The organism is Clostridium sp. chh4-2 (genome assembly GCF_002899675.1).
Taxonomy (GTDB): domain Bacteria; phylum Bacillota; class Clostridia; order Lachnospirales; family Lachnospiraceae; genus CHH4-2.
The window spans coordinates 57,672-110,342 of record NZ_PKUU01000026.1 but is presented as its reverse complement, the minus strand read 5'-3'; the positions used below and the strand labels follow the sequence as shown (position 1 = coordinate 110,342).

The window sequence follows — 52,671 nt, the reverse complement described above, 5'->3', positions numbered from 1 at the left end:
GGCCTTAGTTGTTCTTAGGGGCGAATCCCGAATCCGATCTGGCTGCATCTTCCTTCCCCGGCCCGGACGGCCCCTCCGACCTTCGTCTCCCGGCTCCGAATCCCGATTCCGGGCGTACCTTTCCGCCAAATCTGTTAAATAACAATTTTAGCAATTACAAATTCAAACTCAATATCCTCTTCTCCGCTCACGCAGTACTCCGGATACACCGGTGCTCCCCAGCTGTCGTCTCCGCCCACGCCGCGCTGTTTTCCGAGGATATTCACAACCGTGTAACGGACAGGCGGAAGCTCTTCTATATGAAGGGCCGATTCCATTTCTTCAGCCGTATAAGGAAGCACGCTCATCTCAAACGGTTCTCCATCCGCCGTAAATCTGATTCCATTACCGTCTCTTCTCTTCACTTCCAGCCATCTGACTCCGGTCCTGTTCCCGCATTCCTGGGGAACCAGGTAGCGGGACAGGTTCTCCTGAGGCGTGCAGCGGTAAATTCCAAGCCTGGCTCCGTCTCCACGGTCACAATAATTCTCATCCGGCCCTTTTCCGTACCATTCAAAGGAGTCGGCATCATCCATAAAACGGAATCTCATGCCGAATAACGGCAGTTCAGGAAGTCCCTGTTTTCCATAATAATGGGCTTTTACCCGGATCTTTCCGTCCGCAGTCACCGTATACGTTACCTGTGTTCTCGTCTTTGGCACCGTTGTCAATTCATAATTATAACTGAACGTAATTCTGTCTTTTTCCTCTATTATCTCCAATTCCTTTTTGCAGAAACGCTGGAACATTCCGGCTCCCATCCAGACAGCGCTGTCTATGTCAAACTGGTTTCCCCTGTCATTATCCGTGACCGCTCTCCAGTAAACAGGCATCGGAGGCCTTGTAATCCATTCTTTTCCATCATAGCGCAGCGACACGATACCGCCCTCCTGCTTGGAAAACAGCACGTGAAAATCCCGGCCGCCAACGCCGATATTCACATCGCCGTGGATGATGGTCATCGGAGCGCTTTCCGTCTTCCGGCAAACCGATTTCGTTTTTGTTTCCATTTCCGATTTCGTTTCCGCTTCTAAATCCGCCGAATCTCCCGAATCCCCCGGACGTTTTATAACCTGTTCACCAAATGCAGTTTCGAAACCGGCCTTGGCCCAAAGAGCGTCCTCTTTCAGCACGGCGCTTACCTGATATGCGTACTCGCCCGCCTCTTTAAACTCCGGCATATCCACCGAACTATATCCCCGGTCCATAGGCGGTATCACCGCTTCAAAACGGGCCTTCCAGATTGGCCTTCCGTCTTTTAAGACCGTATAGATGAATTCATACCGCTCTGTGGTACAGAACATATGCTTATTGCGAATCCACACGCCGCCCTGTTCCGGTTCAAGAGTCAGATACTGATACAGGAATTTTACTTCCTGTGCCTTGGGAGAAATGGTTCTGTCCCCATAGACGATTCCATTCCCGCAGAAATTATAGTCTGTGGGACGGTCCGTAAAATCACCGCCGTAGCCCAGGACTTCCCTTCCGTCCTTTCCAATCACCGCCACGGCCTGATCGATGTAATCCCATATGAAACCGCCCTGATACATAGGATAACGGTCTGCCAAACCGGTGTATTTTTTCATACCGCCCAGGGAATTTCCCATGGCGTGCATGTATTCGCAGAGAATAAACGGCTTTTCCGGATCATTTTGAAGATAGGCCTCCACTTCCGCAGGCTTTGCGTACATGCGGCTTTCCATATCGCTGATCTCGTTAAACTCCCGGTTCCAGAACACGCCTTCATAGTGGACCAGCCTAGTGTCGTCGTGTTCTTTGAAAAAGCGGGACATGGCTAAGATGTCCTCTCCCGCATAGGATTCATTTCCGCAGGACCATATCAGCACCGACGGATGGTTTTTATCCCTCTCAAACATGGAAGCGGCCCGGTCCACAACTGCGGCCTTCCACTCAGGAAGGGACCCCGGCACGTTCCAGGACGGCTCGCACTCGCCCATCTTCTGCCAGGAACCGTGGCTCTCCAAATTGGCTTCGTCAATCAGGTAAATGCCGTATTCGTCGCAAAGTTCGTACCACATGGACTGGTTTGGATAATGGCAGGTTCTGACCGCATTGATATTGTGCTGTTTCATAAAACGAATGTCCCATAGCATATCTTCCTTCGTGACGGCGCGCCCCCGGCGCACGTTGAACTCATGGCGGTTGATGCCGTTAAATACCAGGCGTTTTCCATTCAGACACATAATCCGGCCGATCATCTCAAATTTCCGGAATCCTGTCTTCTGCAAAACGACTTCTTTCACATTGCCGGACAAATCTTTTATGGTTATGAGAAGCGTGTAACGGTAAGGCGATTCGCTGCTCCAGGTATGTACAGAAGGAATCCGTTCCTCCAAAACCGCTTTTTCCCCGCAGCCGGACTGGTCCCAGCTGCAGACCGTGCGGCCGCTTTCATCATTCAGCTTTGCCAAAATCCGGTATTCCCCTGAAGCTCCCATCAGCTCAAGTTCTGCCCGGATCAGGCCGTCCTGATATTCATTTATGAGATCCGCTTTGACAAATAAATCCCTGACATGGATTTCAGGCACCGCATAGAGATAGACATCCCGGAAGATGCCGGAAAACCGGAAGAAATCCTGATCCTCAATCCAGCTGGCGCTGCTCCGCTTGTAAACTTCCACCGCCAGGCGGTTTCCCGTTTTGCGGATATAAGGCGTCAGTTCAAATTCGGACGGGGTAAAGGAATCCTCTCCATATCCGATAAAATGTCCGTTGAGCCACACGTAACATGCGGTTTCCACACCCTGCAGAGAAAGGAATATCCGCTTATGTTCCAGACTTTCTTCCAGATCAAATTCTCTGACATAGCTTCCAACCGGGTTATAATCCCAGTCAATGTGAGGCGGACGAAGCTCGGAATGTCCGTCCCAGGGGTACATGGTATTGATATACTGACATTTATCATATCCTTGAAGCTGTATATGACCGGGCACCTGAATTTCATCAAATCCGGTGAGATCATAATTCTCCTGATAAAATTCCGTTTTACGCAGGGAAGGATTTTCTGCATAGGAAAATTTCCAGGTTCCGTTTAAAGACTGGCGCAGTTTCATATTTCCCTGCTCCATCTCCTCTTCATTTTCATAGTACAAATGGTCCGAATGCGCCTGCAGGCGGTTTACCGAAAAAACCTGCGGGTCCTCCAGCCATGCCATGTCCGGTGTCATTTCTTCAATCCTCTGACTCATATTGTTCCTCCTCTAAGATGTCTGCCTTAACAAGTTCAGCCTTCCAATGGTTGTCTTTTCGCACCTATCTTACTCCTTAACAGCCCCGGCTGCAATACCTGCCAAAATATATTTTTGGAAAAACAGGTAGATTAAAATGGTCGGAAGCATGATGATGATGATCCCGGCCGCCAGTTTCTGCCAGGAGCCCTGCTGCGCGTTGGCATAGTTCATCAGGAATGTGGTCAGCGTGCGCAGTTTATTTTTAGGCATATATAAATATGGAATATACATATCGTTGATAATTGTAATGGCTTTGATGATGATAACGGTGGCCGTAGCAGGCGCTAAAAGCGGAAGAATAATCCTCCGGTACAGCCCGAAATAGGAACAGCCGTCAAGCAGCGCGCTCTCATCCAGAGAAACCGACAGCGTGGAGATGAACTGGCGGTAGATGTAGAGCTGCATCAGGTCGGAGGCCACGTAGATCACGATGGGAGCCCCTAACGTGTTATAGAGCCCCAGGCCGTTGATGATTTTAAACCTGGCAATCTCAGTTACAAAGCTTGGAATCAGCATTCCTAAAAAGAACATGGACATGATTACATTTTTAAACCGGAACTGGAAACGTTCCAGGATAAATGCGGTCATGGTTCCGAACATGACGTTGAAGAAAATGCTGACCGCCAGAATGATTCCCGTATTTTTAAAACCGATTATCAGGTATTTATCCCCTAAAACCTTCATAAAGTTTTCAAGCGTGATGCGCGCAAAGGGAGGAAGCAGAAGTGGGGAAGTCTTTACCATATCCGCTTTCGTCTTCAAGGCCGCAAACAGGGTCAGCACAATCGGAGCCAGCACAATTAAAACCATTCCGATACAGATGATCTGCTTTAACAACTGCAGTAATGTACGCTTTTTCATCTATTTATTCCCTCCTTTTCCGATTATTCCGTGAATCACCTTGTTCTGAATCACATAGATCACCACGATCATCAGCATAATCGCAACCGCCATGGTGGAAGCCAACCCGAAATTGCTGTATTTAAATGCGGTGTCGATGGTGTATAACGTGAAGGTGGAGGACGCGTAACCGGGGCCGCCACTGGTCATAACGTAAGGGATATCGAATACCTGGAGCGCTCCGCGGATATTGTCAAACAGAACGAAATCCACCATCAGCATGATGGCCGGAATCTGGATATGGCGGAAAAGCTGCCATGCGTTAGCCCCGTCCACTGCCGCCGCTTCCTGCACATCCTGAGGAAGAGATTGGAGAGCCGCCATGAAAAGAATCACGTGATAACCGGAAAAGCGCCACAGCGATACGCTGGTTAACACGAAATTGACGATTTTCGTATCGGACAGCCAGTTATGTATCAGTGATTCCAAATGGAATAAAGTGAGAATTCCATCAAACGCTCCGTTAATCGGGGAAAAGAAGTAGGAAAATGCATAGGATATTGCAACGCCGTTGATGATATAAGGCATGAACACCATCGTCTTATAAAATTTCGCCGCCCGGAGTTTTGATGTGAGAAGAACTGCAAAAGCCAGTTCTATGGGAATAAAGATCAGATGGCCTGCAAAATATACCGCGTTGTTTCTCAGGGAAAGCCACAGATCTTTATTGTGCAGCATTCCGATGTAATTATCAATTCCGATCCAGCTGTAGCTGGCTGAATAACCGTCCCAATTGGTAAAACTCATACGGATCAAATCGATTGCCGGAAATACAACGAATCCGGTCAGCAGTGCCATCGGTATGAGCAGTGAACATATAATGAATCTCTTTTTTTGCTTTTCCAGTGAATTCATAGATGCCTCCCTCTATTTTTCTAATTTATTGGCAGAATCAAACATCAGACAATGACGTCCGGCGCTGATTTTGGGCATAAAAAGGGACAGGACATTATGCGAAAGCCCTATCCCCTTACTTTTTTACTGCTGTTTGCTATTTGATTCCCAGCTTAGCTCTGGCTCCCGCCCATTTCTCATTGAGAGCATCTAACTCCTTGGTTAAATCAAAGCCTTCTGTAAACATCTGAGCGCCCAGTTTCTTATAGTCAAATGCGATTTCATTCTGGATTGCCTGGAAATCGTCACTGCCTCCGTCATACATAACCAGTTCCATATCCGGCTGCAGCGCATCTGCTTCTGCCAGAATCGGGTCTTTTTCCTTAGGGAAATTGGTCATGGAAGAAGCGCTTGTTACATAGTTAATGTATCCGGGATACCAGTCTTCACTGTAAAACCATTCCACAAATGCCTTTGCCAGTTCCGGATTCTTGCTGTGTGTGGTTACTCCCATAAAGGAATCGCCCTGAACGATTACGCGGAACGGATCGTCTTTGCTGTCTCTCACAGGCAGATAGAAGGTTCCAAGTTCGGAAAGATCATCTGCGCCGTTCTGGATATTCTGAAGTCCCCAGTCGCCCAGCGCCAGAATTGCAGCCTGTTTCTGTGCAAATAAAGAGGTTACCTGATCGCTTCCCATTCCGAGCGGATCTTTGCCAAATACATCGGTGGTGAATAAATCATATACTTTGTCGTATGCTTTTCTGATATCTGTGCCTTCTGCAAACGGAGCATCTGTCTTAGCCATGTCATTCCAGTTCTGTCCGTTTCCGCCTTCCAGCGCAGGCATAAATTCCATATACGGATAGTCCGGCCATTCGTCTTTTGCGCCAAGGCCGATTGCCATGAAATCCGGGTTGTCCTTGCCGTAATAGGCCTGAAGCGTCTCAGCCGCTGTTTTCAGCTCATCCCATGTGGTTGGAACTTCTACGCCCGCTTCTTTAAACATATCCTTCCAGTAAAATACATATTCATAACCGGCCGTCATAGGAACGCCTAAGATCTTTCCGTCAATGGCATATCCGGAAGCCAGTTCGTTGTTCTTGGCTGCGTCCAGACCGGATAAATCGATCAGATAATCTTTGAATCTGGATAATGTAAACGGTTTATTAAACATCACGTCCGGAAGCTGGTTTGCCGATGTACGCATCTTCATAGCATTCCAGTATTCGGAATCGTCTTTTATTTTTTCCACTTCAATATCCGCATTGGGATATTTTTCCTGGAATTTGCCAACCATGTCATTTTCATCTATGTATTCCATCAGGTTATTGTCCCAGATGGCAAAAACCAGGCTTCCTTCCAAGTCCTCTGCTGCCGCTCCTGCTTCTGAAGATCCTGCTTCTGCTGCCCCGGTCTGAACGGCCGCGGTATCCCCCGTTTTTTCCGTCGTACCGGAAGCCGGGCTGCTGGATGAAGAGCATCCTGAAACCGCCCCTACTGCCATGGCCGCGCATAATCCCAATGCTGCTAATCTCTTTCTCATTGTAATACCTCCCTTGTTTTGATGGATTTATCTTATCATTTCCGTTTGTGTTTCTCCATGAACAAAGGTTGGATTTCTTGATATATGGTTAGATGTTTCTCAAACCTCTCCTTTGCGGTAGCTGCCCGGGCTCATCCGGCACACTTTTTTAAACACTCTGGTAAAATGCTCCACATTATTGTATCCTACCTGCTGGCTGATTTCGTACATCTTTAAGTCTGTCTTATCCATCAGCTCCCTGGCCTTGCGTATGCGGACCTCGGTCAGGTAATTGCTGAATGTGGTGCCCTCCTCTTTTGTAAACCTGGAGCTGAAATATTTTTCATTCAACCCGATATATCCGGCCACGCTTCCGAGCGAAAGCTCCGGATTGGCATAATTGTCCATGATAAACCGTTTGGCCCGGATCATCAGATCCGTCTGTTTTCTGTCCTGATGATTCCGGGCATAATCCATGATCCATCTGAAATAATTATTCATCCACAATTCCAAATTCCGCATCTCGAAAATCCGGTGGATCTTCTCATAATAATTCACTTCGTCCGCAAACAGGGAATTGATATCGTCGTGGCTGTCCTGAAGCAGCCATGCCAGCTGACAGATCAGCTGCAGGCACCTCTCTTTTGCCGGTTCCAGCCCGTTTTGGTAAAATTCCCCGAATAACGATTTCTTTTCTTCATTCACCGTCAGCTCATCGCCGACCAGCAGACCGTGAAGCAGTTTTTCATAGACCGTTCCTGCCTCCTGCACCTGGGAAAAGATTACCGCATCCTTTTCCCAAGGATAGCAGATTTGCGCCTGGCCTTTTAAATACCTGAGTCTCAGCTGTTGTCCCGCCTCCTCAAATCTGTCTAAAAACTGAGAACAGCCGTTCCCCATACTGCTGATTCCGGCGGAAACGGAAAGATTCATATAGTTATTCCAGACCCTGCACAGCTGCCGGCAGGTGGAAACCACATTTTCCCTATACTGCTCTTTATCGTTAATGCAGTACAGCATCACATAGCGGGAGGGAGAAATGGTTCCCAGCACGCAGTGGGCCACCACTCTGGGAATCTGTCCTGCAAATTCCAGCATTGGCTTTGTCAGCTGTTCTTCCAAACTTCCGTCAAACCGGCCCGCATGGCGCAGGAAATCTTCGATCTCAAACTGAACCACCAGATATTCTCCGCTTGGAAATCCCGGATGCTTTTCCCGTCTTCCTACGGCAAGATCCGCCAGCTGACGCCCGCCAAATACTTCTTCGGCCTGATCGGAAACCTTTTCGTCTCCACGTTCCCCGCTCTGTCCCCACTCTTCCCGGTTCAGGCGCTCCAGCATGGATGTCAAAAGCTCTTCATTTAGATCGGCTTTTAAAAGATAGTCAAGAGCTCCCAGGCGGAAGGCATCTCTTACCAGAGTAAAATCGTCATAACCGCTGAGTGCCAGCACCTTAGGCATCCTCGGAAGGCGGTTCATCTCCTTTAAAAGACCGATTCCATCCATAACCGGCATCTTCATATCCGTAATCACCAGGTCAATGTCATGCTCCTTCAGACATTGCAGCGCCTGCTCCCCATGAATGGCGTCCGCCACGATCTGATACCCTAAATCTTCCCATTTTACCAAAGCGTGAAGCGTTATTCTGACAATGGTATCGTCATCCACAATCAACACATTTTTCATCGGTCCTTGTCCCCCTTTCGCCTGATCGGAAGCCGGATCACGGTCCTCATATAAACTCCCTTTTCACTCTTCATCGTAAATTCACAGTCATTTCCATAGTTCAGCACCAGCCTGGTATTGACGTTGGTGATGCCGATGCTCTGATTCTCTTGTTTTTCCCTGTCTTCCTTATCGAAAATACTTCTGATCTCTTCCTGAGTCATGCCTTTTCCATTATCTTCGATCTGAATGACCAGAACATGTTCCTGCTGCCGGGCCGATATCCGTATCTTTCCGATCTCGTCTATCAGTTCGGTAAAGCCATGGACGATGGAATTTTCCACCACAGGCTGTAAAATCAGCCGCGGAAGCAGACAGTCCAAACAGGCATCCTCAATCTCATATTCGATTTCAAATCCGTTGGAATACCGGATCTGCATCAGATAGATAAAACTATCCAATACCTCCAGTTCCTCTTTCAGCGTATAAAACCCGGAGTTGCTGCGGAAGGAGCAGGACAGAATCTTCATCAGCGCTTCCGCCATCCTGGCTATGGAATCAAACTTGGATACCTGGGCGATAAACCGGATGGAACTCAGAGAATTTACGAGGAAATGAGGATTGATCTGGGATTGGAGCGCCCGTATCTCCGCCTCATGCTTCTTCTGCTGGTGTTCCTCGTTGTCCTGGATCAGCTGCCCCAGATGACGGGTCATCTGATTGAAGGAATGGATCATGGTGCACAGTTCCGCCTGCCCTGCCGGTTCCACATGAACGTTTAAGTTTCCTTCCTCCACTTTTTTCATCCCTTCCACGGTGTTGTGAATGGGTTCGATAATATTTTTGAGGAAATAGCTGGAGAAAAAATAGAACAACAGGAACAGGAACAAAGTAACCGCAATTATTGCCATCGCAGTCCTGTTAAATGATTTTGTCAGCGTCTCCGAAGCCACCACGCTCACAATCCTGCATCCGCTCTCCGGCTCCTGGGACGTCACATAAACGTACTGTTTCCCTTTTATCCGCTCTTTCGTTACCCCTTCTTTTAAAAATGCTTTGTTTTCCGGCAAAAGTTCCCCGGCATTCTGCCTGTCAAAGAGGATTTCCCCATCCTTTCCAAGAATCATCGTGGAACCCAGCACGCCTTCCTTATCATAATCCCGGATCAGATTGCCCACCTTAGAGGACACAAATACGGCTACCATCTCAATATTGCCGTCCCGGTCCACATCGATCCCGGGAGACAGGCCCGCCGCCAGAGTAAAGGCATTGGACACCCGGTAGGAAAATGTGACACCCGTATTATAAAAACCGGTTTTTACCATATTCTTATCCTTTAAAGCCGCCTGATACCAGTCGGATTCCTTCACCTCTTCATCTGCTAAAAGGACGTCGTCCTTCATATAGGTAGACCTGCCGCTTTTCATATAGAAGATTGTGGACAGCACATCCTGAACCGGAACCATGGCATAGTTAAAGGACTCGGTCAGATCTCCGGCCGCCGCATGAAGATTTGCGATATCATCCGTATCCGTCCTGGCCGCCTTTTTCATGATTTCATTATCATTGACATAAATCAGATGGGACAGCCGCATGGAAACATCTTTTATTTCCGTGTTGAGCGTGGATACAATATTATCCTGGGCCCGCCTGATCGTTTTGATGGCCGCATCCCGCATCATGGATCGGATAATCCCTGTGGAAATGAGGATGATCAGCAGGATCGGAACCGCAATCAAGGCAATAAAACTGCGGTAATATGAAGTTTTCAGTTCCTGCTTTTTGTCAATCCACATTTTCAAGTCCTCCGCTCACATTTACAGCAGTTCAGCCTTTTCGCACTTGTGCAGGCGCTCCTGCTTTTTCCATTTGGCTATTATTTTATCATGGATCAGGAAATTTGTGGTATTTTTCTTGCATTGCAGCCAGGGCCGCATTATAGTAGAACATAAGAAGTCTTTGGATTAATCGGAGGGGATCATCTGTGAGTATATTAGAGAAATTACTGTATTTTTTTGTGCCCGATATAGAGGACCGGCTGATGAATGCAATTGATAAATTAAATAACGGCGGGTCTGAAGAAGACATTGATACCATAGTCAATGATTACTTTCATCTGATTAAAAAGACCGGGCGGAAACTATTACGGTTTAAAAAGCCCAAAAAAGTAGAATTTACCGATCACGATATGATCCTTATGGTCGATGATATCGAATACGACTTTGATGCCTATATCCATCATAACGATTCGCGTAATTCCAGCAGAAAATACGAGATTGAGATCTTATTCACCTCCAACCTGTCCAGAGAAACTGTCCGGCAGAGATTAATGGAAAAAATTGACCGTGATTGGTGGCCCTTCTCCCGGAAATAATCGTAAGAAATGAAAGGTGACAGCCTTACCGCCAGACGGTATAATAGGCTCATACATCGTTTGCCGTCAGGCAGATAAAAACAGAAGGGAATCTCTTCCAATGAAAAAAAGGATTTTATTATTAGCCATATGTTTGCTTTGCACCGGCTGTTCTTCTCCGGTGAATTCCCGGTCAAATGCTTCCGTCGAGATCAGCTCTGCATCAGCAGCAGAGCTCATAGAGCCAATTGAAACTGATGACCATTCCGCATTCGAAGCAGTGGAAGCCGGCGATACGGAAACCGGCGGGATTACCCAGACTTATTATAATCCCCTTCATGCCCATGCAGAAAAAGACCACTATGAATTAAGCGGCAAAATTATTTTAAAAGAACAGCGCGGACTGATAAAAATAGAAGCGCCTGAGGATACGGATCTCACGGTAAAGGGATCGATTACGCGGGTGATGGGAGAAATCCAGCTCATATACCTGGATTCAGACGGAACATCCGTCACTTTGGCAAACATGGAAACGGATGGCGATCAGACATTAGAAATTGATACGACAGTCCATACAAAAACCGGAAAAGGTTCCATCTACTTTTCCGGTTCCTCCTCGGAATATGATTTTGACCTCAGCTTATGGCCGTCTGATGACATCAATTACTATCTGCCGTAGCTTAAAAATTTACATCAAGGGTGAAGGCATTTTCGAAAATGCCTTCACCCTTGATGTAAATTTCCGGCTAGCCAAGGGACAGCAGATGCTGTCCGATTTCAAAACTTAACTTCAATGCTGTAGGAAGCACCTCATCCGGCAGCCGGTTAGCATAATTATGAGCCTCAAACGAAAAATCTCCCCGGTACCCGATTTCCTTCAGCGTCTTCATGATAATCTCCCAATCCATATTCCCAAAGAAGGGCATCACATGCATCAAAGATGCGTCGGTCATGCTGTGAGTATCCGACACATGGGTAGCCATCAGGCGTTTCCCGATATGAAGCAGAGCGGCCCGCTGATCCTGTCTCATGATCTCTCCATGTTCAAAATCCCAGCAGATGCCGATCTCCGGAATGTGAATCGTGTTGATTAAATCCACCAGTTCTTCCGGACTGGAACAGTATTTTCTCAAAGGCGCCATGGAATAATCGCACATATTCTCGATGGCGAGGGAGATTCCAAACCGCCCCGCTTCCTCCATAAGCCTTGAAAAATACTCATAGTTGGCATTCCGGGAAGAGCTGATAAAACGCACATCTCCCCGGACTGTCTCCGGGTGGGTGACGCATACACCGGCTCCCAAAACCGCACAGCATTCAATGGAGCGCAGTACCAACTCCTGCTGGTATTTCTTCTCCTCTTCCGTCATATCCGGTGATAAAAAATCATAAAAATGAGCATGGCATTGCCCGAAGGACACCCCAAGGCGCCTCATCTCCTGTGCCGTGTCTTCGATCCATTCTCTCCAGCCCTCCGTCAAAAACGGAGAGCCCGGAAGAACCCAGTCGTAAAAACACATATCAAAACGGTCAAATCCCGCCTCACTTGCCAATCTCAGCGTCTCTTTCAGCGGCACCGTCCGGCTGCCCGGCCTGGCAAATAATATATTCGTTGATGTTGATAATCTCATATAAACTCCTTTAGCCGCTGCTGCGGATTTTTCTATTCGGTAACTGCAGCCCCGCAGGCCAGCACACGGCAGGCCAAAAGCTCGGTCAGCCGTTTAAAATCATAATGATAAGCTGCATTCAGATCTGAGGAGTTATCAAAATTCCCTGCATTATCAAACAGCGTCATTCCCGTCGTAATCTCTCCCATGGTCTCCACCGCGGTCTTTCCGTTGACAAAACCGGCGATCTGCGGGTCCACCGCATATGCCACCGCCATGGCGTCCACGAATAAACCGGCAGGTTCCAATCCTCTCGTCGCCAAAAAGCGCTTGGCATCCGTCAAAAAACGATGAGGCATGGTTCCAGGCGTGCCCGACCGCACTAAGCTGTCATGGATTTCATTGGTTAGCTGTCCCGTCACGTCCACTCCCATGGCCCATATGGGAATCCCGGATTCCAAAACGATCTTGGCCGCTTCCGGGTCCACGCTCACGTTCCATTCCCGCCTGGCATTATATATGCCCTCTTTCCGGCAGACGCCGTAAGAGCCGTTAATGGTGATGATTGATGCCAGATCTTTCGCTAATTGAGGCTCCTTTAACAGAGCTTCCGCCAGATTGGTCATAGGAGAGGTAGAGATAATTGTCAGTTTTCCCGGGTACTGTCTGGCTGTTTCTATTATCAGATCTACCGCATTTTCTTTGGTTGTTGGGGTGCCGTTAAATGGCAGAAATGTTTCTGCCATTCCGTCCCGGCCGGAATAGATGTCGTCCATACACAGAGACCGTTTTAACGGCTTTTCGGCTCCTCTTGCCACCGGAATTTCTGTCTTCCTGTAATGTTCCAGAACTTTTAACGCATTTTGGGCGCACTTGTCCACATCCCGGTTTCCTGCCACAACGGTCACTCCATGGATGATCAGCTCTTCGGAATTTAATGCCAGCATTAAGGCCAGGGCGTCATCCGCTCCCGGATCACAGTCTATTATCACATGTTTTTTCTCCATATTGCCCGTTCCTTCCTTAATCTAAAGGATTAGCCCTATAATAATCGTTGATCGCCGCATTACAGCCTTCGATAATGGATTTTGCCGTATCCTCTTTGGATAAATCCCCTTTCGCAAACAGGATTAATGCCTCTTTCACCACAGTTTTTATCTCACCTGCGTTTGGATAGTATGGCTCCTGAAGCATTGGGCTGGAATGCTCGATCTGGGCGATTGCTGTTTTAAGTTCCGGTTCCTTTTCTAAAAATTCTGTCATCTCAGGCAGATCATAGGTTTTTTCATTCACCGGCACATATCCGGTATTCTGGCTCCAGAACAGCTGGGTTTCCGGGGACAGGCAGTATTGGATGAACTCCCAGGAAGCCTCTAATTTCTTTGGATCGTCCTTATTGATCATGAACAGGCCGCCGCCGCTGACGGAAGCTCCGCCGTTATCACTTTCATTTACTTTCGGAAGATCGGCCACGCTCCATTTAAACGTATCACCGATCAGACCTTTCATGATCTGGATTCTGGCGCTGGACATGATGACCATGGCGTGCTGCTGGTTGGCGAATTCTTCGTTCATATTGTCCACCTGGTATTTCAGGCCGCCGGTCCGGATCACTTTGTCCCACTGGGTCAAAAAGCTGTCTAAGGTTCCATTTTCATCGATAATCACTTTTGTCATAGGCGCTTTGCGGCCGCTTTCATTGTCGCCAAAATAGGAGACTTCTCCCTGTCCGGCAATCCAGCTGTTCAGTTCATAGCTGTTGGGGCAGAGATTTAAACCGTATACTTTTGTGGTATCCCCTTCTTTTTGGGTCAGCTTTGTCATATCTTCTGCCATCTGGGCGATGGTCGCGGGAGGCGTATCGATCCCGGCCGCTTCGAACATATCCTGGTTGTAATATAAAAGCAGAGTGGAGAGGGTAAGCGGCGCTCCCAGCATCTTTCCGTCAATGGAAAATGCCTCTGCCGCATTGGGAACCAGATCTTCCTTTTTCACCGCGGAATCCGGGCGGTTGATGTAATCCTCTACCCATACCATCCGTTCATAGTCTCTGACAATGTTCATATTTTCCCCGTAAATCTGGATCAGGTCCGGATGGTTTGCAATGTCCTTGGCCTGCATAACCGTGACCAGCTTATCGGTGCCGGGCCAGTTCTGATATACTGTGGTAACCTTTATCTTCTTCTCTTTTCCCACCGTGTTGTTGAAATTCTCTGTCATCTCGCCTAACTTTTCCGCCAGCTCCCCGCTGATGGAATGCCAGAATTCAATTTCCGTCACACCGTCTTCCGTCTGGGAGGCGGCTTGCTCCTGCGCCCCGCTTGTCTGGGCTCCGGCGCTTGCCTGTGCTCCGTTTCCATTTCCACATCCTGTTAAACAGGAAATTCCAAGTATTGCTGCCATTCCGATGGCCGTTGCTCTCTTTTTCATCTTCTTTTTCCCTTCTTTTTTAACCTTTCACAGAACCATTCATCATACCGCCGACTATCTTCTTTTGGAACAGCACAAACAGCACCACGGTGGGCAGCAGCGCGATCACCGCCCCGGCCATCAATGGCCCATAAGCGGTGCCTTCCGGAAATTTAAGCATTCCCACGCCCACCTGCACCGTCCGCATGGCATCTTCACTGGTGATTACCATGGGCCACAGGTACTGATTCCAAACGCTGATAAAGGAAGATATAAAAACAGTCACTATGACTGGCTTATTCGTCGGTATTAATATTTTTATAAAGAACCACAAATTGCTGCATCCATCGATATGGGAAGCCTCTTTCAGTTCCTTAGAAAAGCTCATAAACTGCTGGCGGAACAGAAAAATGTTCACCGCCGCCACCAAAAACACGATGCACATCCCCGCATATGTATTTAAAAGCCCCATCTTGGAAACCGTTATATAATTTGTCACCACCAGCACATCCGGCGGAATCATCATGGTAGCCAGCGTCATTCCAAACAGCAGCTTTTTCAGCGGAAATTCGAAAAACGCGAACGCAAACGCCGCCATGGATGCAAACAGCACCCGGAACAGGCTGGACACTGTGGCGATGATAAAGGAATTTACCGAATACCGCGCCAACATGGTGCTCTCTAAAGCGATCTTATAATTTTCCACATAAAAATCAGCGGTCACCAGCTTAGGCGGCTGGGACAAAATGGACTGGGGGCGCATCAGAGACAAGGACAGCGCATACAGGATCGGCGAAGCCATAATAAGCCCTAACGCGATCAGACATACCTGACAGACAACATCACCCCGCGTTTTTTTACCGTATTTTTTCATTGGTAGTGAACCCCCTTTTTCTCATAAAGGAAACTGAGCCATGTCATAACCGCGGCCAGGATAAATGCCACGATAGCCGCCGGAAATGCATTGGTATAATTTCCCGCCACCGCAAACTGGCTGTACATGTAATGAATGATGGTCTGGGTTGAGTGAAACGGCCCTCCGTCTGTCAGAACATTTACCAGCGCAGTCATCATCATGGAGCTTGCCAGACTGGTGCAGATGAGGAAAAACATGGTGGGCGAGGTCAAAGGCATATAGATATACCGCACCTTCTGCCACCAGGACGCCCCCTCTAAGTCAGTGCTCTCCAATATATCCTCCGGAACATTGCGTACTGCCGCCAGCATGAACAAAAATGCATATCCGCTGGACATCCAGATCGATATAATCCCGATGGCCAGCATGGCATATCTCTCATCATTCAGCCAGTTAATGTTCAGATGGAAAATGTAATTAACCGCACCAAAGGAAGGATTGTAAAGCAGTTGGAAAATAATCGCCGACACGGACATGGACATGGCCATAGGCAAGGAAAACAGCACTTCGTAAATGGAGGATGTCTTTCTCTTTTTATTTGCCAGAAGCGCTAACATCAGCCCGATTATCTTGGACGCCGGAACGGATATGAGCACATAGACAAATGTATTGACAATGGATTTGACGAATTTTGCATCCTGAAATATGTACAGATAATTGGCCAGTCCCACAAACCGTTTCGTCTCCCCCATGGAATTAACGATAAACAGGCTCATATATGCCGTCTTGATAAACGGATAAAATGTGAACACCGCAAATAAAATAATGGTTGGAGCCAGCCAAAGATATGGTTCGACGGTATGTTTTTTATCTCTCATCTTCCAATTCCTCCGATAAATAAAAGGCCCTGACCGCTTCAATAACCCCTGCGGCCAATTCATTTCTGCAGACATAATCCGCACATTGTTTCAGTTCCTCAGTCCCATTGCCGACCGCTGCCCCGATTCCGGCAAACCGGATCATGCCGATATCATTTTTATGATCCCCGATTGCCATGATATCTCCGGCAGGTATGTGAAGGGATTCGGCCAGCCGCTTCACCCCGGTTCCTTTATCACTGCTTTTCGTCGTAATATCCAGCACCCCGTCCTCATACTGTACCAGGTTCAGGACCTCTTTATATGGAAGAAACTTCTCAAGCACAAAAGAAGCGTCTTCTTTATTTTTGGCATCGGCGATCAGCACCTTCTGCATCCGAATGCTGTCCCACTCCGTCCCTTCCGGTTTCCATATGCCGTCATAGCGCCCGTAGTTTTCCATCAAATCCCGCACCCAGGGCGTCTTGCGGCAGGCCCATTCCTTCTTCCCGTCCGTAAATACCACGGACATTCCCAGTCTGTCCGCCGCCTCGATTCCGTCCCTCAGCTGCTTTGCCGGCAAAAAATCGTTCCACAGATACTCATCGCCCCAAAAAGCGCAGGCCCCGTTGCAGCCGATCACAGGCAGTTTCAGGTTAAGCCGTTTCGCCAGCCCTTCAATCCTGGCCGGTATTCTTCCACTGGCAATGGTAAACGGTATCCGGTACCGTCCGATCAAATCCGCCAGTGTCTCCAACTCTTCCGGTTCCTTCCGGTCCGTTCCGATCAAGGTCCCATCCACATCACACACAATCAATTGTATCCCCACGTCTATCTACCTTCTTATCTTTAATCCGTTTACATCAGTGCATTCATAATCCAGACAGAACTCCATCACAATCCCTTCAATGGTATAAGTCGTCCGGGATATCAGGAGAATGGGATCATTCTTCTTAATATAAAAATACTGGGAAATGTGTTCGGGGCAGGCTACCGCCCGTATCATCTCATCGGAATATTGGGGAATCAGCCCGGCCTTATTGATTAAAACCTGATAGAGCGATCCCTTTTCCATATCCTCGCTCTCAAAATCAATGTCCTCCACCAGCTTTTTATTGATAAAGCTGATCTGATAGTTTCCGGCGATCTTGTCCACCATGCGCACCCGCTCCAAGCACACCACCGGATCTCCCTCGCTGATGCCTAACTGCCTTGCCAGCCGGTAATCCGCCCTGTCTTCCGCAATTTTCACCACATGAAATGTGGGCGACGGCTTCAGTCTGGTCCGTTCAGCTTCCGGGTCATACAGTTTGTTCACTTCTTTTTTCTCTAAGAAATCCACGTTCTTTACAAAGGTTCCCTTTCCCTTTACACATTCCAATACTCCCCGCTCTTCCAGCTCATAGAAAGCGTTCCGCACCGTCGTGCGGCTCACCTGGAATTTATCGGAATAATAGTTCTGGCTTTGGATGCGGGCGCCTTTTTCATAAATGCCGCTGAGGATGTCTGCTATGATGTCTTCTTTGATCAGTTTGTAGGACGCTACAAATTTTTTATCTTCCTTCATGACATGGCTCCTTATCACATATTTGAATAGCTAAAATATACCATTTATGCCATGCCATGTCAATGATATTTTTAGATAATTATGGGTTTTTATGGGGTTTTTGCATAGTTTTTGTGATATACACAGTTGTTATCTGATAACTTGGTTTTTTATTTAGGGAAAATATGCCATGTTGACATTTTTGCATAAGTGGTTACAGGATTCGCAGTAAATGACCTGACGTTTAAAGTAAAACGTGAAGGCATTTCTGAAAATCCCTTCACGTTCTATGTAAATGTGGTTCTGCGTGAATACCGATGTATAACTATTTAGGTGGGAGTACATACCGATAAGATTGGGGATCGTTGAGAATGATGTTGAAGACTTTAATGATGTGATTTTTATTCGATATAGCGGATTCGCTTGATTCTTGAATCATCAGGCCCGTGTTTGCATATGCTTCTGAAAATGGGCTCAACTTCGATATAGCTCGTTTCATATTATTGGAAAAAGACTCTGCTGTTTCACGGTACTTAAATGTAGTTAAAATATATTTTTTAGTCTCTAAGATATCGCGTTTTGCCTCTGGCGTCAAACGTATCTTATAATTCTTTCGTTTTTCCATAGGCTCTATACCGCATCGATCTCCTTCCATGCTTCTTCAATGGTGTACAACTGTCCCTGTTCCATACTTTCAATTCCTCTTTCCAGCTCTGTTTTTAACGCATGGATTGCGTCTGCCTCAGTATAATTCAAATCCTCCAGGCGTTCTGCCAAATTTGACTTAATCATATAACACATCTCCTTTCACATTTTCAATCATATTACACACTTTATTTTAACATGGCACGTTCAAATAATCCATATCCCTATAAAATCTTTCTGATATTTCCTCTGATAAAGCACTCTGGAACAGCCAATAAACGGTAACCCGCAGGCTCTGCACACGAGTTACCGTCATCAAACTTTTCTCTGCCCAGATACCTTCCCCGCTGTGTAGTTGGTGGAAATGGGTAAGGGATTGAAATTTTTAGCCATGCCAGCGAAAACCAGCCCGGAATCGTGAGGCGGAGCCGTGCGCCCCTAATTCCTAAATTCCAACAGCCGCCATCTTTGCCAATACTCTTTCTGTCCTCGCCTCCATATCCTTTCCTCCGAACTTTTGCAGCATCAGCTCAGAAACAATATTCCCGTCTTTCATAAAAAGCACCCTGTCGGCTTTAGCGGCGACCAACGGATCGTGGGTCACAAGAAGGATCGCTGTGCCTTCTCTGTTGATCTCCACAAGCAGCCCCATAATTTCCTCCGCCGTTTTAGAATTAACCGCACCAGTCGGTTCATCGGCAAAGAGAATCTCCGGATCATTCATCAGGGCGCGGCAGATTCCGGCACGCTGAAGCTGTCCGCCGGAAACCTCCCGGATATCCCTGTCTTCAAGCCCGTCAATCCCCATCTTCTTCATCAAGATCTTTGCCTTTTGTACGAGTTTGGCAGCCGCATGTCTGCCGTCCGGCACTGCTGGAAGGATGATATTGTCCAAGAGGTTAAGGTTCTTTAGCATGGTAGGCTGTTGAAAGATGAATCCCATCTTTGTCCGACGCAAATCCGCAAGCTGGTTTTCGCTCATTTCCGACAATTCGTCATCCTTGAACTTCACCGATCCGCTTGTAATGCTGTCCATGCCGGAAAGCACGTGAAGCAGCGTGGTTTTTCCGGAGCCGGAAGGCCCCATCACTGCGACGAACTCACCGCTTCCGATTTCTGCATTAACTAAATTCAGCACCTTCACCGGTTCCATGCCGGTTCCAAAGGTTTTCACTATATTTTTTCCAATGACGATATTCGACATATTTTATGCCTCCTTAATATATTCCGAAATTTTCAACCGTCGGATATCCGATACCCCCAGCACCGTGGCAATCATCACACAGCCCCCAATCAACAGCGGAGAAAACAGGTAAGCAAACCACTGGTTTACTACTAAGTTGAATCTTGTAGCACCAAAAGAAGAAATCAATATTCCTCCGACAGCCTCTCCCAAGGTGTCAGCCAGAATAATACCGGCGACAATCCCAAGTGCTGTCACAATCACGGAACGCGTCATATACTGCCTGCGAATATCCCCATTGGTAAATCCCATTGATTTCAGCACTGCAATTGAATACCGGTCTTTTGCCACCAGCATTTTCATAAACAGCAATGTGACCAGTATGGTAAGCAATACAGCAACGGCAAAAGACGCATAAGACGCTTTCCGTATAGCATCCAATGTGCCGCCGAATGTCTGGCGCACGTATTCATCAGCGGCCGCTACCGCAGCGAACGGAAACTCCGACTGATACCGCGACGCCGTTTCCACGGTTGAAGCCCTATCTCTGAGTTCTACCGGAATAATCACCCGCATTAAATCACCATCTCTTGTTTCAAACGAGGCCTTTGCCGTTTTCCCGGCCCCCGTGATGTCAGAATAAATGCCGCATACGGTCATGTGTTTTTCTTCACCGTCCACAATTAACGTCAGTTCGTCGCCCAGCGTTTTTCCAAGCTCCTCAGCGTTCAGTGAAGAAAGTGCAATCTCTGTATCAGCTGCCGGCGCGCCGCCCAATGAATACATGACAGGGAAGGCGTTATGGTCGCCCAAATCTACCCGCAGCCGTTCCATGCGTCCATCCTCCTTTGGCATACTAAACACCATGCCGGAAAGTACCGTATATCTTTCAACATTCTCATCCGCCTCAAGTGCGGCGATTAAGTCCTCTGCTGCGGACGAAACGTCGTCTGTCTGTGTTTGCGAAAAATGAACCGAGAGATCGCTTTCACCAATCCCCATGTAGGTCATAAAACTTCTTGCCGAAATAGTATGATAGATGTTCTGCGGAACGATTAAGAGAAATGACGCTATAACAAGTACAGCAAACATGGTCACATAGAGTTTCCTACGGGAAAACACATCCTTGAGACCCAGGAAAACATTGGGGGAAAGGAGCCTGTTCTCGCTGAAACGAAATCCTTTTGCTGCTTTCGATTTTTCTATAGGAGCGCCATACCGAACTGCCTGTGCCGCCGGTATTTTACGGAACTGCCGCAAAACGGCTTTCACATACCATATCACTGCAAGAAATATGATCGAAGCCCCGAGGATACCTATGAATGGCGCAGCCACTCCCCTGCCGCTGTCTCCCATGTACATACGCATATTCTCTGTCAATGGGACAGAGAAAGGAAACGAGAGCAGAAATCCCAAAATACATAATGATCCGGCAATCGCTCCGTACTTGGCCGAATACAGCTTTGCAATGTCCTTGGAGCGCAGCCCTACCGCTTTCAGCACACCGATCTCCCTGTAATCCTCCTCGACTTTGGCGAGAAGCGTAAGGCGGATACAGAGAATTGCCACGATAATCACAAGAATACTTATCATGATCAGCACTGCAATCATCATGCCGTCTGTTATGGCGTTCATCAAAGTAAGCAGCGGGCGGCTGATCACAGGCGGACCGTTTGCAGGCAGTCCTGCCGCGAAATAATCCGCCTGAAATGCCGGAAATTCCGTTTGGTCCTTCAAACGGAACTCAATCAAATATTCCATACTGCCAAAGCTTTTCAAATCCCTGAAATCATTTTCACTGACAAGAAAACGTTTGGAGCCGGCAATATCGGCGTTCATCGCAGAATCGCGTAAAAAACCGGCAACCATGAGCGGCACGCCATGTACAGTCATCATATCGCCTGATTTGGCGCTGCCGTCCTTTTTATAGCAGAGAGGGACATAGACCTCACTGTCAGCCGGATGAATGATATCACCATTTAAATCCAATAAAAAATCGAATTCTTCGTTTTGCGTGGAAAAGCCATTATCCTGCACACTTCCTTCCAGAGAATTTTCCCCTATGAAAATCTCCGATGCGTTCATATTGAGGAATTGTGCCAGTTGATATTTCTCCACATTTCCCTGCGTATCCGCGAAGTTTTGGACCTGCTGCCCGTCAACATCACCGGAATGCATCTGCATAAACTAGACTGCCTTAGCTTCCTCCATCAGATGATTGACCGCACCGAATAAATTTATTCCCAGCATGGACGCTGCCGATGTCAGAGCCGCTGCCGTCGTGATAAATACCGCGATTGTGATTGAGATCAGCTTACTTTTCCGTATATCGCTTAGAATCATTTTGCCGTACATGGTATGGCCTCCTTATTAATTTCCTGAATCGTCTCATTTTTCTAACTATTATGACAGCTCCTCCTCACATTTTAACAGCTGCCGCGTCAGGACACCCAAAAGCAGCGTCACAATGCTGACAAATAATGTCGGTATAAATATCTGAGCGCTCCATTTTTCAAAAATAACACCATACAGAATCTGGCCCAGCGGCGCAGCGCATTGGGCGACCGCCGTAATAATTGCCATGACTTTTCCAAGATTTTCGTTGGGCGTTACCCTTTGAACCTTTGTGATGATGTAAATAGAAATCATCGTCATGCTCGCCGCAATAGGAACAGCCCCCAGCATAAACAGGATAAAGGAAGGGTAATATCCCATCCCAAGCACAAACGGCATCAGGGATACCGCCATGAATATCATCATTAGGGAGCAGGCAAAAAGCCAGCGGTGAAGTGTTTTCAATCTCATTTTTTTTGCAAAAAAACCAATGGACAGTGCGCCTAATATGGTGGCAAAATTAATAAGTCCCATTCCGATTCCATACAAGGTATCCCCGCTTTGCATCGTTACCCGCAGAACAATCGGAGCTCCTACAAGGAAGTAAGGAACCAGCACCAGATTCAGCAAAACAGCAATCATGCTGACCTTCCGGATGAATTTCTGCTTAATGACATATAGAAAACCTTCCTTCATATCCCTTGTGATGGTTGGTATGATGCGTCCAGCCCATTGTCTTTTCTCAAACGGTATCTTGATGAAAATCTCCATTACAGCCGACAGGAAAAATAAGATACAGCTGACCGCAGCAACGGTTCTGAAGCCCATAATTCCATATAGTATCCCGCCCAGAACCGGAGCAGCAACAGCAGACAATGCCTGTACCGCCTGCACAAGACCATTGGCTCCCTCCAATTTTCCCTTCTCGACCAACAGTGGAATGCTCGCCGTTACAGCCGGAGTATAAAGGGCGCTGACAATGGAAAGAAGCACCATGGTAACTCCAACCGTAAAGATAGAAATGCCGCCTTTATTCATAAATAAAATCAGGGACAATACAATCGCACTGCTGGTAAAATCAAATATCACCATCAGGTTGCGCCGGTTAAACCGATCTGCAATTGCTCCGCCAAGCGGTGCAAGCAAAAGCGGTATATTGGATATGGCAAACATCGTGGCAAATAAAGATTCGCTGCCTGTTGTATCCAAAACGTACAGGGAAAGCGCAAACCGCAGCAGCGCCGACCCCAGAATTGATATAATCTGGCCCAGCACCATTAAATTAAAGTTTTTGGGTGATGGTGTAACAAGAATTTTCTCTTTCATTCTGAAACCTCCTATATAAACTGACCGTCAGTTTATTATTGATATAAAAAAATTTGCATGATACATGCGTGACACAAATATCATGCAAATATTTTCTTGAGTTCATTAAAATATCCCGTGGGAACCCCTAATGTCTTTTCCATCATTTCAATAAAAGCCGCCGCATACCGGGCGTTCTCTTCTTCACTCCTGTGAAATAATCCTTCATCAAAAATCACTTGCCCTGCAGCCAGCAACAAAGCCATTGTTTCCTGCGGATAATCCGTGGAAAATGCGTCAGCTCCGTTATCTTCTTTAAATATTTCCGCCATAACAGGCGCAAGATTCTTTATACTTAACGCTAAACTTTTTTGGTGCATCTCAGCGTTTTGAACCTCGTGAAATTGACGGGTCATATCTTCCTTTCCCTTTATCATCTCCTCTGATTGGCCCTGGCCCATCAAAATGGCAAATATCTTCTGGGGCGGGGTCATATCAGGATCTTCCACAATCTTCCTGGCATGATCTGCCATATCATCTACCATACGCTGAATAATCGCATCCATAACCTCTTCTTTTGATTTAAAATAATAATAGAATACCCCTTTAGACAGCCCATGTACGTTCAAAATATCTGTAACCGTTGTTTTTGCATAGCCCTTTTCAGCGAACAGCTTTTGTGCCGCATCCAATAACTCGCTTTTTCTTACTTCTGGCTCTTTATGTCTGCTCATAATCGATTCACCACCTTTTAGACCGACGGTCAGTTTACTAAATGTTAGCATGGAATGATACAAAAGTCAAGAAGTGAATTTTTTATGTTAAAGACCAGGTGCTTCGCATTAAAGGGTGAAGGCATTTTCCAAAATGCCTTCACCCTTAATGTAAAAAAAGCCAAATGTTAAATAATCCCCCGCAAATGCCACCACACTAATCCAATAGTAAACGTCCCTATCGTCTGTATCACAAATTTTAAAGACATCACCTTAACCACGTCCTTATTCTTCATCATCCCAAAGGAAAATGCGATCATATAAAGACTGGCCTCATAACAGAAGATCAGCTGGGAACCGCCCTGGTAAATCATATGAATTGCCGCCTGCACGCTCAGCCCATAGTCCACGCAGATCTGAGCCAGCGGCGCTCCCAAAAGGCTTAAAATCGCAGCCGGAGTCATAATGAAGTTAAGAACAACCGCCAGCAGATAGCTCACCGCCATAAATGGAATATTGGTCATTCCTTTCATATAAGGCAGTGCCAGGCCGGAAATAAATGTTCCGAATCCTGCTTTTGCTCCCACCACGCCGATGCTCATACATGCTCCTACAAACAGCCATGCGCCCCAGTTTATTTTCCCCAGGTCGCTTTTATCTCCCAGTTCCATACCAGGAACAAATGCCAGCGCAAGGGCGGCTACAAAGCCGTATACCATGCCCAGTCCATGCCAGCGGCTGGTAAACAGGTAAACGGTCAAGGCCAGAAGAATGCAGAGCATTCTCTTTTCGGCGGCCTCCCATTTCCCCAGTTCCTTCAGTTTTTCTTTAAAGAAGCTGACCTCTCCCATCTTTTCTTCCGGTTTGCATATCCACGCAGTTGCCGCCACAGACAATACCAGCGGGATAATATGAACCGCATTGTCCAGGAAAAAATTCATATAATTGGTGGAAATGGAGGTCACTTCGTTGGCCCCGTTATAGGCCACGGCAATATAGTCCGGCGAATAGAGAAAATAATTGCTGTCCAGATATACAAATGCGCTGGTAAGCAGTATTCCGGCAGACGCCTTGCTCTTTCCGTATCCCAAAGCGCTGCTGATCCCATATGCCACCGCCAAAGCCGCCACTCCGGCTAAAGCTCCCTGTAAAAGCAGACGCGCCAAAAGGGAAAATACGGCTACGGCGTACACAATTCCCACATAAGATCCCCCTACTTTATCGCTGAGCGTATAGGCCAGCCGCTCCAGAATGTGTGTTTTTTGGATCAGCGTCACCAGCGCCAGCGCGCACAAAGTAATCCAAACACTTTCCGTGGAAAATACGGAGAGAGGAACGGATAAACTGCAGACACCCGTCAGCCCATATCCAAACAGCAAAAGCAGAGATGTGGCCATATTGTTGAGCAGTTCAAATGCAAATGCCATAATACTCCAAAGAGTGATCGCCAGATACATGCGCAGAACCGGCGTAAATGATTCCGTTGTGGGGATCAGTAAAATCAACACGGGCAATGCCACAGAAATGATCCATTTTTTCATATAAGCGCTATTCCAATGATTTTTCATTGTGATAATTCCCTTCTTTGTCAAAATCTTATTCTTTCATCCATCAATAAGCCAGTTTCAGCACTGCAAGCAACTCCTGCTCGCTGCATATCGGACGGTACCATTTGTCACAGGGTACTGTGCCGTACAGATCGTGGACAATGTCATTTAGCGCCTCTTTTGGTACGTTGACCTGGGACAATCTGGTGGGCAGGCCCAGCTCTTTACAGAAATTCTCAAATGCTGCGATGGCTTGGGAAGCGATGGCATAATCGCTTTGGTTTCCGTCAATATCCCACACATTCTTACCCCAGCGCGCAAATCTGGCCGCAGTCTTGTCGCTTAAACAGTATTTAAACCATGCGATTGAAAGCACCGCAATTCCCGCCCCGTGCACAATATCATAATAAGCCCCGATCATGTGATCCAGCATGTGAATCGGCGAATACAAAGGCCCCCTTCCGTAAGAGGTCAGATGGGAAATGGACATGACCGCCGCCCACATCAGCTGGGCGCGCGCATCGTAATCCTCCGGACACATCATCACTTTTCTGCCGTTATCCACACATGTTTTCTGAATACCCTCTGAAAATCCATCCTGCATACAAAGCGGATAATTATCGAAATAGCTTTCATATGTATGGCTCATAATATCCACAATTCCACAGGCAGTGTGGAATTTGGGCACTGAAAATGTATAAGAAGGATCCAAAATAGCCGCTGCCGGCCTCTCCTTATCATTTCTCAATCCGATTTTTTTCTTTTTATCCAGATTACTGATTACTGAGCTGAAAGATACCTCTGCGCCGGAAGCGGCCAGCGTCGGAATGGCGATCACCGGTTTTACCTGCTCGATCTCCACCTTATGCTCATAAAAATCCCAAACATCCCCGTCATGATACACGGCAAAACTGATGGCCTTTGCACAGTCGATGGTGCTTCCGCCTCCTGCCGCCACGATACAGTCCGCCTGACATTTTCTTAACAGCTCCGCCCCTTTGTTGACCGTGGTATGGCGGGGGTTCGGTTCGATTCCAGTGAACTCCGTCACTTCGATTCCATTTTTCCTGCACACCTCATGCACCTGATCATATAGGCCGGAAGCCTTTGCCGGAATCTCATCAAACACGAACAAAATCTTCTTTCCGTACAGAAGCACTTCCCGGGCCAGGGATTTTTCCACCTCTCCCTTCCCAAAATGAATCCTTGTTGCCAGCTGAAATTCAAAATTATTCATACTTTTTCTCTGCCTGAGCAGATTTCCCTCCTTTTTCTTTGTAAATTTTTTATCAATCTAACCTCATTAAAACACTTGAGAGTTACACTCAGTCAAGAGAAATTGAGAATATTTTTTATTTTTTTTGCGGTTCTCTATAAGACCTGAATTTTTATTCTAAATAAAAAACAGCAAACCGGCTGTCAGTTTACTGTTCTTCGCTTCTGCTGCATAAGCAGTTGTTATTCTATTTTAAATATTAATATCCAAACACTGTAAAATTGATTTATTTTGTGCACTGCAATTTTATTTTCAGCCTGGTGTCATTGTCCAATGCTTCGATCCTCAAACAATTGGCTCCTCCGCTCAATTTAACCGCGGCCGTCCCTTCCGCCTGGCCTTTACCGGACCAGATCACAACGCTTTCGCCCTGATCATTATCATACTTAACCGCACATTCACCGGAAATCACATCCACCTCATATATTACCGTCCGGTCCGTGTGATCTCCCGCCTCTTGGGCCAGCAAAACGCAATTATTTTCCACGGTTAAATCCAACTTACTGTAATCACACAAAAAGCTTTCATCATCCGTCTTTCCTACAATATCGCTCATACTATAAGCCATATGAAAATCATCCCCATATACCTTTGCGATGATGCCGTCATATTTTTCAGACCAATCCTCTACTGATGAATCAACTTCTTTATCCGCTTTCTCTTCAGCCCCCATCGTATCAAAATCATGGTTTTTTTCAACTGCTGAGGAAGTTTTGCTTTCTTGAGCGGATTGATTTGCTGAACTTAATGAACACCCAGCCATTAACATAGCTATAAGTACAAATGATACTGCAATCTTTCTCATTTTCAACCTCCAACCCTGATCTGCCTGCTAAATAATATCGATCTTAATCTCCGGAATCAGCCCGTCCTCATACATCTTTTTCTGGATAAAGGTTCTGGATTTCTTCAGCGTGGTTCTTCCCTTTTCTTTAAATGTCCCCTGCCTGAGTTCCTCCATAATCGGCACCTCCACCGAGTCGAAAAACATCTTTTTATACTGGATATCCCTCAGTTCCTTTTTCAGTTCCTCAATCTGGCAGACCAACTTTTCTTCCTGTTCCCGCATCAACTTTGCCCGTTCCGACACCGTCACATCTCCCTTGAGCGTGAGCAGCACAAATTCCCTGCACTCTTCGATTGGAAGCCCCACGCTTCTCAGACATTTTACCGCCCGCCCAAAAAACGCATCAACCATAGAAAAATGCCTGACATTATTAGCATCCCTGGACACGAACGGAAAAATGTGCTCCTTATCATAATATCTCACGGTATGCTCCGAAATTTCTATCAGCTTTGCCAATTCCTTAACCGTATACTTGGATGTAGTATCCCACTCATTCCTTTCCCCCACAAAATCAATATAATCCTTCTTATACCTTAATATCTCATTCCAGACCTCCTCGCGGTCCTTTTTCGGCTCACTGGCTTTCATGCCGCCCCCTCTTTCCCTCTGCATAGTTTTCAGCAAAAACATTGTTACTTTACTATCAATTATATCCCATCTACCAAAAAGAGGCAAGTTATCCTGCAGAGCAGCTTTTCACTTTTAGGGAGGTACGCGCGGAATCGGGAGGAGGAAGCGGTATTTATATAAAACCATATTTACATCAAACGTGAAGGGATTTTCAAAAAAGCCTTCATGTTTTTACTTTAAACGTCAAGGCATTTCGCGAAAAGCCTTCACCCTTTACATAAAATCCTCAAGGCATTTCCAAAAATCCCTTCACGTTTGATGTAAAATTTACTCCCGCATCCACCAAATCTTTTTTATCCTCAGCTTGCCAAGCAACAGCCGGAAAGAAGGGGGAACCTGGGCGGGCGGCGGTAATGGAAACAGACAGGGGATCGTGTGCAGACCCTTAGTGATACTTGGTCGGCAAGGGCGGAAAAAGGCAGACAAATACTGAATTCCGAATCAGTATTTGAGGCGCCACTGAACGATGAAGTCATAAAGAGTTCATCGTGAATGGCGCCGCGCTGCCTTTTTCCGCCCTTGGTGGCCTAGTATCACTTAGGGTCGTAACCCGAATCCCCTGTCTGTTTCCATTTCCGCCGCCCGCCCAGGTTCCCCCTTCTTTCCGGCGTTTCTTACTCCACTAAATAAAGATTTACAATGCCTCCCCATTGGTTTGGATTATTTTTTTGTACCACCAGAAGGACTTTTTCCTATATCTCTCAAAGCTTCCGCTTCCATCGTCATTCCTGTCCACATAGATATATCCATACCGTTTTTTAATCTCAGCTGTAGAAGCGCTCACCAGGTCGATGCAGCCCCAGGAGGTATATCCCATCACTTCCACGCCGTCGTGAATCGCCTCTCTCACCTGTTTCAAATGTTCTCTCAAATATTCAATCCGGTAATCATCCAGCACCGTCTTTTCCCCATTATCCAATGTCACCAGTTCATCCACTGCGCCCAGACCGTTTTCCACGATGAACAACGGCAGCTGATACCTGTCGTACAGTTTGTTTAAGGTATAGCGAAGCCCTTTCGGGTCGATCTGCCAGCCCCAGTCGGACGCTTTCAAATAAGGATTTTTATATCCCCGGGACAGATTTCCTCCAGTGCTCTCTGCTAATTCAGTATGAACCGTCTCGCATATGCTGGAATAGTAGCTGAAAGAGATGAAATCCACCGTGTTTTTCAGCATTTCCTCATCCCCCGGCTCCATTTCTAAATGGATATTGTGGTCTTTAAAATAATTCAGCAGATAAGCCGGGTATTTACCGCGGGCATGGATATCGGCGAACAGCATGGTTTCCCTGTCTTTTACCATGGTTGCTATGATATCATCCGGGTCCGGCGTCAGCGGATAGACGGTAATGCCTAAAATCATGCAGCCGATCTTCGCATCCGGAATGATCTCATGGCCCATTTTCACCGCCATGGCGCTGGCCACCAGCTCGTGATGAATGGCCTGATACAAATCCTGTTCCGTCAGCTCTTCCGGCGGAGTCAGAATGCCGCCGCTCATAAACGGCGCGTGAAGCAGGGAATTGATCTCATTAAAAGTCAGCCAGTATTTCACCTTTCCTTTATAACGGGTGAAAATGGTTCTGCAGTACCGTTCGAAAAATCCAATCAGTTTCCTGTCTCTCCAGCCGTCATATTTCCTGGACAGACCAAGGGGAGTCTCATAATGGGAAATGGTTACCAATGGCTCGATCCCATATTTCAGGCATTCGTCAAACAGATCGTCATAAAACTGAAGTCCTTTTTCATTGGGCTGTTCCTCGTCCCCTTCCGGGAAAATCCTGGACCAGGCAATCGATGTACGGAACACTTTAAATCCCATTTCAGCGAACAATTTAATATCCTCTTTGTAACGGTGATAAAAATCAATCCCTTCCAGCTTTAAATTATCCGGCGTAGGTTCCTCGGTCCGCGCTCCCCGCAGACCGTGGGGAAGGACGTCCTGGACGGACAGCCCTTTTCCATCGGCATTGTACGCTCCCTCACACTGATTGGCCGCAACCGCGCCTCCCCAAAGAAAATTTTCAGGAAATCTATTCATATCTGTATTCTCCCTCTCTTATTTACCGTTTTCTGCCGTCAGCAGAGTTCTATAAGCGGTGCTCCGGCTTTTACTTCGCCGGATGCCAGCGTTTCCACAACCTCATAATTAAAATGATTGGATATAATCACCGGAGTAATCACATCGTATCCCTCAGCTTCGATGGCCTCCCTGTCAAATTCCAGTATCACATCGCCAACTTTCACCGCATCTCCCGACGATTTTTTTACGGAGAAATGTTTTCCTTTCAGGTTGACCGTGTCAAGTCCTACGTGGATCAGAACTTCCGCCCCGTCCTCCGACACCAGTCCCACCGCGTGTCCCGTATCAAATATGGAAACAATGGTTCCGTTTACAGGAGATACCACCACTCCTTTAGAAGGACGGATGGCAATTCCCTTTCCCAGGATTCCTTCTGCAAACGTAGGATCGTTTACCTCTTCTAACGGCACCACAGTTCCTGATAACGGAGCCGCAATGGTGACACTCTTAGACGCTTTCACGTCATCATTTTTCATAGTTTTTGTATCAGAAGACTTCCTGTCAACCGTTTCTGCCGCCTGCGCTTCTGTTCCTTCGCCTTCTTCCACAGGATCTTTATAAAGAACATAGGATACGATAAATGCAATCACCACGCTGACTACCGCGCCCATACATGCAAAATAAAAATCAGTCATTCCCTCGCCGCCCAGATAGCTTGGCAGGGTTAAAAAGCCCGGTGAACCGCCTGAATAGTTCTTTACGCTGAAAATTCCCATCAGGAAGCCGCCCACGCCGCCGCCAATCATGGCCGCATAGAGAGGTGTTTTAAAACGGATGTTGACACCGTATAATGCTGGTTCCGTGATTCCGCATACTGCCGTAATTCCGGCAGAGGAGGCCAGCTGTTTGATCTCAGATTTTTTGCTCTTAAATGCCACTGCAAGAGCAGCGCCGCCCTGAGCCACATTGGACCCCAGCATTCCGGGATAAATCAGAGTGTCGTATCCCATTGTCATACGGTTGTTGATTCCGATGGGAATCAGGCCGTAATGGGTTCCCGTCATAACCAGCAGAGGAGTCAAAGCTCCAACCAGAGCAGGAACCAGCCAGCTGCAGTAATTGTTCAGTCCATGAACGCCGGCTGCGATGATGTTGCTGATAACGGTGCCGATCGGTCCGATGATTACAAGCCCGACAATTCCGGTAACTAATATTGTTATCAGCGGTTTTGTAAAGAATTTTACCGCTTTCGGGGATACTCTGTCCGCAATCGGTTCCACGTAAGACATGAACCAAACGATCAGGATAATCGGAAGTACGGATGAAGAATATCCTGCATTTGTAATCGGAAGCAGGAAGATCTTTATGGCTTCCCCGCTTTCCTTGGAAGCTGCCACCATATTGACAAAATCCGGGTGAAGCAGGATTCCGCCCAGCATCATGGCCAGATATGGGTTGCATTTAAATTTCTTAGCCGCCGAGCTGGCTAATAACACAGGCAGGAAATAAAAGGCCGCATCCGCCATAAATGACAGCACCCGGTAAGTGTCTCCTGTTTTATCCACCAGTCCGAACGCCAATAAAAGCGCCAGAATGGCTTTGATCATACCGGCCGCCGTAATGGCTGGAAGGATCGGTGTGAATATGCCGGAAAGAGTATCCACCAGACGTTCCACCACTTTGCGGTCGTCCTTTCCCTTTCCGTCAGGCGTTCCGCCGTTTGTTTCCTTAATATCGCAAAGTTCCGTTAACGGACGGTAAACGCTGGCAACGTCGCTTCCGATCACCACCTGATACTGACCGCCTTTGTTCACAACTCCCATAACACCTTTGACCTTTTTAAGATCATCCGTCTGCGCTTTTCCCTCATCTTTCAGGTTAAAGCGGAGCCTTGTGGCACAATGGGTAAGGCCGGAAATGTTGCCGGCGCCGCCGACTTTGTCCAGAATTTCCTTTGCCAATTCCTGATAATTCATGGGTAGTTCCCCCTTTTCTATTGTTTCTCTTTGTTTGATGTCCACAGCTTATCATAGTATGGCGAAAATATCATTATCCCAACCGCGGATTGGTTCAGCGTTTCAAAATTGGCATGAAAAAAACCGCTGTTTTTGAAACAACGGTCCAAACTTTTTCATTTACTCACTCTTCCCTGCCTCTTCATCCGGCACTTCCCTCATGCTCCAATAGTCCACAGCGGTCCTCAGGGACTCATGGCAGACCATTTCTAACGCGGACTGCACCTGGCTCTCATAATGAAGGGATAAATACATGGAAAAGAATACGTCCAGCACATAGGTGGTGGCCGTAAATGATGTGACCACCTTCAAACTCAGCAGGGAATCCCGGGACGGAATCTCCACCACCTCGTCACACCATTTCCGGATTTCCTCATTATGCCGTCCCACGATTCCCACCACATAGGTGTCCGTCGTCTTCTGAAGATACCGGGCCACATCGATCATGGACCGGTTGGCTCCCGTAAAACTAATCACAAAGGAAACGGATTTCTGCTTCCTGGCCGCCGACAGATAATGGGCGTTGACGCTCTCATATGCGGTGCATTCCATTCCCAAAGTGGCGAATTTAAATGCCGCCGACTGGGCCAGGATATAGCTGATTCCGCTGCCGTAGATATCGATTCTGCCCGCCGTTTTGATCCGGTTGAAAATGCGGGTGACCACATTTTTATCCATGCAGGACCTGGTATCCGTTATGGCCTTGTCATACAGCTGGGGCAGGGTCATCAAAATGTCCTGATAGCTGCTCTTTTCCGTAATTGGTTCCTTGCTTAACAGCTGGTTTACTCGGATATTCTGAACCATTTCGGAAATCAGCTGATATTTCAGTTCCTGATATCCTTCCACCTCCAGCTTTTTGCAGAGCCGGACCACGGTGGCCTTGCTGGTAAATGAAGCTTTCGCCAGTTCTTCCGACGACATCTTCTGGATATCCTCCATATGATCTAAGATATACTCTGCCACCGCACACTCCTGATGGGTGAACCCCTGCATTTCCTTTAACCGTTCCAGAATCATCGCAACTCCTCCATAGTAAGATCCTTTTCTCATGCGCCGCCCTATAAATTTGTTTTAGTATATCATCGCAGCATTTTGTTTTCAAGGGTCTCCCTGTGGAATGAAAAAAATGTTATTGCAGCAATGCTTCCTTCATAATATCCAGCCTTACATACCCCTTCACGTCTCCCGAATCCACCTTCTTATCCTTTATAAATCCGTCCAACTGGCTCTGATAGATATTGTAAATGCTCTCGTCCTGAATCATCTCCTTCAGTTCATCCGCGCTGTAAAATACGGCCGAATCTCTTGTTTCCTGAAGCTTTTCCACCTCCAATTTGCCAAATGCCGCAGACTGTTCCACGGTTTCGTCCATATGTTCCGCCCTATACTGGTACACCTTGTTTAAAGCCCGGCAGAATCTGACCGCCACATCCCTGTTCTCCTCTAAATATTCCGGAGTCGCCACCCAGCTTCCCGGAAATGACCGTTCATCGATGAAATCGGAAGTCTGTGCCAAAACCACCAATTCTTCCTCCACCGTATTTCTGATTTTCACGGAATGCGTGTCCCAGCTGGCGATGGCGTCCGCCTGGTCTGCGATAAAAGCGGACACCGCTCCGGCCATATCCATCGCGTAGATGTTGACCTCCTTCTTATCGATTCCGGCCCGTTCCAGCGCCAGATTTAAAATCGCTTCTCCCGAAGTTCCCAGCTGAGTGACCACTTTTTTTCCTTTTAAGTCTTCCATCGTCTTAATTCCTGAGCTTTTGCGCACCAGCACCTGTTCCGAATTGCTGATATGGGAAAGGGAAATCACATCCGCCTGTCCCTGGGCACAAAGGGTGTGGGCTCCGTGTCCGATATAGCCAAACTGCAGGTCCCCGGAAACCATCGCCGCTATTTCAGGCGGCCCCGCCGTAAACTGCACCCAGTTCACCTTCAGGCCCTCTTCTTCAAAATATCCGTTTGTCTCTCCCACTCCCGGCACACAGAGAGCCGCCAGCCCCGGATGATAGGCCACGCTGATTTCCGTAAGCTCCCTGGTTTCCTGGCTGGATGGGGTTTTTGCCTGTGCCGCCCCGGCTTTGCCGCATGCGGTAAGCGCCAAGGACATCATAATTCCCATTGAAACGATTGCTTTCTTTCCTTTCATACTCTTCCTCCTACTTCTTTTGAGCCAGATACTCTGTATATACTTCCGACCATATCTCATTTTTAAGTTCCATAAACCGGGAATCCATTTTTGTCTCCTGGGTTCTGGGATATGGAATATCGATATCCACAATCCGTTTGATCCTCGCCGGGCGGCTGCTCATGATAACCACCCTCTGCGCCAGAAGGACCGCTTCTTCCACGTCGTGTGTGATGAAAAAGCAGGTTTTCTGTTCCTGTTCCCAGGTATCTAAAAGGTCAGACTGTAGCTGCGCCCTGGTCTGAGCGTCCAGCGCCCCGAACGGCTCGTCCAAAAGCAGCAGCTTGGGATTCATGGCAAATGCCCTTGCAATGGCAACCCTCTGCTTCATTCCCCCTGACAACTCCTTGGGATAGGAGCTTGAAAATTCGTCTAACCCCACCATTTTAATGTATTTATCAGCCGCTCTTCCCGCCTGTTCCCGGGTCATCTTCTTATTTTTCAGGCCGTACATGATATTTTTCTTAACGGTCAGCCATGGAAATAGCGCGTACTGCTGGAAGATCACCCCGCGCTCCGTGCTGGGTTCCTCCACCCTTTCCCCATCCACCAGAATTTCCCCTTTGGTGGCTTTATCAAGGCCGGCCATAATGTTGAGCAGCGTGGATTTTCCACAGCCGGACGGCCCCACCACACAGACGAATTCATTTTCATAAATCTGCAGATTGATGTGGTTCAGCGCCTTTACCGGCCCCCGGCTGCTCTCATAGATCCGTTCAACGTCCCGGATATCCACCTTGATCGTTTTTATACTGTTCTCGTTTCCTGCCATCCGGTGATCCTCCTTTCCAAAAGCGCGATGATGCGGTCCATTAAAAATCCAATAATTCCGATGATCAAAATCCCCAACAGAACCACATCCATCTGAAAATACATGCTGGCTTCCTGAATCATCTGCCCCAGGCCGATCTGTGCCCCGGTCAGCTCCGCAGCCACCAAAGTTGTCAGCGCAGCCGACATGCCTAGCCTCATAGCCACCAGGATATGCGGCAGAGACGACGGAATGATCACCCGGTAAAAGATCTGAAAATCATGGCTTCCCAGCACTCTGGCCGCTTTAATCAGGGTGTTGTCAACCCCAATCACCCCCTGATAGATAGAGATCACCATAACCAGAAAGGAACCGATAAATATCACCGTAATTTTGGCCGATTCCCCGATTCCCTGGGCCACAATAACCAGCGGAATATACGCGATGGGCGGTATGCTTTTAATGAATTTAACCCACGGCTCCACAATCAGCCGAAACGGCTTATACCATCCCATCAAAAATGAAACCGGCAGAGCGCATACAAATGCCAGCGAAAACCCTCCCAGCGCCCTGGACAAACTGGCCGTGATATGCGTCCAGATCACCCCGTCCACGGATTTTGCCGCAAACGCCCTGCACACCTTGGCAGGACTTGCAAATATCTTCCCCGCTGAGGAAGAAGAAATTGCGATCCAAACCGCCATAAATATGGCAAACGATAAAAATCCGAACAAAAGCGATGTCTTCTGCTGCCATATCTTATTTATTTTTTCCATGCGATACCTCCATTTCCACTCCAATGTCATCACATTTAACCTCTGCTGCCCGCCTCTGCATCACAGATAATGGATTCTGTCCTTATATTCCTCCAGCAGCCTGCGGTTTTCCTCATCCCCTCCGTCCACATTGGTGCTGTTCACCACAGGAGGATTGAATCCCCGTTCCAAAAGCAGCTCACAGGCGCGTATCTCCAGTGTATGTCCGATAAATGACGCCGTTATGGTGGAAGTAGCCGCTACCTTTTGTTTCATTCCGTCGATGAGAATGCTGGCGTCCCCGAAGTCGCCGCAGTCATCGATCACCACGTCACTTACATCATACAGCATATTGCCCGTTGGATCAAAGGAGGTTACATTCTTCGCAAACTCCATATTGATGATGGAAGAGACGAAAATCCCTCTCTTTCTCGCTTCCACCGCCATCTCCGTCACAATCGGAATCCTGCCTGCCACGGAATGTATGATTAACATATCGCCGCTTTTAATCGGCACGCTGTTTAACACCAGCACACCCGATCCGGGCAGTTTTTCCAGCTCCGACGTGGTGGTGATGGGCCGGTTGCTCACCAGGGTTCCCGGATGGAGAATCGGATTGGCCAGAATCAGCCCTCCTGCCCTATGGTACATATCCTGTGTAAAGATCCCCGCATGTCCGGGGCCGAACAGGAAAATGCTGCCTCCCGACACGATCGTTTCCGCCATTTTTTCAGCGGTTTCTTCCATCGCCTTCTCCTGTGTGGAACTGATTTTCTGAAGCATTTCCATAACATGATCCAAATACATCTGTGAATGTTTACTCATTACAACCCTCTCCTTGTTCGCTTTGATTGATTTGATAAACCGATCATAGCACAGTTGTATTTATCCAATAAGTCATAACTTTTTTATGACCCCCTGCCCCGTTTTCCTTCATTGACTGCCTATGGAAACCGTGCTACAATCGACACAAACAACCCTTGTCCTTCCTTATGGAGGTTATCATGTTCTTTTTCCTGCTTACGTTAATTATCTCTTGCTTTTTAGTTGTCTTTTTGATTAAAGACATTAAAGTCATTTATTTCGTTCAGGTTTTTCTGGGCCTGACTCTGTTAATTATCGGTTTCATGTTCTATTTTGCAAAGATAGGAGGGATTTCCAACGAGCTGTTCACCCTCTTTTTTCTCACAAAACCGATTCATGACGGTATGATGAATTATCCCATCGGAAGCAATCTGCTCAACCAAATCATTAATTTCGGGCGCAGTCTGGCCCTTTACGGCTTTTTGTCCTTCTCCATCAGCGAGACTTCATTTGCCGGAAAAAGCAGCCGCAGAATGTGCATGTGGCTGGCGGCCCTTCCCTCCCTTTTTCTGTTTTTCACCTTCACTCCACAAGTCTATTTTAAAATCGCAGCCGGCGGTTCCCAGGTTTTTCTCAAAAACTTAGATTCGGGCTTTCGCATTTTAATGATGGCTGTTATCCTGTTTTCCACGGTTCTCCTCATCCGCAACATAGCCGCAGTCCGCATAAAATGGCTTCGCAGCAAGCTTCTCTGCCTCTACGTATCCATGTGGGCCCTAATGCTTTTTTATACCGTAATCGGAATCATCACCCCTTTGCAGGTCGTCCGTTTGGACCGGATCTATTTTCTGCTTTCCCGGATCTTTTATTACAGCAGCCGCTGGTCTGACCGGTACTGGAAGATGATCATCGGGTGTTCCATCTGCTTTACAATCTTCTGCGCCGTCTCTTTTATACGCTACCTGAATATGGAACGCCTGCTGGCAAAGCCCGGCGCATCCATTGAAAAACGGATGGCAAACAGCGATTTAGGCGTCCGCATCATCGCCCACAGCATAAAAAATAACCTGATTTCAAACATGGTCATTTTAAAGGAATTAGAGGAACATTTACAAGAAAGTGAAGATGTCCAGGCCAGGGATATGATCCGCTATCTGATAGACGGAAACAGCTCCGTCCTGGACAAAATGAATGATTTAAACAGCTTCTTCAAAGAAAAAAAGCTCCGTTTCGAAAAACATCCGGTCATGGACCTCATTTACAAAGCCAAAGCCGAATTCGAAAACCTTTCGGAACAGGAACTGGTGATCTGCGGTCCGGATTCCGATCTGTACCTTTTAGCCGACGGTCAGCTTCTGACCCAAACGCTCATCAACATTTTAAAAAATGCATTCGACGCAATAAAAGACATCCCAGGCGGCAAAGTAACCATTTCCGTCTTCTCCAACCGCTACCAAATCTTCATCCAGATTCACGACAACGGAATCGGTATACCAAAAGACCGATTAAAGCAGATCTTCACCCCCTTTTACACATCAAAAAACTCAAAAAACAACTGGGGTCTGGGACTGGCCTATGCGGAAAAAATAATTAAGATGCACAAGGGAATGATCCGAATCGAAAGCGCAGTAAATGAGGGAACTAGCGTCTACCTGATGCTTCCGATATACGAAGAAGGGAGAAAATAAAAGATGAAACCAGAGACAATTAAGATACTTCTGGCCGATGACGAACTCTTTATACGAAAAAATATAGCAAAATCCCTGCTTGCCGTAGATCATTTCGAACTGGCCGGGGAAGTCTCATCCGGCAAAGAAGCAGAAGACTTTCTTTCCAAACACCAGGTGGACATCGTGGTCATGGACGTGGAAATGGACAGCAGCAACGACGGCCTGACCTCCGCTTACGCCATCTCCATGAAATACCCGGAAACCGCCGTCATCATGATGACGGTGAGGGATGACGACAACACCATCTACAATTCCTACTGCATTCCCGCCGTCCGGGATTACGTAGTTAAATCTTATAATAACGATGAGCTGATCGCCGCCATCATGCGGACTTCAGAAGAGCTTCTGAAAAACCACTCCGCCAACCAGAAACTCCGTGAAGAATTTAAACGCCTGAAAAAGACGGAAACCAGCCTCCTCTTCGCCCTTGGCCTCCTTTCCAAGCTGACGGCCTCGGAAAAGGAAATCATCGCAATGAAACTGGACGGAGTCAGCAACCGTCAGATCGCCAAACTCCGTTTCGTATCCGAAGGAACCGTAAAAACACAGATTACAACCTTGCTGAAAAAGCTGGGCTATAAAAAAATGAGTCAGGTTGTGGATTTGATCCATGATCTTAAAATAGAGCATTTTTTTAGATAACACATCCATTTTTAAAGTAAAACGTGAAGGCTTTTCTGAAAATGCCTTGAAGATCTATGTAAATGTCTAACATTGTAGTTTGGGTTAATCCATGTTATATTACTATTATTCTTTAATTTATTCCATTTGTATCTGAAAGGAGATTTCACCATGCCTGTTTTTGATTTTACCAATACTCCGGACGAGAGCAGCCGTTCCGAATGCACCTATACCGTATTTCAGTCCAATGAAGCCGAGGCCTCACCTGAAAAGCCGATTCTGATTCTTGATAATCGCGAAAGGACTTGGAGCCACCATGCCTGCGGACAGTTTTCCGTCCCCTCGAAACGGACCACCTTTGAATTTAAAGAGGAAGACGGAACGTACAGCGCCGACATTCTTCAGGTGGACTCCCGTTTTGTCAATCTTCTCCAATGGTTAGGAGAGAGCCATATCAACGTCCGGCTGTCAGGAAAGAACCGTGAAGACGGCTACGCGGTCTACAAAATACGCGAATTCGCCTTCGGCGGCGGCAGCAAGCTATCTGCGGAAGACGGTTTTCTTCAGTTCATGATCGGCCGATTGTTAGCCAGCAATGCGCCGGAAAATGGCCCTGAAGACGAAGATCAGGACGAAACCGGAGACGATATGAAGCTTACCAGCCTGCAGAGCATTTCAGATTTTATGGCCTGCGCAGGCAGAACCCTTCCTGACAACATCCGCCTTTGGGCGCGGAGAAACTTAGCGGTAGCCCGCTCTCATGAAGTTTCCCCGGAAGAAAAACGCCATGCACAGCGGGCTCTTTCCGTCATGATGAACATTCAATGGAAAAACAATTATTTCGAATCCATTGATCCCCAAAAAGCACGTCAAATCCTGGACGAAGAACTTTATGGGATGGAACAGGTCAAACAGCGGATCATCGAAACTATCATACAGATTAACCGCACTCATACGCTTCCTGCCTACGGCCTTTTGCTGGCCGGACCTGCCGGAACCGGAAAGTCCCAGATCGCTTATGCGGTGGCCCGTATTTTAAAGCTTCCGTGGACCACCTTGGACATGAGCTCCATCAACGACCCGGAACAGTTAACCGGAAGCTCCCGTATCTATGCCAATGCAAAACCGGGAATCATCATGGAAGCCTTCTCCATTGCAGGAGAGTCAAACCTTGTATTTATCATCAACGAACTGGATAAAGCAGCAGCCGGAAAGGGCAACGGCAATCCCGCCGACGTCCTCCTGACGCTTCTTGATAACCTTGGTTTCACGGATAATTATATCGAATGCATGATACCTACCGTAGGCGTATACCCCATAGCGACCGCCAACGATAAGTCGCAGATCAGCGCGCCTCTCATGTCAAGGTTTGCCGTAATTGATATTCCGGACTATACGCCGGAAGAAAAGAAAATTATATTTTCCCGATATGCCCTGCCAAAAGTTCTGAAACGTATGAGCATGCGGGAAAATGAATGTATCATTACCAAAGACGCCCTCGATGCAATCATTGAAAAATACATGGATACCACCGGAATCCGGGATTTGGAGCAGGCAGCAGAGCATATAGCCGCCAACGCCCTTTACCAGATCGAAGTAAACCATGTCTCCGGTGTTACATTTAACGCAGAAATGGTACATAATCTGCTCGGATAAATCCGTTCCCCCCGGAATTTCCACGGCTGAAAAGTAAGACACTTATGACTGCTTCTTCTTACTTTTCAGCCCTTTTTATGCAGTGAAAATCAGGCAGCGAACACTGTCAAATGATTTTATCCTGCAAGTTCCATTCCAAGCTTTTTCAGCGCATCCAACGCTTCCTCGTCCGGCGCATCATTTGCGATTATGCCTTCGCCTCCGATAATTTCAGCTCCTGCGCGTTCCATGCGGGAAGTCCATTCTCTCATCCACTCTCCGTCTCCCCATCCATAGGAACCGAACAAGCCGATCTTTCTTCCGGAGGCAAACTTCTCCACCTCTGCCACAAAAGGTTCCATTTCGCTTTCTTCCAGCTGTTCAGCACCCATAGACGGACATCCGAGCGCAAAGCATTCCGCATCCTTTAATGCGGACGGTGTCACATCGCTTACAGAAATCACTTTGGCCGCTGCACCGCCCGCTGCGATCCCTTCTCCTACCGCCTCCGCCATGGCTGCAGTATTTCCTGTTCCGCTCCAATAAACTACATATACTTCCTTCATCATTTCTTTAGACAGTTAATTATCTGCCTATCCTCCTTTTTGCCGTTATTTATATGAATCCATGATCAGGAGCTGGCCACTTGTCTCAGCGGACATCCTGCAATCATTTCTTTCATAGCGCATTCCCGAACCTCATCATAGCGGCGGAAAATCTCTTTTGCCCGTTCTTTATCATGATAAACCTTCCAATATCTGCAAAGAAGGCAGTTCTTCCCCTGGTTTCTGATAAAGCCCTGCACATCCTCCAGAGGATACTCCAAAAGCACTCCCAGTTCATGAGGAAAACTGATTTTTCCTTCTGAATACTCCTGATATCTGCGCCGGAGCCTGAAGATTACCGACTCCACGACGGGATCAAAATATCCGTATTCCTCCAAAAACTGTCTGATATCTTCTTTTTTCAGATGTTCTTCCAGCTTTTCATAGCGGTAAAGAAAGATCACATCATTATCCTTCCTCAGAAATAAAGGCACACAGAGAATGCCGCTTCCTGCCAGTGTCCGCCTTACCGTCTTCCAAGTCCCCGACTGAATGGTCACAATATTGGAAATCTTAATTCCCTTGAGTACCGGCGCGCACTGGCAGACGATATGAAACTCCAGCTTTCTTTCCTTATCGCATTGTCCTAAATAATTTAAAATCACATCGGCTGACAAAATTGTACCTCCTTTGTCCGCATGGTTAGCAATTGCTAACCATGCAATAATCTTATCTTGTTTTTTAGCTGCTATCAACCCTTTTATTGCTCTATAATTATCATTATCCCCCAGTTGAGAAATATTATTAGGTATAACTAGGATTAAAACATTTGTTTTATTATATAAAAATGATACAAAAAACACCCTTATTATGCGGGTATAAGGGTGTTTTTCGTAGGAGTCACGAACCTCTACGGGTCAGATAGAGGAAACCTGTTTAAGGTTTAAAATGTATAGAATATTCACACGTTAGTTAGTGTTTGCTAACTAAATATAGATTAGCACATGCTAACCAAAAATGCAAGAACTTTTTTTGAAAACGTTTCTCATTTTAACATAAAGGGTGAAGGCATTTCTGAAAATGCCTTCACCCTTTATGTTAAAAAAGAAATGTTATGAAGCAAAAAACTTCGACCAGTACCCCTGGATAAAAATAGCCAGCACAATAATCGGCAGCAAATAGGTCACATAAAATCTGGCCCATCGCGGAAACTTGATTCCTACCCCAGTGTTAGTCTCCTTTAAAAAGTTTTCAAATCCCCAGCCATAGCGGCAGGTACAGAATACCAGATAGAGTAAACTTCCGATCGGAAGCAGGTTGTTGCTCACAATAAAGTCTTCCAGATCCAGCACGCCTGAACCCTCGCCAAACGGCATAAATCCGCTCCAGAGATTGAATCCCAGCACACACGGAGTCGAAAGTATAATCACCGCCACAATATTGCATACAACTGCCTTCTTAACGCTGCAGCCTGTCAGATCCGTTGCAAATGATACGATATTCTGGAACACTGCAATTACAGTCGAAATAGCTGCAAATGACATGAACAAAAAGAACAGAGTACCCCAGAATCTTCCCCCCGCCATGTGGTTAAATACATTTGGAAGGGTGATAAAAATCAGAGGCGGACCGGCATTCGGTTCAATGTTATACGCAAAGCATGCCGGGAAAATGATAAGTCCCGCCATAAAAGCTACGAGTGTATCTAAAAGAGTAACGCTTATGGCTTCGCCGGTCAAGCTTCTCTCTTTGCCGATATAGCTTCCAAAAATTGCCAAAGCGCCAATACCGATACTAAGGGTAAAAAATGCTTGTCCCATGGCTGCAAATACCGCCTCGCCTAAACCGGTTTCCAGCATATTGCCAAAATCAGGTTTCAGATAAAAGGTAAGACCTACGCCGCTTCCCGGCATAATAATCGAATTAATAGCCAGCACCACCATCAGAACCAGCAGGCAGACCATCATGATCTTGGTGATCTTCTCCACTCCGTTTTGAAGACCCATGGCGCAGACGCCAAAGCCAACGACTACGGAAAGGATCATCATTCCCATCATTAACGGAGCATTTGCCAAAACGCCGCTGAATTCTCCTGCAACCTGATCCGGTGAAAGCCCTACGAAATCCCCGGTCAGCATCTTAAAGAAATAAAGGATCATCCATCCTGCAACCGTGGTATAAAACATCATCAGGATGTAATTGCCCGCCATACCGAGGTATTTGACGTAATGCCACTTACTTCCCTTTGGTTCCAGAACATCAAAGGACAAAGCGACGCTCTTTTGGCTGGCCCTTCCAACGGAAAACTCCATAACCACAATCGGCAGACCCAGAATCAATAAAAACAGTAAATAAATCAACACAAACGCTGCGCCGCCATATTGCCCCACAATATACGGAAAACGCCATACATTTCCCAAGCCAATGGCACAGCCCGCCGAGATCAGGATAAATCCCAGTCTTGACGAAAACTTTTCTCTCTTCATATTAAAGCTTTCCCTCCTGTACATACTGTTCTCTATTCTACAACAGAATGTCCAAAAGGAAAAGCCTATTTTTTCGAAAAGACTGCAAACCGGCAGCTTCTAAATTAAAAACAAAATCTATCAGTTACCGGCACCGCTCAATCCGTATTCGGTATTTTCCCAACTGAGCCAGGACCCCTTTTTCCTGCTTTTTAGAGGTCATTTTTTGTTCCCATGTTAAATTTTGGTAGCGGTAGATGCTGAATATGACGCCCAGCAGGGCATAGATGGTGATGGTATGGCTTCTTCCGTAAGAGAAAAATGGAAGACCGCCAGTCGAAATTGTAAAGAATCCGAAATTGTTCAGCAGACTTCTTATCATCTCGACAGTCAGAACCATGGTGCAGCCATATCCGGCCATTTTGCCCAGCTGGTTTTTCTGTTTATGGATCATGAGGAACAGATAAAAGAGGAATAATGCCAGCAGGCCGATGAGCAGTACTGCTATCAGAATTCCATATATGGAAGCTGTCTGGAGCATGATAAAATCATATTGAACATGAGGAAGGGTGTGGCTGGGAAGCCGGTCTAATTTTTCTGTGCCTGCTCCGAACAGCGTGAGATTTCTCACCGCTTCACGAGCATTTGCCGCCTGATATCCCGCTTCCTGGGCATATTGTTCCGGATGCAGCATAACCCGGAGGCGGGCCAGCTGGTAAGGATTTATCCGCGCAAAAAAGCCTAAAGCCGCAGTGGCAGGAAGAATTCCGGCTAAAATGATCATACTGGTCTTTCTGTTCACCTGAAACCATTCATTCCAGGAAGCTGCCAGCAGCATCAGATAACAGATGCAGACCATATCAACCGTAATTCCCATTCCTCCGCCAATCCGGGTAATCCCCACCCAGTATGCCGCCGCCAGCCACAAAAGGCTGGATGCGATTCCATAATATCCGCGTTTCCGGTTCTGATAAAGAATTCCCGCATAAATGGGGATAAACAGGTAAATCAGACTCTTCATATAAGAATGGCCTCCGTTATAGTAAGGCGCATAAAAACAAATGACCGTCAAAGCCGCCAGCAGCAAAAAGCCCAGCCGTTTGCCGTATTTCCCAATCATGCTGTAATCCAGATAGAACACGGCCAGCATGATTACAGTTCCCATTAATACATAGATGCACTGGCGTTCAAATGCATAGTCAATCACAATCTGATACTGCATCAGCTCGTCTCCAAACCGGTAGAAGCTGAGATACTGGGTTAAAAGACCTGCCGCACTCATTATCACAGCCATGAGAATCAAACGCCCGCAGGGCTTTGGCCTGTGAATGCGGTCCATCTCGATCCCCACCTCCACCGGGTCTCCCATCTGTCTGACCGCCTCTTCCATGGCATCGTCGGCAGTCATTCCATCACTTTCATAGAACCGGGCCTGGTCTTCTATGTGGTTTTTAATCTCTTCCGCCACTGCCGCCTTGGCTTTTTTATTCCGGATCTGCTGTTCCAGTTCTTCTAAATATCTATTCAGCTCCACACAGCTCACCTCCTAATACCTGGGTTATGGCTTTGGTATAGGACTGCCATTCCTTCTTTTTCTTCTCCAGCGCTTTTCTGCCTTCCTTAGTGATTCCATAGTATTTGCGCATCTTTCCCATCACTTCCGCTTCATAAGAAACAAGAAAATTCTGGGATTCCAGGGTATGAAGAAGGGGGTATAAAGTGCCTGCCTTGAGCTCAAACAGATTCTCCGAACGCTTTCCCAAGGTTTCTATCATCTCATAACCGTACATATCCCGTTCTGACAAAAGCTGTAAAAGCAGCATCGATGTGTTGCCGGCCGCTGAATTTTTCTCTGAAGCCATAGGCCACCTCCATATATAGATTATCTATATAGTATATATCGATAATCTATATATGTCAAGAAAAGTCCGTATGCAGTAATCGCATACGGAACAATTATGGTAATTATAATTTATGAAACTGCGGGTTCATTTGATGATAGGTACATATGGTTTCGAACCCCATCTCTTTCAGCTCTGCTAACGTTTCAGGAATATACATGCCCAGATGTTCCTTTTTGTGACTGTCGCTGCCCACCGTAAGGATCTTGCCGCCCAACTCCCTGTAAAGTCTGAGAATGTTACGGGAGGGCGTTAAATCATGTAAACCATATCGGTAACAGGAGGTATTTACCTCGATTCCCTTTCCATTTTGTATCACGGTTTTTAAAATTTCCGTCAAAATGGGACGGAATTTTTCAAAGGGATAAACTCCTGCCTTATCATAACGCGCAATTAAATCCAAATGCCCCAGCACACTATAGTTTTGATAATGACGGACAAGATACAAAAGTTCTTCATAATACCGTTCATTGTATTCTTTTTGCGTGCGGCCTTCCTGAAATTCCTGCGTCCAAAACTCTTTATCCCCAACCTGGTGAACGGACAATAGGATAAAATCAAACGGATATTTTGCAAAAAGCTGTTCATACTTCTGAATTGTATGCTGCTGCATACCGAATTCCATACCCATCCTGATGATGATTCTGCCTTCGTATTTGCTTTGTAAAGAAGCAATTTCCTGAACATACCGCGGATAATCCACATTGGCAAGGGCTATCGTTTCCGGTTCGCCCTCCCCTCCGGCGCAGTGCTCGATTCCAAGCGGATCGTCCCAGTCTCTTTTTATCCCATAATCCACATGGTCGGTAAAACACAGTTCCTCTATCCCTGCCTCCACTGCATCTTCGATAATCTGTTCCATGGGGTACTCGGAATCATCGCTATATGAACTGTGAACATGATAATCAATAAACATCTCGTAATCCTCCATCCGTTTAAATACATACTAACGTAATGCTTCCATTTGTATTATGATTATATCGCCATGTGCAGAAAAGAAATAGCAAAAAATCCTCATTTTTATAGTACATAACCGCCAAGAAACATAATACCCGTTCGTCCAGTTCTAAACTGTGTCATTCTGCTGTTTTTTTACCCCTGCTTCCTTCTCTCTCCGCTTATCTTCATACATCAGCGCATCCGCCCTGGATAAAAGTTTCGAAATCGAATCCCCGCTCTCGAACCGAAAGCGGTCGCATCCCCAGGCGATGCTTAGTTTGGTCCGGTGCAGGCTGTTATACCGGGTAAGCGCCTGATCAAACCTCATCTTTCCTTCCCGGATATCTTTTTCAGACTGATTAAAAACCAGCATCACAAATTCATCTCCTCCGGTTCTGTAAAGAGCTGAGTCTTCAAATCCCGCTGTTTTAAGGATTTCAGCCGCTCCTTTTATAAGCTGGTCGCCTGCGGCGTGTCCCAAAGTATCGTTGGTATGCTTTAAGTTGTTGATATCAGCGCAGATACACCAGATGGATGAATAACTCTCCAGTTTTTTCCCCACTTCCATGATCTTCTCCTCACAAGCCGCCCGGTTTGCAATCCCTGTTAAAACGTCTGTGTATGCCATTGTTTTGTAAACATTGAATTTTAGATAGCTCTCGTAATGCAGTAGATTCTGACGGATGAGATAGACCATCTGGATCAGCAGAAATATCAAAACTCCCAGCTGGAATCCGGCCGCTTTTTGCCCGGCGCCCGGCAGATAATAGCGAAAAAGATCTAAAAACGCGCCTAAAAGAACCGGCAGAAATGACAGCGTCAGCCACCACCACCCATTCCTCTTGCGATCAGAAATAAGCAATGCGGGAGTTAATAGGACCATGGACAACAAGATCAGCAGATGAGTAATCAGCACCGTATCCCTCAATTCCAGACCGGTGAAATAATACAAAAACACCTGGGCCCCAAAATTTATAAGTACAGCGCAGCCGGCTGCCGTCAGTATCTTGAAGAAACGCGGTGCACAAACGCCGGCCGCCAGCATCAAAAGCGGCAGGGGAAGCAGCGCCAGCAGCAGAAATTCCATCAGATAGATCAGATGGGAATTCGTTTCAAAGAGGTGGACCGAATCTGTAATTGACAGTGAATAAAAGGCAAACAGCACTGCAAACACACCGATATGCAGGAAACTTGACTGATAAGTCTGAATCTCTTCAATAGACGCCGTCGCCAACATGGTCTGAACGCCGCAGATCATCAAAAATACCCCGAAGCAGAAAATTGCAGCGATAAGTCCCATGAGGGGCAGTTCTTCTAAAATTACATTATAGATGATGGCGCCTTCCGTCCCCATGCGCGGAGCTGTAATTTCATAATCCGTATCGCCGCCCAGCAGAGGTTTGGCCACTATACGAAGTTCAGATCCTTCTAAAGCATCCGGCAGCGGCAGGATTTTGAATATCTTACCCACTGTTTTCGTCTGTCCCTCTGGGCGGCAGAGGCAGCTGCCGATCTCACGCCCGTCCAGAAACAAATGAATATTTAAATATTTAGCGGATACCATCAGGAATGGCCTGCCCCCATCTTCCGGCCTCAACACGGTCTGTAAACAGAATCCCTCCGGCCGGTAAGGCAGTTTTATTGGCAGGCTGACGCTGTTTCCCTCTTCATCCTGCCAGCCTCCATCCAGCACAGTAATTTCCGTATTCGCCAGAACCGCATCCCCGCATTCTCTTCCTGACACCATGGCAAACCATACTGCGAACAGAACCGCCACAGCTGACGCACCGAAAAAAAGGAACATCCGCTGTATCGCCTTTGTCGTTTTTCCCATGATATTTCCTCCCTTTTATCCGATATGCGGTGCGGCATGAAGAAAAAGCCGCCTGTATTTGACCCGGCATGTATCTTTCAGAAATAATTTCTGCCTTATATAGCCCAACAGGCAGAAGTATTTTTTTATATTATAATCGATGCCTGTCCAAAAATGGGATTTCTGTTAAATTGTTACCATCCATTTACTTTCCAAGCGTAAAGAAAAACAATATTTGTGATATACTGGGAACACATGATAAAAGATTAGAAGCTCAGCTTTAAATAGATCCGGTGGAAATGCATCCGGATACCAATTGAACAATCTTTATGATATTAAAAACGGGAGATGTGCCGATATGAATAAAATTTTGGTGGTGGATGATGACAGAATGGTTCTGAATGACAACCGACAATATTTTGAAAAACTGGGATATGAAGTGATCTGCGCCGATACTGCCGCGCGTGCGGAAGAAATCATCTGCTCAGCCGCATTGGACTGCGTGATTTTGGACGTCGACCTGCCGGACGAAAGCGGCTTTGATCTCTGCGCCCGCGTAAGGGAAAAAACTGGTCTTCCCATCGTATTTCTGTCCGGTTATACGGAGGAACAGAGCCGCATCAAGGGACTTTCCATCGGAGGAGACGACTATGTCTGCAAACCGTACAGTCTTGCCGAACTGGAACTGCGCGTACGGGCCAGAATCCGGGCGGGCAGGGCAATTCAGCCGCCCCAGCCCCTTCAATACGGCCTCTTAGTGATCAATCCCGGCAACCGCAGTGTCAGCTATGGAGAACGGTCCGCCGATCTTTCCACTTTTGAATTCGACGTGCTCTATTTTCTCGCCCGCCATCCGGGGGAAGTGTTCAGCTATGATCAGATTTTCGATCAGGTTTGGAAATCTCCGGTAAATAAGGGACTGAAATCCCTGCAGATGATGATCGTCCGCATCCGCCAGAAACTGATAACACTCTGCCCGGACCATGATTATATACAGACCATACGCCGGAAAGGGTATTTATTCGTGCCGTAAGGTTGATAAACTGCGCTGCCATGACTTTTCTTCTTTCCGTTTTATCTCTACCTGATAAAACAGAATTATTGTCAACGTGTCAGATACGAAAGCAGCATAACCAGATTTGTCAGCGGATTTCTTTTATCTTCTGCCCATAAACCTCTTTAACATATTTACCATATTTTTCAGCAGTTTTGGATGCAGACAGATACCGGCAACGCCGAAAGAAATCACCACCGCCAAACAGCCTGCGGCGGCGGCCAATGCATCCGGCCCTTTCGAAGCCGCCTTTGATACTGGCTTTGATACCGGCTTTGATACCGCCTTTGACGAAGTTTCATTGAGACTGCCTGACGCTGTGGACAATGATGGTTCACCAGGAAGGTTCGGCAATGCAGATGACGATATTTCACCAGAATTATCTGACATGAAAACCGGCCTGTCTGAAATTTCACTGCCTGCCTCAGATCCGGATTCTTTACCGCCGGCCCTGTACCGCTTATTTTCATCCGTTGGATTTTTACCCACATTCCCTGGAACAGATTCCGAAGGACGGGATGTATTGGACTGACTGATGGATAAATCTTCTTCCGCTCGTTTAAAAGGCACTTCCATATTTATATCTTCAGAAATCGTTGTTTCCTGAGACGGAATTAAATTCCCATCCGATATATAGCCCGGTTTTTTGGTTCCGCCGCTGTTCACATGATCCTGTGAGGACGAATCTTCCTCCCCGCCAGACAGATCCAAACCTGGTGACCCTTCCGCCCCACCGGGCAGTTCAGGGCCAGGTGAAATTTCTGGCCCGCCTGGCATATCTGAACCAGGCAAAGTTTCCGGCTCACCGGGCAGTTCAGGATCTGGTGAGGGCTCCGGCTCACCGGGCAATTCAGGCTCTGGTGAAGTCTCCGCCCCACCGGGCAGTTCAGGCTCTGGTGAGGGCTCCGGCTTATCAGTTGGAGGTGTAATGCTGGTTCCTCCGCCCCTGTTTCCGCCGATATCTTCGGCCGAATCAAAGTCTTCCAATGAGAAACGCAGAATATTGGAGTACCGGTCTGCCTCTCCGTCTTTCCAATAGAGGCGGATATAGAGATAATCCGAACTGCATTCTCCCCGTCCGACCCAGATAAAAAAGCCGGTATAGCTTTGAACATTGATTTGTGTATAGTCCTGCCAGTCCTCCCCGTCAAAAGAATACTGCGCCATAATCGTAACCGGCAGTATTTCCGGCTTAGTAAAATTACCTTTGACTTCATATCCTTTGCTGTTCTGCCCGGTTTCTACTTCTGTAAATGTCAAAGGATGATCATTGTACACCACGGTACAGACTGGCTGGCTGAACACAGTATATCCATCCGCCCATTCTCCTTGTGCGGTAAAACGAAGCCGTCTCTCCTCAGCCTCTTCGTGTCCGGTGAGATCCCATGCAGCTATTGGTACTTCCATCCGCTGCATACGTCCGCCATTTTCATTGACTTCGGCCGTGACGGCAGCCGGCATGGCATCTGCCGCCGCCTGTCCAGGCTCTACAATTGCAGTGATCCGATCCCAGTTCCATATAAAAGCCGTCTCAGCACAGTGCATGCTGCCTCTGATAACGGAATCTCCCTTCAAAAATCCGGAACCTTCCTCCTGCCAAACGGCAAAGCCGTCAGACGCCTCCACAATCATGTAATCGAGACACAGGGAAGCGCCTTCCGCCACCCGTATAACGCCGCTGTCGCCGCCCTGCCCGGTAATTGTAAGGTTATTATCGAGAATGACCGCATTTCCAGCCACAGTAATTGTATATTCCCGGGTATCGATAACGATAGAAGGGCAAAAAAAACGTTCCAGATTCAAATCCCCGCTAAGCGTTACGTCTGAGGACAGAAGCAGCGTTCCGCCAAGGCTGCCGTGTTCCTCCAGCCATGCCAACAGTCCTGTTTCGTCAAAAGCCGTATCCGGCAAAATTCTGTCGTCAAGCAATTCAACTCCGTCGATATCAGTCTGAACGGCATTGATATTTAGTGCATTGCTGGCAGTGGCAGTTCCTATATCCAAATCTTCCATGGAGCCGTCAGACGGTTCCTCTACTTCACAATCGGACATTTCCTCCATTTCTCCGTCAGATGATGACGCCGGTTGGAAATCTCCGGCCTGAGATGGTAAAACCGTCGTTTCAGTTGCAAAAACAACAGGAGTAAGGCATAATGAAACCAGAAGCATAACGGACAGCGCAGCAGCAAATCCTTTCCAATATCTTCTCATAAACCTTCTCCTTTTCCAATGAGGTAACGTAATGAACTCAATAAAAGCACAAAAAAATGCGGTATATCCGGCTGTATTGATATTTCTTACAACCCTGCTGGCTCTTCTCGGTCTACAGGCAATCAACCGCTTTGATAATAAGTATACAAGAAAAGCAGACGCCTCGCAAGATGGGACGGTCATTCTTCCGAAAAGCGGAGTGCGTTTTCTCGTAGACGGATTCGAGCTGTATCCCGACCTTCTGCTAAGTCCTGCCGATTTCACACCAGACAGCCCCTCTTCCCTGCCCCCACACTATGAAGTCTGGGCAGGTCAGTACCCGAACCTGGCATCCTTTCACGACGACGGAAATGCCTATGGTATCTCTACCTGGCGTCTGATTCTGCGTGGAAAAGGCCAAGTATCGCTTTATCTTCAGGAACCGCTGTGCGCTTCCCGCGTCTTTATAGACGGCCGGGATCTTGGCGGCAGCGGAGAGGTTCTTCCGGAAAAATACCGTCCCCTCATCCGTGATTCGGTGTATTCCTTTGAGGCTGACGGCGAAACAGAGATTATTATCCAGACCGCCAACTATTCCCATTATTACGGAGGGCTTTGGTTTCCTCCTGCAGTTGGAAGCCCGGACAGCATAAATCTGATGATTTCCTCCCGGATGATTTTCTATGGACTGCTCTGTTTTTCTTCATTGTCACTGGCTCTGTTCTGTCTGGTTTTATGGTTGGACAAACGGGAGCGGAGGGATGGCGTCTCATTTTATTTCGGCCTTCTGTGCCTGTTCTTTGCCCTGCGGGTGTGCTATCCTTTCCTGCGTCTTTGGGGGATACCGCTCGTGCGAAGCCTTTACGCACTGGAAGATTTGGCTGCCATGGCAGGACTTTACTGTGCGGTAA

General features: G+C 47.1%; 47 protein-coding genes (1 of these 47 cut by a window edge). 7 read left to right on the top strand and 40 right to left on the bottom strand.

Going from position 1 to position 52,671, the window contains the following annotated elements; all coding sequences use genetic code 11:
- Positions 1-4 precede the first annotated feature (4 nt).
- From C0033_RS27205 to C0033_RS22355, 7 genes are all read right to left on the bottom strand, one after another.
- On the bottom strand, positions 5-145 hold the full coding sequence (locus tag C0033_RS27205; RefSeq protein ID WP_180994860.1) for a hypothetical protein: 141 nt from the start codon (positions 143-145) through the stop codon (positions 5-7).
- On the bottom strand, positions 135-3,248 hold the full coding sequence (locus C0033_RS22380; protein WP_103230145.1) for a glycoside hydrolase family 2 TIM barrel-domain containing protein: 3,114 nt from the start codon (positions 3,246-3,248) through the stop codon (positions 135-137). The genes C0033_RS27205 and C0033_RS22380 overlap by 11 nt, the downstream gene beginning before the upstream one ends.
- A 69-nt stretch (positions 3,249-3,317) precedes the next feature.
- Positions 3,318-4,151 (bottom strand): carbohydrate ABC transporter permease, encoded by an 834-nt coding sequence (locus tag C0033_RS22375; protein WP_103230144.1) that lies wholly within the window; start codon positions 4,149-4,151, stop codon positions 3,318-3,320.
- Positions 4,152-5,045: a sugar ABC transporter permease gene (locus tag C0033_RS22370; protein ID WP_103230143.1), complete on the bottom strand. Its 894-nt coding sequence runs from the start codon at positions 5,043-5,045 to the stop codon at positions 4,152-4,154. It abuts the gene before it with no gap.
- A 136-nt stretch (positions 5,046-5,181) separates the two neighbouring features.
- Positions 5,182-6,570: an ABC transporter substrate-binding protein gene (locus C0033_RS22365; protein WP_103230142.1), complete on the bottom strand. Its 1,389-nt coding sequence runs from the start codon at positions 6,568-6,570 to the stop codon at positions 5,182-5,184.
- A 99-nt stretch (positions 6,571-6,669) separates the two neighbouring features.
- Positions 6,670-8,235, bottom strand: a complete 1,566-nt coding sequence (locus tag C0033_RS22360) for a response regulator (RefSeq protein WP_103230141.1) — start codon at positions 8,233-8,235, stop codon at positions 6,670-6,672.
- Positions 8,232-10,010 carry a histidine kinase gene (locus tag C0033_RS22355; RefSeq protein WP_103230140.1) on the bottom strand — a complete coding sequence of 593 codons (1,779 nt, stop codon included), beginning with the start codon at positions 10,008-10,010 and terminating at the stop codon, positions 8,232-8,234. The genes C0033_RS22360 and C0033_RS22355 overlap by 4 nt, the downstream gene beginning before the upstream one ends.
- 188 nt (positions 10,011-10,198) lie before the next feature.
- Here C0033_RS22355 and C0033_RS22350 point away from each other — a divergent pair, with 188 nt between their 5' ends.
- Positions 10,199-10,588 carry a hypothetical protein gene (locus C0033_RS22350; protein ID WP_103230139.1) on the top strand — a complete coding sequence of 130 codons (390 nt, stop codon included), beginning with the start codon at positions 10,199-10,201 and terminating at the stop codon, positions 10,586-10,588.
- Between the two features lie 100 nt (positions 10,589-10,688).
- Positions 10,689-11,246 carry a hypothetical protein gene (locus tag C0033_RS22345; protein ID WP_103230138.1) on the top strand — a complete coding sequence of 186 codons (558 nt, stop codon included), beginning with the start codon at positions 10,689-10,691 and terminating at the stop codon, positions 11,244-11,246.
- Positions 11,247-11,313: 67 nt separating this feature from the next.
- On the opposite strand, the gene C0033_RS22340 is transcribed toward C0033_RS22345, so the two are convergent.
- The 25 genes from C0033_RS22340 to C0033_RS22230 all read right to left on the bottom strand — a co-directional run bounded on the left by C0033_RS22340 (position 11,314) and on the right by C0033_RS22230 (position 36,888).
- Complete coding sequence (locus C0033_RS22340; protein WP_103230137.1) at positions 11,314-12,198, bottom strand: sugar phosphate isomerase/epimerase family protein; 885 nt, start codon at positions 12,196-12,198, stop codon at positions 11,314-11,316.
- Positions 12,199-12,230: 32 nt separating this feature from the next.
- A complete protein-coding gene (locus C0033_RS22335) occupies positions 12,231-13,184 on the bottom strand; it encodes a nucleoside hydrolase (RefSeq protein ID WP_103230136.1) in 954 nt (317 codons plus the stop codon).
- A gap of 16 nt (positions 13,185-13,200) precedes the next feature.
- Positions 13,201-14,607: an extracellular solute-binding protein gene (locus C0033_RS22330; protein ID WP_103230135.1), complete on the bottom strand. Its 1,407-nt coding sequence runs from the start codon at positions 14,605-14,607 to the stop codon at positions 13,201-13,203.
- 19 nt (positions 14,608-14,626) lie between these two features.
- Positions 14,627-15,460 (bottom strand): carbohydrate ABC transporter permease, encoded by an 834-nt coding sequence (locus C0033_RS22325; RefSeq protein ID WP_103230134.1) that lies wholly within the window; start codon positions 15,458-15,460, stop codon positions 14,627-14,629.
- Positions 15,457-16,320, bottom strand: coding sequence for a sugar ABC transporter permease (locus C0033_RS22320; RefSeq protein ID WP_103230133.1), 864 nt, complete (start codon positions 16,318-16,320; stop codon positions 15,457-15,459). The genes C0033_RS22325 and C0033_RS22320 overlap by 4 nt, the downstream gene beginning before the upstream one ends.
- Complete coding sequence (locus C0033_RS22315; protein ID WP_180994859.1) at positions 16,310-17,128, bottom strand: HAD family hydrolase; 819 nt, start codon at positions 17,126-17,128, stop codon at positions 16,310-16,312. The genes C0033_RS22320 and C0033_RS22315 overlap by 11 nt, the downstream gene beginning before the upstream one ends.
- Before the next feature lie 6 nt (positions 17,129-17,134).
- Positions 17,135-17,866: a GntR family transcriptional regulator gene (locus C0033_RS22310; protein ID WP_103230131.1), complete on the bottom strand. Its 732-nt coding sequence runs from the start codon at positions 17,864-17,866 to the stop codon at positions 17,135-17,137.
- Between the two features lie 304 nt (positions 17,867-18,170).
- Positions 18,171-18,470 carry a hypothetical protein gene (locus tag C0033_RS27200; RefSeq protein WP_103230130.1) on the bottom strand — a complete coding sequence of 100 codons (300 nt, stop codon included), beginning with the start codon at positions 18,468-18,470 and terminating at the stop codon, positions 18,171-18,173.
- Between the two features lie 5 nt (positions 18,471-18,475).
- Complete coding sequence (locus C0033_RS27195) at positions 18,476-18,637, bottom strand: hypothetical protein (RefSeq protein ID WP_180994861.1); 162 nt, start codon at positions 18,635-18,637, stop codon at positions 18,476-18,478.
- Between the two features lie 298 nt (positions 18,638-18,935).
- Positions 18,936-19,694: an ABC transporter ATP-binding protein gene (locus tag C0033_RS22300; RefSeq protein WP_103230129.1), complete on the bottom strand. Its 759-nt coding sequence runs from the start codon at positions 19,692-19,694 to the stop codon at positions 18,936-18,938.
- A 3-nt stretch (positions 19,695-19,697) separates the two neighbouring features.
- Positions 19,698-21,857, bottom strand: coding sequence for an FtsX-like permease family protein (locus C0033_RS22295; RefSeq protein WP_242984577.1), 2,160 nt, complete (start codon positions 21,855-21,857; stop codon positions 19,698-19,700).
- Positions 21,858-21,860: 3 nt separating this feature from the next.
- Positions 21,861-22,028, bottom strand: a complete 168-nt coding sequence (locus C0033_RS27550; RefSeq protein ID WP_242984576.1) for a hypothetical protein — start codon at positions 22,026-22,028, stop codon at positions 21,861-21,863.
- A 48-nt stretch (positions 22,029-22,076) separates the two neighbouring features.
- The gene (locus C0033_RS22290) at positions 22,077-23,333 is read right to left on the bottom strand and encodes an MFS transporter (protein ID WP_103230128.1); all 1,257 of its coding nucleotides are present in this window, start codon (positions 23,331-23,333) and stop codon (positions 22,077-22,079) included.
- Between the two features lie 80 nt (positions 23,334-23,413).
- Complete coding sequence (locus C0033_RS22285; RefSeq protein ID WP_103230127.1) at positions 23,414-24,046, bottom strand: TetR/AcrR family transcriptional regulator; 633 nt, start codon at positions 24,044-24,046, stop codon at positions 23,414-23,416.
- Positions 24,047-24,213: 167 nt separating this feature from the next.
- Complete coding sequence (locus tag C0033_RS22280) at positions 24,214-25,566, bottom strand: anion permease (protein ID WP_180994858.1); 1,353 nt, start codon at positions 25,564-25,566, stop codon at positions 24,214-24,216.
- A 70-nt stretch (positions 25,567-25,636) separates the two neighbouring features.
- Positions 25,637-26,809, bottom strand: a complete 1,173-nt coding sequence (locus C0033_RS22275) for an iron-containing alcohol dehydrogenase (protein WP_103230125.1) — start codon at positions 26,807-26,809, stop codon at positions 25,637-25,639.
- A gap of 265 nt (positions 26,810-27,074) precedes the next feature.
- Positions 27,075-27,653, bottom strand: a complete 579-nt coding sequence (locus C0033_RS22270; protein ID WP_103230124.1) for a hypothetical protein — start codon at positions 27,651-27,653, stop codon at positions 27,075-27,077.
- A 27-nt stretch (positions 27,654-27,680) separates the two neighbouring features.
- Positions 27,681-28,283 (bottom strand): MerR family transcriptional regulator, encoded by a 603-nt coding sequence (locus tag C0033_RS22265; protein ID WP_180994857.1) that lies wholly within the window; start codon positions 28,281-28,283, stop codon positions 27,681-27,683.
- 676 nt (positions 28,284-28,959) lie between these two features.
- Positions 28,960-30,366, bottom strand: coding sequence for a 6-phospho-beta-glucosidase (ascB, locus tag C0033_RS22260; protein WP_103230122.1), 1,407 nt, complete (start codon positions 30,364-30,366; stop codon positions 28,960-28,962).
- Positions 30,367-30,404: 38 nt separating this feature from the next.
- A complete protein-coding gene (locus tag C0033_RS22255) occupies positions 30,405-32,324 on the bottom strand; it encodes a beta-glucoside-specific PTS transporter subunit IIABC (RefSeq protein WP_103230121.1) in 1,920 nt (639 codons plus the stop codon).
- Positions 32,325-32,483: 159 nt separating this feature from the next.
- Positions 32,484-33,416 (bottom strand): MurR/RpiR family transcriptional regulator, encoded by a 933-nt coding sequence (locus C0033_RS22250; protein WP_347501208.1) that lies wholly within the window; start codon positions 33,414-33,416, stop codon positions 32,484-32,486.
- A gap of 79 nt (positions 33,417-33,495) precedes the next feature.
- The gene (locus C0033_RS22245; RefSeq protein ID WP_180994856.1) at positions 33,496-34,518 is read right to left on the bottom strand and encodes an ABC transporter substrate-binding protein; all 1,023 of its coding nucleotides are present in this window, start codon (positions 34,516-34,518) and stop codon (positions 33,496-33,498) included.
- A gap of 10 nt (positions 34,519-34,528) precedes the next feature.
- Positions 34,529-35,329: an ABC transporter ATP-binding protein gene (locus C0033_RS22240; protein WP_103230118.1), complete on the bottom strand. Its 801-nt coding sequence runs from the start codon at positions 35,327-35,329 to the stop codon at positions 34,529-34,531.
- On the bottom strand, positions 35,305-36,084 hold the full coding sequence (locus C0033_RS22235; RefSeq protein ID WP_103230117.1) for an ABC transporter permease: 780 nt from the start codon (positions 36,082-36,084) through the stop codon (positions 35,305-35,307). Before C0033_RS22235 ends, C0033_RS22240 begins: the two co-directional genes overlap by 25 nt.
- Positions 36,085-36,144: 60 nt before the next feature.
- Positions 36,145-36,888, bottom strand: a complete 744-nt coding sequence (locus C0033_RS22230; protein ID WP_103230116.1) for an SIS domain-containing protein — start codon at positions 36,886-36,888, stop codon at positions 36,145-36,147.
- Between the two features lie 167 nt (positions 36,889-37,055).
- Here C0033_RS22230 and C0033_RS22225 point away from each other — a divergent pair, with 167 nt between their 5' ends.
- From C0033_RS22225 to C0033_RS22215, 3 genes are all read left to right on the top strand, one after another.
- Entirely contained in the window at positions 37,056-38,555 is a 1,500-nt protein-coding gene (locus C0033_RS22225) for a HAMP domain-containing sensor histidine kinase (protein WP_146043806.1), read from the top strand.
- Between the two features lie 3 nt (positions 38,556-38,558).
- Positions 38,559-39,239 carry a response regulator transcription factor gene (locus C0033_RS22220; protein WP_103230114.1) on the top strand — a complete coding sequence of 227 codons (681 nt, stop codon included), beginning with the start codon at positions 38,559-38,561 and terminating at the stop codon, positions 39,237-39,239.
- 150 nt (positions 39,240-39,389) lie between these two features.
- Positions 39,390-40,874, top strand: a complete 1,485-nt coding sequence (locus C0033_RS22215) for an AAA family ATPase (RefSeq protein WP_103230113.1) — start codon at positions 39,390-39,392, stop codon at positions 40,872-40,874.
- 116 nt (positions 40,875-40,990) lie between these two features.
- Here C0033_RS22215 and C0033_RS22210 read toward each other — a convergent pair whose 3' ends face one another.
- The 7 genes from C0033_RS22210 to C0033_RS22180 form a co-directional block, all read right to left on the bottom strand.
- Complete coding sequence (locus tag C0033_RS22210) at positions 40,991-41,419, bottom strand: flavodoxin (protein ID WP_103230150.1); 429 nt, start codon at positions 41,417-41,419, stop codon at positions 40,991-40,993.
- 65 nt (positions 41,420-41,484) lie between these two features.
- Positions 41,485-42,075 (bottom strand): DUF3793 family protein, encoded by a 591-nt coding sequence (locus C0033_RS22205; RefSeq protein WP_180994855.1) that lies wholly within the window; start codon positions 42,073-42,075, stop codon positions 41,485-41,487.
- Positions 42,076-42,510: 435 nt separating this feature from the next.
- Complete coding sequence (locus C0033_RS22200; RefSeq protein ID WP_103230111.1) at positions 42,511-43,884, bottom strand: sodium-dependent transporter; 1,374 nt, start codon at positions 43,882-43,884, stop codon at positions 42,511-42,513.
- Positions 43,885-44,008: 124 nt separating this feature from the next.
- Positions 44,009-45,397 (bottom strand): FtsW/RodA/SpoVE family cell cycle protein, encoded by a 1,389-nt coding sequence (locus C0033_RS22195; RefSeq protein ID WP_103230110.1) that lies wholly within the window; start codon positions 45,395-45,397, stop codon positions 44,009-44,011.
- Positions 45,384-45,725, bottom strand: a complete 342-nt coding sequence (locus C0033_RS22190) for a PadR family transcriptional regulator (protein ID WP_103230109.1) — start codon at positions 45,723-45,725, stop codon at positions 45,384-45,386. Before C0033_RS22190 ends, C0033_RS22195 begins: the two co-directional genes overlap by 14 nt.
- Positions 45,726-45,828: 103 nt before the next feature.
- Positions 45,829-46,680: a histidinol-phosphatase HisJ family protein gene (locus tag C0033_RS22185; RefSeq protein WP_103230108.1), complete on the bottom strand. Its 852-nt coding sequence runs from the start codon at positions 46,678-46,680 to the stop codon at positions 45,829-45,831.
- A 150-nt stretch (positions 46,681-46,830) separates the two neighbouring features.
- Positions 46,831-48,537, bottom strand: a complete 1,707-nt coding sequence (locus C0033_RS22180) for a GGDEF domain-containing protein (RefSeq protein ID WP_103230107.1) — start codon at positions 48,535-48,537, stop codon at positions 46,831-46,833.
- A 337-nt stretch (positions 48,538-48,874) separates the two neighbouring features.
- Here C0033_RS22180 and C0033_RS22175 point away from each other — a divergent pair, with 337 nt between their 5' ends.
- Positions 48,875-49,549, top strand: a complete 675-nt coding sequence (locus tag C0033_RS22175) for a response regulator transcription factor (RefSeq protein WP_103230106.1) — start codon at positions 48,875-48,877, stop codon at positions 49,547-49,549.
- Positions 49,550-49,672: 123 nt separating this feature from the next.
- Here the strand turns inward: C0033_RS22175 and C0033_RS22170 are convergent, their stop codons facing one another.
- Positions 49,673-51,781: a hypothetical protein gene (locus tag C0033_RS22170; protein WP_103230105.1), complete on the bottom strand. Its 2,109-nt coding sequence runs from the start codon at positions 51,779-51,781 to the stop codon at positions 49,673-49,675.
- Between the two features lie 31 nt (positions 51,782-51,812).
- On the opposite strand from C0033_RS22170, the gene C0033_RS22165 reads away from it, so the two are divergent.
- On the top strand, positions 51,813-52,671 hold the beginning of the coding sequence (locus C0033_RS22165; RefSeq protein WP_103230104.1) for a sensor histidine kinase. 1,145 nt of this gene lie beyond the right edge of the window; the window shows 859 of its 2,004 coding nt (coding positions 1-859); it begins with the start codon at positions 51,813-51,815; its stop codon lies off the right edge, out of view.

Bases quoted from the DNA above. Each gene is read 5' to 3' on its own strand.
- C0033_RS22340 (WP_103230137.1), bottom strand. From the start codon at position 12,198: ATGAGATTATCAACATCAACGAATATATTATTTGCCAGGCCGGGCAGC.
- C0033_RS22355 (WP_103230140.1), bottom strand. From the start codon at position 10,010: ATGTGGATTGACAAAAAGCAGGAACTGAAAACTTCATATTACCGCAGT.
- C0033_RS22185 (WP_103230108.1), bottom strand. From the start codon at position 46,680: ATGTTTATTGATTATCATGTTCACAGTTCATATAGCGATGATTCCGAG.
- C0033_RS22370 (WP_103230143.1), bottom strand. From the start codon at position 5,045: ATGAATTCACTGGAAAAGCAAAAAAAGAGATTCATTATATGTTCACTG.
- C0033_RS22375 (WP_103230144.1), bottom strand. From the start codon at position 4,151: ATGAAAAAGCGTACATTACTGCAGTTGTTAAAGCAGATCATCTGTATC.
- C0033_RS22320 (WP_103230133.1), bottom strand. From the start codon at position 16,320: ATGAGAGATAAAAAACATACCGTCGAACCATATCTTTGGCTGGCTCCA.
- C0033_RS22330 (WP_103230135.1), bottom strand. From the start codon at position 14,607: ATGAAAAAGAGAGCAACGGCCATCGGAATGGCAGCAATACTTGGAATT.
- C0033_RS22210 (WP_103230150.1), bottom strand. From the start codon at position 41,419: ATGAAGGAAGTATATGTAGTTTATTGGAGCGGAACAGGAAATACTGCA.
- C0033_RS27550 (WP_242984576.1), bottom strand. From the start codon at position 22,028: ATGTACGGCAAAATGATTCTAAGCGATATACGGAAAAGTAAGCTGATC.
- C0033_RS22380 (WP_103230145.1), bottom strand. From the start codon at position 3,248: ATGAGTCAGAGGATTGAAGAAATGACACCGGACATGGCATGGCTGGAG.
- C0033_RS22190 (WP_103230109.1), bottom strand. From the start codon at position 45,725: ATGGCTTCAGAGAAAAATTCAGCGGCCGGCAACACATCGATGCTGCTT.
- C0033_RS22220 (WP_103230114.1), top strand. From the start codon at position 38,559: ATGAAACCAGAGACAATTAAGATACTTCTGGCCGATGACGAACTCTTT.
- C0033_RS22245 (WP_180994856.1), bottom strand. From the start codon at position 34,518: ATGAAAGGAAAGAAAGCAATCGTTTCAATGGGAATTATGATGTCCTTG.
- C0033_RS22270 (WP_103230124.1), bottom strand. From the start codon at position 27,653: ATGAGAAAGATTGCAGTATCATTTGTACTTATAGCTATGTTAATGGCT.
- C0033_RS22255 (WP_103230121.1), bottom strand. From the start codon at position 32,324: ATGAATTATCAGGAATTGGCAAAGGAAATTCTGGACAAAGTCGGCGGC.
- C0033_RS22300 (WP_103230129.1), bottom strand. From the start codon at position 19,694: ATGTCGAATATCGTCATTGGAAAAAATATAGTGAAAACCTTTGGAACC.
- C0033_RS22180 (WP_103230107.1), bottom strand. From the start codon at position 48,537: ATGGGAAAAACGACAAAGGCGATACAGCGGATGTTCCTTTTTTTCGGT.
- C0033_RS22275 (WP_103230125.1), bottom strand. From the start codon at position 26,809: ATGAATAATTTTGAATTTCAGCTGGCAACAAGGATTCATTTTGGGAAG.
- C0033_RS22280 (WP_180994858.1), bottom strand. From the start codon at position 25,566: ATGAAAAAATGGATCATTTCTGTGGCATTGCCCGTGTTGATTTTACTG.
- C0033_RS22360 (WP_103230141.1), bottom strand. From the start codon at position 8,235: ATGAAAAATGTGTTGATTGTGGATGACGATACCATTGTCAGAATAACG.
- C0033_RS22345 (WP_103230138.1), top strand. From the start codon at position 10,689: ATGAAAAAAAGGATTTTATTATTAGCCATATGTTTGCTTTGCACCGGC.
- C0033_RS22335 (WP_103230136.1), bottom strand. From the start codon at position 13,184: ATGGAGAAAAAACATGTGATAATAGACTGTGATCCGGGAGCGGATGAC.
- C0033_RS22225 (WP_146043806.1), top strand. From the start codon at position 37,056: ATGGAGGTTATCATGTTCTTTTTCCTGCTTACGTTAATTATCTCTTGC.
- C0033_RS22250 (WP_347501208.1), bottom strand. From the start codon at position 33,416: ATGAGAAAAGGATCTTACTATGGAGGAGTTGCGATGATTCTGGAACGG.
- C0033_RS27200 (WP_103230130.1), bottom strand. From the start codon at position 18,470: ATGGAAAAACGAAAGAATTATAAGATACGTTTGACGCCAGAGGCAAAA.
- C0033_RS22285 (WP_103230127.1), bottom strand. From the start codon at position 24,046: ATGAGCAGACATAAAGAGCCAGAAGTAAGAAAAAGCGAGTTATTGGAT.
- C0033_RS27195 (WP_180994861.1), bottom strand. From the start codon at position 18,637: ATGATTAAGTCAAATTTGGCAGAACGCCTGGAGGATTTGAATTATACT.
- C0033_RS22215 (WP_103230113.1), top strand. From the start codon at position 39,390: ATGCCTGTTTTTGATTTTACCAATACTCCGGACGAGAGCAGCCGTTCC.
- C0033_RS22325 (WP_103230134.1), bottom strand. From the start codon at position 15,460: ATGAAAAAATACGGTAAAAAAACGCGGGGTGATGTTGTCTGTCAGGTA.
- C0033_RS22200 (WP_103230111.1), bottom strand. From the start codon at position 43,884: ATGAAGAGAGAAAAGTTTTCGTCAAGACTGGGATTTATCCTGATCTCG.
- C0033_RS22290 (WP_103230128.1), bottom strand. From the start codon at position 23,333: ATGAAAGAGAAAATTCTTGTTACACCATCACCCAAAAACTTTAATTTA.
- C0033_RS22240 (WP_103230118.1), bottom strand. From the start codon at position 35,329: ATGGCAGGAAACGAGAACAGTATAAAAACGATCAAGGTGGATATCCGG.
- C0033_RS22265 (WP_180994857.1), bottom strand. From the start codon at position 28,283: ATGAAAGCCAGTGAGCCGAAAAAGGACCGCGAGGAGGTCTGGAATGAG.
- C0033_RS22175 (WP_103230106.1), top strand. From the start codon at position 48,875: ATGAATAAAATTTTGGTGGTGGATGATGACAGAATGGTTCTGAATGAC.
- C0033_RS22235 (WP_103230117.1), bottom strand. From the start codon at position 36,084: ATGGAAAAAATAAATAAGATATGGCAGCAGAAGACATCGCTTTTGTTC.
- C0033_RS22170 (WP_103230105.1), bottom strand. From the start codon at position 51,781: ATGAGAAGATATTGGAAAGGATTTGCTGCTGCGCTGTCCGTTATGCTT.
- C0033_RS22310 (WP_103230131.1), bottom strand. From the start codon at position 17,866: ATGAAGGAAGATAAAAAATTTGTAGCGTCCTACAAACTGATCAAAGAA.
- C0033_RS22295 (WP_242984577.1), bottom strand. From the start codon at position 21,857: ATGCAGATGCATTCCGGTGATGTTGACGGGCAGCAGGTCCAAAACTTC.
- C0033_RS22230 (WP_103230116.1), bottom strand. From the start codon at position 36,888: ATGAGTAAACATTCACAGATGTATTTGGATCATGTTATGGAAATGCTT.
- ascB (WP_103230122.1), bottom strand. From the start codon at position 30,366: ATGAATAGATTTCCTGAAAATTTTCTTTGGGGAGGCGCGGTTGCGGCC.
- C0033_RS22365 (WP_103230142.1), bottom strand. From the start codon at position 6,570: ATGAGAAAGAGATTAGCAGCATTGGGATTATGCGCGGCCATGGCAGTA.